Source organism: Actinomycetospora chibensis, from assembly GCF_028737215.1.
GTDB classification, from domain to species: Bacteria; Actinomycetota; Actinomycetes; order Mycobacteriales; family Pseudonocardiaceae; genus Actinomycetospora; species Actinomycetospora chibensis.
In genome coordinates this window covers 225879-281653 of the sequence record NZ_JAQZAM010000007.1, presented here as the reverse complement: position 1 = coordinate 281653, position 55775 = coordinate 225879, and the positions used below count along the sequence as shown (strand labels likewise).

The 55775-nt window shown below is 74.4% G+C and carries 58 protein-coding genes (2 of these 58 cut by a window edge); 21 read left to right on the top strand and 37 right to left on the bottom strand.

The window, feature by feature from the left end:
• From wsfD to PH189_RS13465, 4 genes are all read right to left on the bottom strand, one after another.
• Positions 1-1055, bottom strand: the 5' portion of a protein-coding gene (wsfD, locus tag PH189_RS13480) for a glycan biosynthesis hexose transferase WsfD (protein WP_274189300.1). It extends 430 nt beyond the left edge of the window; the window shows 1055 of its 1485 coding nt (coding positions 1-1055); its start codon is at positions 1053-1055; its stop codon lies off the left edge, out of view.
• Positions 1052-2275 carry a hypothetical protein gene (locus PH189_RS13475; RefSeq protein ID WP_274189299.1) on the bottom strand — a complete coding sequence of 408 codons (1224 nt, stop codon included), beginning with the start codon at positions 2273-2275 and terminating at the stop codon, positions 1052-1054. The genes wsfD and PH189_RS13475 overlap by 4 nt, the downstream gene beginning before the upstream one ends.
• A 114-nt stretch (positions 2276-2389) precedes the next feature.
• Positions 2390-3421 carry a non-homologous end-joining DNA ligase gene (ligD, locus tag PH189_RS13470; protein ID WP_274189298.1) on the bottom strand — a complete coding sequence of 344 codons (1032 nt, stop codon included), beginning with the start codon at positions 3419-3421 and terminating at the stop codon, positions 2390-2392.
• 18 nt (positions 3422-3439) lie between these two features.
• Complete coding sequence (locus PH189_RS13465) at positions 3440-3910, bottom strand: MarR family winged helix-turn-helix transcriptional regulator (protein ID WP_274189297.1); 471 nt, start codon at positions 3908-3910, stop codon at positions 3440-3442.
• A gap of 139 nt (positions 3911-4049) precedes the next feature.
• Here PH189_RS13465 and PH189_RS13460 point away from each other — a divergent pair, with 139 nt between their 5' ends.
• The 4 genes from PH189_RS13460 to PH189_RS13445 all read left to right on the top strand — a co-directional run bounded on the left by PH189_RS13460 (position 4050) and on the right by PH189_RS13445 (position 6158).
• The gene (locus PH189_RS13460) at positions 4050-4301 is read left to right on the top strand and encodes a hypothetical protein (RefSeq protein ID WP_274189329.1); all 252 of its coding nucleotides are present in this window, start codon (positions 4050-4052) and stop codon (positions 4299-4301) included.
• Positions 4302-4374: 73 nt separating this feature from the next.
• On the top strand, positions 4375-4809 hold the full coding sequence (msrB, locus tag PH189_RS13455) for a peptide-methionine (R)-S-oxide reductase MsrB (RefSeq protein ID WP_274189296.1): 435 nt from the start codon (positions 4375-4377) through the stop codon (positions 4807-4809).
• 36 nt (positions 4810-4845) lie between these two features.
• A complete protein-coding gene (locus PH189_RS13450; protein ID WP_274189295.1) occupies positions 4846-5580 on the top strand; it encodes a class I SAM-dependent methyltransferase in 735 nt (244 codons plus the stop codon).
• Between the two features lie 158 nt (positions 5581-5738).
• On the top strand, positions 5739-6158 hold the full coding sequence (locus PH189_RS13445; RefSeq protein ID WP_274189294.1) for a PH domain-containing protein: 420 nt from the start codon (positions 5739-5741) through the stop codon (positions 6156-6158).
• Here the strand turns inward: PH189_RS13445 and PH189_RS13440 are convergent.
• The 5 genes from PH189_RS13440 to hemE form a co-directional block, all read right to left on the bottom strand.
• Positions 6148-6480 (bottom strand): hypothetical protein, encoded by a 333-nt coding sequence (locus tag PH189_RS13440; protein WP_274189293.1) that lies wholly within the window; start codon positions 6478-6480, stop codon positions 6148-6150. The two genes, PH189_RS13445 and PH189_RS13440, sit on opposite strands and share 11 nt — an antisense overlap.
• Before the next feature lie 127 nt (positions 6481-6607).
• Positions 6608-7300: a hydrogen peroxide-dependent heme synthase gene (gene hemQ / locus PH189_RS13435; RefSeq protein WP_274189292.1), complete on the bottom strand. Its 693-nt coding sequence runs from the start codon at positions 7298-7300 to the stop codon at positions 6608-6610.
• Between the two features lie 20 nt (positions 7301-7320).
• Positions 7321-8688 carry a DUF2252 domain-containing protein gene (locus PH189_RS13430; protein WP_274189291.1) on the bottom strand — a complete coding sequence of 456 codons (1368 nt, stop codon included), beginning with the start codon at positions 8686-8688 and terminating at the stop codon, positions 7321-7323.
• Positions 8689-8711: 23 nt separating this feature from the next.
• Entirely contained in the window at positions 8712-10148 is a 1437-nt protein-coding gene (hemG, locus tag PH189_RS13425; RefSeq protein WP_274189290.1) for a protoporphyrinogen oxidase, read from the bottom strand.
• Entirely contained in the window at positions 10145-11248 is a 1104-nt protein-coding gene (gene hemE, locus PH189_RS13420; RefSeq protein WP_274189289.1) for a uroporphyrinogen decarboxylase, read from the bottom strand. Before hemE ends, hemG begins: the two co-directional genes overlap by 4 nt.
• A gap of 197 nt (positions 11249-11445) precedes the next feature.
• Between hemE and PH189_RS13415 the strand changes: the two genes are divergently transcribed.
• The 3 genes from PH189_RS13415 to PH189_RS13405 all read left to right on the top strand — a co-directional run bounded on the left by PH189_RS13415 (position 11446) and on the right by PH189_RS13405 (position 14718).
• A complete protein-coding gene (locus tag PH189_RS13415) occupies positions 11446-12051 on the top strand; it encodes a DUF3000 domain-containing protein (RefSeq protein ID WP_274189288.1) in 606 nt (201 codons plus the stop codon).
• 436 nt (positions 12052-12487) lie between these two features.
• Complete coding sequence (locus tag PH189_RS13410; protein WP_378014962.1) at positions 12488-13204, top strand: response regulator; 717 nt, start codon at positions 12488-12490, stop codon at positions 13202-13204.
• 191 nt (positions 13205-13395) lie between these two features.
• The gene (locus tag PH189_RS13405; RefSeq protein WP_378014961.1) at positions 13396-14718 is read left to right on the top strand and encodes an HRDC domain-containing protein; all 1323 of its coding nucleotides are present in this window, start codon (positions 13396-13398) and stop codon (positions 14716-14718) included.
• 1 nt (position 14719) lies between these two features.
• Here the strand turns inward: PH189_RS13405 and PH189_RS13400 are convergent, their stop codons facing one another.
• The 9 genes from PH189_RS13400 to PH189_RS13360 form a co-directional block, all read right to left on the bottom strand.
• The gene (locus PH189_RS13400) at positions 14720-15181 is read right to left on the bottom strand and encodes a group II truncated hemoglobin (protein ID WP_274189286.1); all 462 of its coding nucleotides are present in this window, start codon (positions 15179-15181) and stop codon (positions 14720-14722) included.
• 13 nt (positions 15182-15194) lie between these two features.
• Positions 15195-16343, bottom strand: a complete 1149-nt coding sequence (locus PH189_RS13395) for a sensor histidine kinase (RefSeq protein ID WP_274189285.1) — start codon at positions 16341-16343, stop codon at positions 15195-15197.
• Positions 16344-16397: 54 nt separating this feature from the next.
• Complete coding sequence (locus PH189_RS13390) at positions 16398-17069, bottom strand: response regulator transcription factor (protein ID WP_274189284.1); 672 nt, start codon at positions 17067-17069, stop codon at positions 16398-16400.
• Between the two features lie 67 nt (positions 17070-17136).
• Positions 17137-19128 (bottom strand): 1-deoxy-D-xylulose-5-phosphate synthase, encoded by a 1992-nt coding sequence (dxs, locus tag PH189_RS13385; RefSeq protein WP_274189283.1) that lies wholly within the window; start codon positions 19126-19128, stop codon positions 17137-17139.
• A 98-nt stretch (positions 19129-19226) separates the two neighbouring features.
• Positions 19227-19808: a class I SAM-dependent methyltransferase gene (locus PH189_RS13380; protein WP_274189282.1), complete on the bottom strand. Its 582-nt coding sequence runs from the start codon at positions 19806-19808 to the stop codon at positions 19227-19229.
• A gap of 91 nt (positions 19809-19899) precedes the next feature.
• On the bottom strand, positions 19900-21258 hold the full coding sequence (locus PH189_RS13375; protein WP_274189281.1) for a M20 metallopeptidase family protein: 1359 nt from the start codon (positions 21256-21258) through the stop codon (positions 19900-19902).
• On the bottom strand, positions 21255-22448 hold the full coding sequence (locus PH189_RS13370; RefSeq protein ID WP_274189280.1) for an amidohydrolase family protein: 1194 nt from the start codon (positions 22446-22448) through the stop codon (positions 21255-21257). The genes PH189_RS13375 and PH189_RS13370 overlap by 4 nt, the downstream gene beginning before the upstream one ends.
• A 44-nt stretch (positions 22449-22492) precedes the next feature.
• Positions 22493-23728 (bottom strand): class I SAM-dependent RNA methyltransferase, encoded by a 1236-nt coding sequence (locus tag PH189_RS13365; protein WP_274189279.1) that lies wholly within the window; start codon positions 23726-23728, stop codon positions 22493-22495.
• Positions 23725-25860, bottom strand: coding sequence for an APC family permease (locus PH189_RS13360; RefSeq protein WP_274189278.1), 2136 nt, complete (start codon positions 25858-25860; stop codon positions 23725-23727). The genes PH189_RS13365 and PH189_RS13360 overlap by 4 nt, the downstream gene beginning before the upstream one ends.
• 123 nt (positions 25861-25983) lie before the next feature.
• Between PH189_RS13360 and PH189_RS13355 the strand changes: the two genes are divergently transcribed.
• Together PH189_RS13355 and PH189_RS13350 are read left to right on the top strand one after the other, a co-directional pair.
• Positions 25984-26652 carry a potassium channel family protein gene (locus PH189_RS13355; RefSeq protein ID WP_274189277.1) on the top strand — a complete coding sequence of 223 codons (669 nt, stop codon included), beginning with the start codon at positions 25984-25986 and terminating at the stop codon, positions 26650-26652.
• 25 nt (positions 26653-26677) lie between these two features.
• Positions 26678-27349 (top strand): potassium channel family protein, encoded by a 672-nt coding sequence (locus PH189_RS13350; protein WP_274189276.1) that lies wholly within the window; start codon positions 26678-26680, stop codon positions 27347-27349.
• Here PH189_RS13350 and PH189_RS13345 read toward each other — a convergent pair.
• From PH189_RS13345 to dut, 4 genes are all read right to left on the bottom strand, one after another.
• On the bottom strand, positions 27346-28116 hold the full coding sequence (locus PH189_RS13345; RefSeq protein WP_274189275.1) for a DUF3159 domain-containing protein: 771 nt from the start codon (positions 28114-28116) through the stop codon (positions 27346-27348). The genes PH189_RS13350 and PH189_RS13345 overlap by 4 nt on opposite strands.
• 142 nt (positions 28117-28258) lie before the next feature.
• Complete coding sequence (locus PH189_RS13340) at positions 28259-28633, bottom strand: OB-fold nucleic acid binding domain-containing protein (protein WP_274189274.1); 375 nt, start codon at positions 28631-28633, stop codon at positions 28259-28261.
• Positions 28634-28755: 122 nt separating this feature from the next.
• Positions 28756-29490 (bottom strand): DUF3710 domain-containing protein, encoded by a 735-nt coding sequence (locus PH189_RS13335; RefSeq protein WP_274189273.1) that lies wholly within the window; start codon positions 29488-29490, stop codon positions 28756-28758.
• Positions 29487-29984 carry a dUTP diphosphatase gene (gene dut / locus PH189_RS13330; RefSeq protein WP_274189272.1) on the bottom strand — a complete coding sequence of 166 codons (498 nt, stop codon included), beginning with the start codon at positions 29982-29984 and terminating at the stop codon, positions 29487-29489. The genes PH189_RS13335 and dut overlap by 4 nt, the downstream gene beginning before the upstream one ends.
• A gap of 25 nt (positions 29985-30009) precedes the next feature.
• Here dut and PH189_RS13325 point away from each other — a divergent pair, with 25 nt between their 5' ends.
• The gene (locus tag PH189_RS13325; protein WP_274189271.1) at positions 30010-30519 is read left to right on the top strand and encodes a DUF3093 domain-containing protein; all 510 of its coding nucleotides are present in this window, start codon (positions 30010-30012) and stop codon (positions 30517-30519) included.
• A 72-nt stretch (positions 30520-30591) separates the two neighbouring features.
• On the opposite strand, the gene PH189_RS13320 is transcribed toward PH189_RS13325, so the two are convergent.
• On the bottom strand, positions 30592-30894 hold the full coding sequence (locus PH189_RS13320; protein ID WP_133825164.1) for a DUF4193 domain-containing protein: 303 nt from the start codon (positions 30892-30894) through the stop codon (positions 30592-30594).
• Between the two features lie 397 nt (positions 30895-31291).
• On the opposite strand from PH189_RS13320, the gene cei reads away from it, so the two are divergent.
• Positions 31292-31948 carry an envelope integrity protein Cei gene (cei, locus tag PH189_RS13315; RefSeq protein ID WP_274189270.1) on the top strand — a complete coding sequence of 219 codons (657 nt, stop codon included), beginning with the start codon at positions 31292-31294 and terminating at the stop codon, positions 31946-31948.
• A gap of 18 nt (positions 31949-31966) precedes the next feature.
• Here cei and PH189_RS13310 read toward each other — a convergent pair whose 3' ends face one another.
• Complete coding sequence (locus tag PH189_RS13310) at positions 31967-32821, bottom strand: inositol monophosphatase family protein (RefSeq protein ID WP_274189269.1); 855 nt, start codon at positions 32819-32821, stop codon at positions 31967-31969.
• A 220-nt stretch (positions 32822-33041) separates the two neighbouring features.
• Here PH189_RS13310 and PH189_RS13305 point away from each other — a divergent pair, with 220 nt between their 5' ends.
• Positions 33042-34502 carry an RNA polymerase sigma factor gene (locus PH189_RS13305; protein ID WP_274189327.1) on the top strand — a complete coding sequence of 487 codons (1461 nt, stop codon included), beginning with the start codon at positions 33042-33044 and terminating at the stop codon, positions 34500-34502.
• 71 nt (positions 34503-34573) lie between these two features.
• Here PH189_RS13305 and PH189_RS13300 read toward each other — a convergent pair whose 3' ends face one another.
• Positions 34574-35005, bottom strand: coding sequence for a DUF1622 domain-containing protein (locus PH189_RS13300; RefSeq protein ID WP_274189268.1), 432 nt, complete (start codon positions 35003-35005; stop codon positions 34574-34576).
• A gap of 753 nt (positions 35006-35758) precedes the next feature.
• On the opposite strand from PH189_RS13300, the gene gvpJ reads away from it, so the two are divergent.
• The 3 genes from gvpJ to PH189_RS13285 are packed head-to-tail and all read left to right on the top strand — an operon-like array spanning position 35759 to position 37378.
• The gene (gene gvpJ / locus PH189_RS13295) at positions 35759-36157 is read left to right on the top strand and encodes a gas vesicle protein GvpJ (protein ID WP_378014960.1); all 399 of its coding nucleotides are present in this window, start codon (positions 35759-35761) and stop codon (positions 36155-36157) included.
• 41 nt (positions 36158-36198) lie between these two features.
• Positions 36199-36489 (top strand): hypothetical protein, encoded by a 291-nt coding sequence (locus PH189_RS13290; protein ID WP_274189266.1) that lies wholly within the window; start codon positions 36199-36201, stop codon positions 36487-36489.
• 43 nt (positions 36490-36532) lie between these two features.
• The gene (locus tag PH189_RS13285) at positions 36533-37378 is read left to right on the top strand and encodes an inositol monophosphatase family protein (protein WP_274189265.1); all 846 of its coding nucleotides are present in this window, start codon (positions 36533-36535) and stop codon (positions 37376-37378) included.
• On the opposite strand, the gene PH189_RS13280 is transcribed toward PH189_RS13285, so the two are convergent.
• Positions 37375-38736, bottom strand: a complete 1362-nt coding sequence (locus tag PH189_RS13280; protein ID WP_274189264.1) for a type I glutamate--ammonia ligase — start codon at positions 38734-38736, stop codon at positions 37375-37377. The genes PH189_RS13285 and PH189_RS13280 overlap by 4 nt on opposite strands.
• Positions 38737-39044: 308 nt before the next feature.
• On the opposite strand from PH189_RS13280, the gene PH189_RS13275 reads away from it, so the two are divergent.
• Positions 39045-39239 (top strand): DUF7455 domain-containing protein, encoded by a 195-nt coding sequence (locus PH189_RS13275; protein WP_274189263.1) that lies wholly within the window; start codon positions 39045-39047, stop codon positions 39237-39239.
• A gap of 400 nt (positions 39240-39639) precedes the next feature.
• Here PH189_RS13275 and PH189_RS13270 read toward each other — a convergent pair whose 3' ends face one another.
• Positions 39640-41403, bottom strand: a complete 1764-nt coding sequence (locus tag PH189_RS13270; RefSeq protein ID WP_274189262.1) for a DEAD/DEAH box helicase — start codon at positions 41401-41403, stop codon at positions 39640-39642.
• 77 nt (positions 41404-41480) lie between these two features.
• Positions 41481-41729 (bottom strand): DUF3039 domain-containing protein, encoded by a 249-nt coding sequence (locus PH189_RS13265; RefSeq protein WP_328308869.1) that lies wholly within the window; start codon positions 41727-41729, stop codon positions 41481-41483.
• Between the two features lie 160 nt (positions 41730-41889).
• Between PH189_RS13265 and PH189_RS13260 the strand changes: the two genes are divergently transcribed.
• Together PH189_RS13260 and PH189_RS13255 are read left to right on the top strand one after the other, a co-directional pair.
• Positions 41890-43140, top strand: a complete 1251-nt coding sequence (locus tag PH189_RS13260) for a hypothetical protein (RefSeq protein WP_274189260.1) — start codon at positions 41890-41892, stop codon at positions 43138-43140.
• A 39-nt stretch (positions 43141-43179) separates the two neighbouring features.
• On the top strand, positions 43180-44898 hold the full coding sequence (locus PH189_RS13255; RefSeq protein ID WP_274189259.1) for a DUF1996 domain-containing protein: 1719 nt from the start codon (positions 43180-43182) through the stop codon (positions 44896-44898).
• Between the two features lie 45 nt (positions 44899-44943).
• Here the strand turns inward: PH189_RS13255 and PH189_RS13250 are convergent, their stop codons facing one another.
• The 6 genes from PH189_RS13250 to PH189_RS13225 form a co-directional block, all read right to left on the bottom strand.
• A complete protein-coding gene (locus PH189_RS13250) occupies positions 44944-45360 on the bottom strand; it encodes a DUF3099 domain-containing protein (RefSeq protein ID WP_274189258.1) in 417 nt (138 codons plus the stop codon).
• A gap of 89 nt (positions 45361-45449) precedes the next feature.
• A complete protein-coding gene (locus tag PH189_RS13245) occupies positions 45450-46040 on the bottom strand; it encodes an HhH-GPD-type base excision DNA repair protein (RefSeq protein ID WP_274189257.1) in 591 nt (196 codons plus the stop codon).
• Positions 46041-46044: 4 nt separating this feature from the next.
• On the bottom strand, positions 46045-46572 hold the full coding sequence (locus PH189_RS13240; protein ID WP_274189256.1) for a GNAT family N-acetyltransferase: 528 nt from the start codon (positions 46570-46572) through the stop codon (positions 46045-46047).
• 69 nt (positions 46573-46641) lie between these two features.
• Positions 46642-47385 carry a DUF1365 domain-containing protein gene (locus PH189_RS13235; protein WP_274189326.1) on the bottom strand — a complete coding sequence of 248 codons (744 nt, stop codon included), beginning with the start codon at positions 47383-47385 and terminating at the stop codon, positions 46642-46644.
• On the bottom strand, positions 47382-48635 hold the full coding sequence (locus PH189_RS13230; protein ID WP_274189255.1) for an NAD(P)/FAD-dependent oxidoreductase: 1254 nt from the start codon (positions 48633-48635) through the stop codon (positions 47382-47384). The genes PH189_RS13235 and PH189_RS13230 overlap by 4 nt, the downstream gene beginning before the upstream one ends.
• Positions 48636-48658: 23 nt before the next feature.
• A complete protein-coding gene (locus tag PH189_RS13225; RefSeq protein WP_274189254.1) occupies positions 48659-49363 on the bottom strand; it encodes an alpha/beta hydrolase in 705 nt (234 codons plus the stop codon).
• 194 nt (positions 49364-49557) lie between these two features.
• Between PH189_RS13225 and PH189_RS13220 the strand changes: the two genes are divergently transcribed.
• Complete coding sequence (locus PH189_RS13220) at positions 49558-50019, top strand: peroxiredoxin (RefSeq protein ID WP_274189253.1); 462 nt, start codon at positions 49558-49560, stop codon at positions 50017-50019.
• Between the two features lie 27 nt (positions 50020-50046).
• Here PH189_RS13220 and PH189_RS13215 read toward each other — a convergent pair whose 3' ends face one another.
• Both PH189_RS13215 and PH189_RS13210 read right to left on the bottom strand, forming a co-directional pair.
• On the bottom strand, positions 50047-50892 hold the full coding sequence (locus PH189_RS13215; RefSeq protein WP_274189252.1) for a DUF1295 domain-containing protein: 846 nt from the start codon (positions 50890-50892) through the stop codon (positions 50047-50049).
• Positions 50889-52220, bottom strand: a complete 1332-nt coding sequence (locus PH189_RS13210; protein ID WP_274189251.1) for an SAM-dependent methyltransferase — start codon at positions 52218-52220, stop codon at positions 50889-50891. Before PH189_RS13210 ends, PH189_RS13215 begins: the two co-directional genes overlap by 4 nt.
• Before the next feature lie 153 nt (positions 52221-52373).
• Between PH189_RS13210 and PH189_RS13205 the strand changes: the two genes are divergently transcribed.
• Together PH189_RS13205 and PH189_RS13200 are read left to right on the top strand one after the other, a co-directional pair.
• On the top strand, positions 52374-53057 hold the full coding sequence (locus PH189_RS13205; protein WP_274189250.1) for a M50 family metallopeptidase: 684 nt from the start codon (positions 52374-52376) through the stop codon (positions 53055-53057).
• A 48-nt stretch (positions 53058-53105) separates the two neighbouring features.
• A complete protein-coding gene (locus tag PH189_RS13200) occupies positions 53106-53942 on the top strand; it encodes a lysophospholipid acyltransferase family protein (RefSeq protein ID WP_274189249.1) in 837 nt (278 codons plus the stop codon).
• 236 nt (positions 53943-54178) lie between these two features.
• On the opposite strand, the gene acs is transcribed toward PH189_RS13200, so the two are convergent.
• Positions 54179-55775, bottom strand: partial view of an acetate--CoA ligase gene (acs, locus tag PH189_RS13195; RefSeq protein ID WP_274189248.1) — the 3' portion only. Its footprint extends 344 nt past the window's final position; only the last 1597 of its 1941 coding nucleotides appear in the window; its start codon lies beyond the right edge, outside the window — the gene reads right to left on this strand; it ends in the stop codon at positions 54179-54181.

Here is a 55775-nt window from a genome sequence, read left to right as displayed (position 1 = left end):
GCGCGGGTCGTGGCCTGCAGCCCCACCCCGAGCCCCCGCAGCAGCGCGCCCGGGTGACGGACGAGCGCCCCGTGGGCGGCGGCGCGGGTGGCGTCGGCGTCCTCGCCGATCGCCCGGACCCACCAGTCCGCGGTCGGGAGCGGCGGCCCGTTGAAGAACCCGTCGCCTGTCACGTCCGCGGCCTCCGGCGGCAGATCGAGCGCGGCGGGGCCGTCGGGACCGAGCTCGGGCAGCACGAATGTGAACACCACGTCGTGGACGTTCGCGCCGCCGTAGACGCGGTCCTGGAAGTGGACGGCGGCGCCCACCGGCACGGCGACCGCGAGGATCGTGGCCACCGCGAGCGCGGGGCCGAGCCGCCGTCGGTGCCCCACGGTCACCACCGCGCACGCGACCACCGCCGCGACGAGGACCGGGAGGTAGCCCACCTTCGCTGTGGCGGCGACCGCGCCGCCGAGGGCGGTCAGGGTCAGCGCGACGGCGCGGGACGCCCGCTGCCCGGGGCGGGTGACCAGCAGCGCGGCGATCCCGCACGCCACCGCGAGGGCACCGAGCAGCCCGGCGGGCTCGCCGTAGGTGGAGACGAAGAACCGCGTGAACGCCGGGAGGGCCAGCGGGGCGACGGGGACGATCAGCACCGCCGCGCGCCCCGGACCCGATGCCGAGGCCGCCCAGGCCGCCGTCGCCACGACCATCCCGACGAGCGCCGCGTACCACCAGCCCACGGTCGACAGCGCCACCGAGCCGTCGCCGCCGAGCATCGCGGCGCGGAGCACGAGCGCGGCCGACGACGGCGTCGACATGCCGCACGTCGGGCTCGCCACCACGGCGAAGTCGGTGACGACACCGCCCTTCCAGGCCGCGATCCGGTCCACGGTGCGCGGGACCATCCCGAGGCCGCAGAAGAGCCGGAAGCCGTCGCCGTTGTCCTCCACGCCGAACGTCCGGCCCGCCGGGAGCCCGAGGGTCAGGACGACCAGCGACGCCGCGGCGACACCCGCACCGAGGCCGAGCGCGATCCGCCGCGTCCCGTAACGCAGGACCCCGCCCCTCATGACGTCGCGACGAGGGGCCGGACCGCCGACGGGTCGGGCGCGGTGTCCGGGGCCGGTCGACGGGCGCTCACCGCCCACAGGGCGAACGGCACCGCCGCGGCCCCCAGCGTCAGGTCGAGCTCCGCGGCCGGTCCGCCCGCGAGCCGCCGGGCCAGCGACAGCACCGACGGGGCGACCAGCACGGCGGCGCAGAACCAGCCCACGGCGCTCGGCGAGGACGGCCGGACCAGCAGGAGGGCGGCCACCAGCAGCGCCGCCGCCACCAGCCCGACGACGACGATCCCGGCGGTGAGCCCGCGGTCCCCGGTGACCTTCGCCGCGACATGCCACGGCGAGAACCGCGCCGACCCGCCGGCCAGGAACGGGAGGATCAGCAGCGCCCACACCGCGCTCGCCGTCGTGCCCACGAGCACGGCCCGGCGCCACCCCACGACCGCCCCCACCGCCCCGGCCACCACCATGACGACCAGGGCCAGGTGCGGGCGGGTGCAGGTCGCGATCCCCAGCGCCGTCCCCGCCGCCACCAGTGCCCCGATCGACGTGCCCCGGGCGAGGGCGAGGGTCCACGCGGCCGCCGCGACCGCGGGCACCGCGCCGGTCACGAGATCGTCGCCGACCACGAACTCCCGCACGACCTCCAGCCCGCCGAGGGCCGCGCACGCCCACAGCAGGGTCGGCTCGGCGCGGCGCCACGAGCCACGGTGGAGCAGGGGCAGCAGGAGCAACAGCCCGGCGACGTTCTGCCACGCCGCGTCGCCGGTGAGCCACGCGAACGGGGCGGCCATGAGCAGCGCCCCGGGCAGCGGGGTGATCGGGTTGCCGAGGTAGGTCACCCCCTCGTAGGGGTACCGGCCGTCGGCGAGCCGGGCCAGCGCGACGTCGAGGGCGTCGGAACGGTCGCTGCCCACCCCCATCGCGTGCCCGTACGCCGCGGGGAAGCCGAGGACGAAGAGCGCGACGAGGACGGCGACGACGACCGCCACCAGGGTCGGCAGCACCCACGCGGGGCCCCGCGAGACGGCCCGCGTCGCGACGGGCAGGACCACGACGAGCACGACGACGCACCCGGTGGCGTAGACGACGCCGCCCGCGATCCCGCCCAGGTTCGTCGCGGTGTGCCACGAGACCACGGCCAGGATCAGCGCCAGGAGCAGGGACGGGGCCGTCGCGCGGGCCAGGTGCCCCACCCGCCGACGGACGGGGACCCTGGCCTGGAGCACCTCGCCGTCACCGCCCCTCGACGGTCCACGCCGGTCGCGCCCGCCCCGCTGGAGCCGTCCGTGGGGCTCGCGGCACGGTACCGGCGGCCCGGAGCGACCCGTCGGACCACCCCGTCAGACCGTCTTGCCGGTCGTGTCGGCGCGCGACTTGCTGGGCTGCACCCGCTTCGGCTCGCCCGGCATCTTGGGGTACTCCGGTGGGTACGGCAGGTCACCCAGGTCCTGGTCGCGCTGGTCGCGCTCGACCCACTCGAGCACGGTTTCCAGGCCCCGCGGGTCGTCGTGCATCCCGGCGTGGGCGTCGCCGCGCTCGGCGAGCACGCCGGCGGCGGTGAGGACGTCGAAGTCGTCGGGGTCGACGTCGGCGAGGTCGTCCCAGCGCAGCGGCATCGACACCGTCGCCCGGGGGGTGCCGCGCACCGACCAGGCCGAGGCGATCGTGCGGTCGCGGGCGGCCTGGTTGTAGTCGAGGAAGACGCGCTCGCCGCGCTCCTCCTTCCACCAGTCCACGGTGGCCTCGGTGGGGATGCGCCGGCACACCTCGCGGGCCAGGGCGATCACGGCGCGCCGGACGCCGACGAAGTCCCACTCGGGGCGCACCGGCACCATCACGTGGATGCCGCGCCCGCCCGAGGTCTTCGGGTGGCCCCGCAGGCCGGCGTCGTCGAGCACCTCGCGCAGCACCCCGGCCACGCGCACCGCGTCGGCGAAGTCGGTGCCGGGCTGGGGGTCGAGGTCGATGCGCAGCTCGTCGGGCTCGTCGACCCGGCCGCGGCGCACGGGCCAGGGGTGGAAGTCGAAGGTGCCGAGGTTGGCCGCCCACACGGGCGCGGCGGTGACCGTCGGGCAGATCTCCTCGGCGGGACGCCCGCTGGGGAAGCGCACCTCCACCGTCTCGAGCCACGCCGGGGCGCCCTTGGGCACGCGCTTCTGGTAGAAGAACTCGCCGGTGACGCCGTCGACGAAGCGCTTCAGGTGGGTCGGCCGCTCGTAGAGCACGGCGAGCAGGGGCTCGCGGACCGCGACGTAGTGCTCCACGACCTGGCGCTTGGTGATGCCCCGGTCCGGGAAATAGATCTTGTCGGGATTGCTGACGCGCACGGCGAGGCCGTCGACGTCGATCTCCTCCGCCGGGGACTTCGCCACCCGCGGAAGGTTAGGGGACTACTCCCCGCCGGTCACGCCGCTCTCGTCGGCGGTACGCAGCCGGTCGGCCAGGGCCTGCAGCTCCCCGCGCAGCCGGACGAGGTCCTCGATCGGGAGCCCGGTCTCGGCCTGCACGCGCCGCTGGACGGCCATCACCGGCTCGCGGAGGGCCTGGCCGTCGGGGGTGCAGGACACCTCCACGGTGCGCTCGTCCTCGGGGCGGCGGCGGCGCACGACGCGCCCGCGCTCCTCGAGGCGCTGCAGCAGCGGTGAGAGCGTGCCACTGTCGAGGTGCAGCTCGCGGCAGAGCGTCCCCATCGTCACCGGCCCGTGCTCCCAGAGCACCAGCAGCACGACGTACTGGCTGTAGGTCAGGCCGAGTGGTGCGAGGCCCTTACGGTAGGACGCCGAGATCGCACGCGAGGCGTCGTGCAACGCGAAGCAGAGCTGCGCGTCGAGCGTCGTGCACGCCGAGGTGTCCGTGGTCATGCCTGACAGGGTAGGCCTGATCGGCCGGGTCGGGGGGTACCGTAGCCAGGTGAGCCTGTCCGAAGGTCCCTCCGGGGATCGTTTCCGGGGTCGCGGCGCCGGCGAGACGGCCGGGCCGCCCGGCCGGTTCGCCGACGATCTGATCGGACTGGACCCCGACGATCCCGAGGCGCGCGCCTTCGCCGCGCACCTCGACCGCATGGAGAAGGCCAGCCCGTCGACCTTCACCGTCGAGGGCCAGCTGGCCGGGGTTCGCGACTTCGCCGAGTCGGCCAACCGCGCGGACGGCGCCCGCCGATTGGCCGCGGTGGTCCTCGTCACCCTGGTCCTGCTGGGCACCGGGTACGTCATCTTCGAGGCGCTCGAGGTCGTCCTCAGCACGTACTCCTGACGCTCTCCCGACGCTCTCCCGACGCTCTCCTGACTCCGCGGCACGCCCCGCCGCGAGCGCTTAGCCTGGACGCATGAGCAGTGACGCATCGATCGGCACGCCCAAGGTCAGCAAGTCGGACGCCGAGTGGCGCGAGCAGCTCAGCCCGGAGGAGTACGCGGTGCTGCGCCAGGCCGGCACCGAGCGGCCCTTCACCGGCGAGTACGACGAGGTCTTCACCGAGGGCGTCTACTCGTGCCGGGCCTGCGGGGCCGAGCTCTTCCGCTCCGAGACCAAGTTCGCCTCCCACTGCGGGTGGCCGTCGTTCTACGCCCCCTCGGCGGACGACAACGTCATCCTGCGCGAGGACCGCGCGATGGGCATGACCCGCGTCGAGGTCCTGTGCGCGACCTGCCACTCGCACCTGGGCCACGTGTTCAGCGGCGAGGGCTACGGCACCCCCACCGACCAGCGCTACTGCATGAACTCGGTGAGCCTGCGCCTCGAGCCCCTGGAGTCGACGGCCTGACCCGGTCGGGTCGGGGCACGTTACGGTCGTCTCCCGATGTCCGTTGCTCTGACCACGCGTGACCGCCCCCGCCGGGTGCTCCGGGCCCTCGCCCGCCACCTGGCCCCGATCCAGCCCCGCCGGCTGCTCGTCACCGCCGGCCGCCGGCTCACCCCGCGGCACCTCGCCGGCCTGCGGACCGCGCTCGGCGCCCTCGAGCAGGGCAGCTGGATGCGGGAGCTCGAGGTCGACGTCCCCAACCGCGGAGACCGGTTCGACGTGTTCACCGAGATCGTCGGGCGTCTGCGCTCCCCGCGGCCGCTCTATCTGGAGTTCGGCGTCCACGAGGGCCGCACCCTGCAGTGGTGGAGCGAGCACGTCGACGCGCCCGGTGCCCGCTTCGTCGGGTTCGACAGCTTCGACGGTCTCCCCCACGACTGGCACGCCGACGCCCCCGCCGGCAGCTTCGCCACCGGACGCGTGCCCGAGATCGCCGACCCGCGGGTCGAGGTCGTGGCGGGCTGGTTCTCCGAGACCCTCCCGGGCCGCGAGCTGCCCCCGCACGACGAGCTGGTGGTCAACGTCGACTGCGACCTGTACTCGAGCAGCCGTGAGGTGCTCGACTGGCTGGAGGCGCACCTGCGCCCCGGCACGCTGGTCTACTTCGACGACCTGTTCGACCACGACGCCGAGCTGCGGGCGGTGTGGGAGTGGGTGGACGAGCACCAGGACGCCGTTCGGCCGCTGTCGATGGCACGGTGGGGACAGCACCTCCTGCTGGAGTACCGCTGACGGCTGGTCCGACCGGACCAGGCGACGCCCCCGGAACGAGGCAATCCGCCTCCGCGCCGGTGGCTGACACCACCCGCGCAGCGGTGTGCGCGCTCCCGACGATTAGCGTCGGGAGACGGCCCACCGCCTCCGCGTCCAGGAGAGGACCATTGCCGTCGATGACCCGCCCCGTTCGTCCGGGCTCCTCGCCCGACCACCCGCGCCGGCCGCACCCCCTCTCGGCGCGGTTGCCACGCTTCGACGAGACGGTCCAGTACGACGTCATCCGCGACAGCCTGATGCCCGAGGAGCACATCGACGGCGTCTACGCCAGTGAGAGCGCCGGCATCGCGCTGTGCGGGATCACCAACCGCCGCGTCATCCTGCTCGACACCGCGTTCCCCGGTGGCCGCGCGGCGCTCATCACGGCGCCGTACAGCCGCATCACGACGGTCGCGTACGTGTCGAACGAGGACGAGAACATCTTCTCGCGGACGGTCGCGATCCAGATCGGCCGGACCTTCTACGAGGTGACCTGCCGGGGCGAGCAGCAGGCCGCGGAGATCCACGACCTGATCACCTGGCACCTCATCGACTGAGGGCGGGCATCCCGCCCGGGATGCCGGCCCCGCCGGTCACCCCCGCGAACTCCTCGACGCCGATGGCGGCGATGCCGCGATCACGTGCCGCGCGGGCGACGTCACCGAGCAGGGCCGGCCAGGTGCACACGACGGCGTCCACGTCGCGCCCGACGAGCTCGCCGACGCGGGCGGCGATGCGCTTGCACGGGTCGATCGTCGGATCGAGCAGGTGGCGGTCGACGAGGTGGACGTCGACGACACCGGGCGCGTGCTCGGCGAGGAGCCGGCGTGCGGCGTGGACGTGTGCGGCCGCCACATGGAGGAAGCCCACCGTCGCCACGTGCAGAATATGTCACGTCGCGGAGCGTGAGGACAGATTGTGATCGCCGTGCGGCATTCCCGACGAGTCGGACGGCCGTCCCGATCAGGACCCGACGATCAGGACCCGACGCTCAGGGAAGGGACGCTCAGGGAAGGGACGTCACCAACTGCTCCGGGGAGACCCGCGGACCGGTGAAGAACGGGACCTCCTCGCGCACGTGACGCCGGGCCTCGGTGGCCCGCAGGTCGCGCATGAGGTCGACGATGCGGTCGAGCTGGTCGGACTCGAACGCGAGGATCCACTCGTAGTCGCCGAGGGCGAACGCGGGCACGGTGTTCGCGCGGACGTCGGCGTAGCCGCGGGCGGCCTTGCCGTGGTCGGCGAGCATCTGGCGACGCTCCTCGTCGGGGAGCAGGTACCAGTCCAGCGAGCGGACGAACGGGTAGAGGCAGAGGTAGCCCTTGGGCTCCTCCCCCGCGATGAACGCCGGGAGGTGGCTCTTGTTGAACTCCGCCGGGCGGTGCAGCGCCGTCGACGACCAGACCGGGGTCGACGCGCGGCCCAGCGCGGTGCGCCGCAGCGCGGAGTAGGCGGCCTGCAGCGACTCGATCTCGGGCGCGTGCGTCCAGACCATCCAGTCGGCGTCCGCGCGCATGCCCGCGAGGTCGTAGACGCCGCGCACGGCGACGCCCTTGCCCTCCTGCTGCTCGAGCACGCCCGCGAGCTCCTCGCCGAGGGCCGCGCGGTCCTCGGGCAGGCGCGCCGGGTCGGTGCGGAACACCGACCACATGGCGTACCGCACGGTCGAGTTCAGCTCGTCGTAGTTCAGCCGTGCCACGCCCTCCATCGTGCCACCCCCTAGAGCGACTCCTCCGCGCTGGAGACGCCGGGCACACGGTCGGCGCGGAACGCCTCGACGAAGCGGCGGTGGTCCTCGCGCACCACGGCGGCGTACGCGCGGCCGAAGTCGACGAGGTCGGCAACGAACGCGTCCTCCTCCCCGTCCACCACGGCGAGGATCGCGTCCTCGACCTGGCCCTCCACGAGCCCCTGCTCGGCGTCGGTGTCCGACACGCAGTGCGCCCGCGCGGTGGCGCGGCCGAGGTGGTGAAGGACGTCGCGCAGCTCGCGGGGCTCGGTGAGGTCGTCCCAGTCGAGGTCGTCCTCGTAGGGCGAGAGCTCAGCGACGACGTAGCCGACCCCGTCCAGCTCGGTCCAGCCGAGCAGGCGGTCGGCGTGAGCCTGCAGGGCCCGGCGCGACAGCGCGGTCCGGTGGCCGTGGTGCAGGAACCAGGACGCGACCTCGCCGTCGTCCACCACCCGGCTCGGGGCCGCCCGCACCGCCTGCTTCATCGACAGCACGACGTCGTAGTCCAGGGCTTCGTTCGGCCCCTCGATCAGGATGTTGTAGGCCGGGAGACCGGCGCTGCCGATCCCGAAGCCGCTGCGGCCGACGACGTCGTGGACGACGTAGGCCGAGTCCGCCCACCTCTTGGCGGGCGGGATGGTCTCCAGGTAGTCGGCGTAGGCGGCGAGGACCTCGTCGCGCTCGGCGTCGTCGAGCCGCCGCACGCCCGGGCCGTCGCGGAAGATCCGGTCCTCGCCCTCGATCTCGGTGATCGCGTCCAGCAGGCCGCGACGGCTGCTCTCCCGCGCCTGCTGCAGCGCCGCGCGGATCGGGCCGTCGGTGGTGCGGCGCGTGAGGGCGAACTCGCGCTCCCCCGAGCCGCCGGAGAAGGAGCGCACCGCCTCCAGGTAGGCCCGCAGGTAGGCCGTGTTCAGCGCGTCGATGTCGGCGTCGGAGAACGCCTTGGACCAGCCCAGGAGCGCGACGCTGGCCACGAGCCGGCGCAGGTCCCAGGTCCAGGGCGCGACGTAGGCCTCGTCGAAGTCGTTGACGTCGAACACGAGCACGCCGTCGCCGTCGAGGTAGGTGCCGAAGTTCTCGGCGTGCAGATCGCCCTGGATCCAGACGCGCCGGGTGCGCTCGTCGACCCACCGGTCGTCGAGCCGGGCGACGTCGGCGTAGTACAGGCAGGCGCTGCCCCGGTAGAAGGCGAACGGCTCGGCCGCCATCTTGCGGAACTTGTTGCGGAAGGCCGCCGGCGAAGCCGCCATGAGGTCGGAGAACGCCTCCGCGAGCGTGTCGACGATGAACGTCGTCCGCTCCTCGTCGTCCAGGGTGCCGTCATCCCGGGCCCCGAGGGCACCGACGAGATCGTCCATGGGCGCAGTGTGGCCCGGGCGACCTACTCGCGGGCGACCGAGGCGGCCAGGTGGGCGGCGATGCGCCGGGCGGCGGCGTCCGCGGTGGCGAGGCAGGCCGGCACGCCGACGCCGTGCAGGGCCGCGCCGGCGATCGCGAGCCCCGGTAGCGCGGCGACGCCGTCCTCGAGCGTCGCGACCCGCTCGACGTGCCCGACGCCGTACTGGGGCAGGCCGCCCGGCCAGCGCACGACCGCGGTCTCGACCGGCACCTCCTCGATACCGGTGAGCGCGCCGAGGTCGCTGCGGGCGACGCTCACCAGGTCGTCGTCGTCGCGGCGCAGGGCGGCCACCGAGGCCGAATCGCCGTGGCGGCCGATCGACAGGCGCAGCACGGAGGTGTCGTCGGGGTCCTCCCCGGGTGCCAGATGAGGCCACTTCTGCGCGCTGAAGGTGGCCGCCTTGATCGTCCAGAGCAGGCCGTCGGGCCGCCGCTCCCCCGCCCCGACGAGGACCCCGGAGCGTCCGGCGAGCGGGGCCGCGGCCGCCGCGGGCAGGGCGAGCAGCACGAGCGCCGACGACCCGACCTCGATCTCGCCGGCCGCCCGGGCGGCGGCCGGGGCGTGGTCGGCGAGCAGGCGGCGCACGGCCGGGGCCGGGACGGCGAGCACCACGGCATCGGCCTCGACCGGGGGCCCGTCCTCGCCGAGCTCGGCGCGCCAGCCCGTGGCGGTCCGGGCCAGCGCCGTGACCGTGCGCCCCAGGCGGAGCTCGGCGCGGGCGGCGAGGGCGAGGGTGGCGGGCAGGTCGGCGAGGCCGCCGCGGAGGGTGCCGAACACCGGGAGGGGTGGCGCGCCCTCGATCGGTGGCGCGGGCAGGCAGGAGCGCGCCGCGGCGAGCAGCGAGCGGGGGTCGGCGTCGAGCGCGGCGGCCAGCGCCGGCACGGTCGCGCGCACCCCGAGCGCGTCGGCGCGCCCGGCGTAGACGCCGCCGAGCAGCGGGTCGACGAGACGGTCCGCCACCTCGTCCCCGAGCCGGGCCCGCACCAGCTCGCCGACGGTGACGTCGCCGCCCGGCTCCCACGCGCCGGGACGGTCGGCGCGCAGCGCGGCGAGCCCGTCGGGCGACAGCGCCCCCGCCGCGACGTCCGGGTCGCCGGGCACGCCCATGACCGTGCGCGGCGGGAGCCCGACGGTGCGGCCGCCGACGCGCAGCGCGGAGGTCGCGGACCCCGGGTGCACGAGCTGGTCGTCGAGGCCGAGCTCGGCGATCCGCGCCGCCGCCTCGGGACGCCGCGCCAGGAAGGCCTCGGCGCCCGCGTCGACGCGACGGCCGCCGATCTCCAGCGCCGAGAGCTTGCCGCCCAGCGACCGCGCGGCCTCGACGACGACGATCTCGGCGTCGGCGCCCAGGAGGGTGCGCAGGCGGTGCGCCGCGGCCAGGCCCGAGACCCCGCCGCCGACGACGAGGACGCGGCTCACGGACCGGCTGGCACGGGTGTCTCGTGCACCAGATCGACGACCCGGGCGAGCACGTCCGGATCGGTCTCGGGGAGCACCCCGTGGCCGAGGTTGAACACGTGACCCTCGGCGGTGGCGCCCTCGGCGAGGATCCGGCGGACCTCGCGGTCGACGACGTCCTGGCCGGCGAACAGCAGCGCCGGGTCGAGGTTGCCCTGCAGGGCCCGGCCCGGCCCCACGCGGGCGGCGGCGACGTCGAGCGGCAGCCGCCAGTCGACCCCGACGACGTCCGCGCCCGCCTCGCCCATCGCCCCCAGCAGCTCGCCGGTGCCGACCCCGAAGTGGATGCGCGGCAGGTCGGTGTCGGCCAGCCCCTGCAGCACGCGGGTGGAGTGCGGGAGCACCAGCTCGCGGTAGTCGCGCTCCGAGAGCGCGCCGGCCCAGGAGTCGAAGAGCTGCACGGCGTCGACGCCGGCGTCGACCTGGGCGCGCAGGAACGTCAGCGTCGTGTCGGCGAGGGTGGAGCACAGCGCGTGCCAGGTGTCCGGCTCGGCGTGCATCAGCGCCTTGGTGCGCTCGTGGTTGCGGCTCGGGCCGCCCTCGACGAGGTAGGACGCGAGGGTGAAGGGCGCGCCGGCGAAGCCGATGAGCGGGGTGTCGCCGAGCTCCCGGACGAGGAGCCGCACCGCGTCGGCCACCGGCGCGACGCCCTCGGCGTCCAGCGCCGGCAGGGCGGCGACGTCGGCCGCCGTGCGCACCGGCTGCTCCACGACGGGCCCGGTGCCCGCGACGATGTCCACCCCGACCCCAGCGGCCTTGAGCGGCACGACGATGTCGGAGAACAGGATCGCGGCGTCGACGCCGTAGCGGCGGACGGGCTGCAGCGTGATCTCGCAGGCGAGGTCGGGGGTCAGGCAGGCCTCGAGCATGCCGGTGCCCTTGCGGAGCTCGCGGTACTCGGGCAGCGAGCGGCCCGCCTGGCGCATGAACCACACGGGGCGGCGCGAGGGGCGCCCGCGGTTCGCCGCCACGAGGAACGGCGCCTCGGGCAGATGGCGTCGCCCCGAGGTGACCGCCGTGCTCGCCGTGCCCGTCCCGGTCGTGCTCCCTGCCGTGCCCATGGTGCCCTCATCGTCCCACGCCCGCGGTGTCCTCCGCCGCCGGGAGCGAGGGACGCCCGGACTGCGCAGGAGGAGCTGGAGGACGCCCTCGCTGCCCGCCGGGTGGGACGCGCGGGTCGGGTGGTGGACGAGGGACGCCCGGGACCTCTCGGCGTGGGAGGTGCCGGAAAGAACCCGTTCGGCCTACTGTCGTCGAGGTGACGGCGCCCACCACCCACCCCGAGACGTTCCGGCGCGCGGTGGAGTCCCTCGCCGATCTCCGGACACGTCCCGAGATCGAGCTGCGGACGATGCGCCCCCCGCAGCGCCTGGCGCCGTACTCGGCGGCCTGGAGCGCCGAGGTCCTCGCGGGCCCGCCCGCCCCGGCCGCGAGCGAGGTGGACGACGCCGAGGTCGTCGTCACGGGGCGTCTCGTGCTGCTGCACGACCCCGAGGGCCAGGACGCCTGGGACGGCACGCTGCGCGTGGTGACCTTCGTGCGCGCCGAGCTCGACCCCGAGCACGCGGGCGACCCGTTGCTGCCCGAGGTGGCGTGGTCCTGGCTCACGGGCGCCCTCGAGGACTCCGGGGCGGCCTGGACCGCGCTCGGCGGCACGGTGACCCAGACGGCCTCGGTGCGCTTCGGCGACATCAGTGGCCCGAGTCACGCCACCGACCTCGAGCTGCGGGCCTCCTGGACGCCCACCGAGGACGTCCTCACGGCGCACGGCCATGCGTTCGCGGGTGTCCTCGCCATCGCCGCGGGACTTCCGCCGGAGGGCGTGACGACACTCGGTGCGCGTCGCGCCGGACGATCCGGCTGAACATTTTTTCCGGTACTACCGGTATCGCTCCCGCAATTTCAGCAACCCCTTGCAGGTCATCGCGCCTTTGCGATGGGATGCACAGGGAGGCGTCCGATCAGCCCGACCCGGCTCCACCCGTCACGCGTCCACGTTGGGTCGTTGGTTGCAGCCAGGCTGTGCCGGTCGGCGCTACACAGCACTCTCTGTAGCGTCAGTTACACGCAGTGTCACCGAGAGACGATTCCGCGTCGTCTGTCCACTCCAAAGGGTGACCGCAGCCCCGTAACGCACGAAACTCCACCGAGCGAAGTTGGCCCTGATGCTCTCGTTAACTCGCCCGGGGGGATATCTTCTCTCGCACGCACTTCCTCGTCCGATCGGCGGCGCGGTCGATGGTTCGAGGGCCCGGTGCGGAATGTCGGGGGGCAAGACCGACTTCTAGGAGGTACTCGACGTGGCAACCGTGGGCCCAGGCATGGCCCTTCGCGGCGTCGCAAGCGGCTTGTTGCCGCCGGCCATGGTCCCGCATCCGCGGGAAGAGATGTTCTCTGTCCTGGTGGTCGACGACCACCCGTTGCTGCGCGAGGCGATCGCGCAGCGGCTCTCCTCGATGGGCGCGGGCACCGTCCACGAGGCGGCCTCGATCTCCGAGGCCCGCACCCGAGCGCTGGCCAGCGGGCCGTGCGATCTCGCGATCCTGGATCTCGGTCTGCCGGACGGCAGTGGCCTGGACCTGATCGCCGAGCTCCGCGCGCAGGGCTGGAACCGTGTCGTGGTGCTTGCGGCCTCCGACGACCCGTCGGCGGTGCGTGCGGCCTTCCAGGCCGGCGCCCAGGCCTACCTGCTCAAGTCGGCGTCTCCCGGCGTCGTCACCGATGGCGTGCGGCGTGTGCTCGAGGGCGGCCTCTACGCCGACCCCTCGGTCGCCCCGCTGCTCGCGGCGGGCACCCGGGTGCCGGCCACGGACAACACCCCGCGGGAGCTGTCGGCCCGTGAGGTCGAGGTGCTCCAGCTGGTCGCCGACGGGCGGTCCAACAAGGAGATCGGCGACGCGCTGAGCCTCTCGGCGCTGACGGTCAAGAGCCACCTCTCCCGCATCGGGCGCAAGCTCGGGACGGGCGACCGGGCACAGATGGTCGCGCTGGCCATGCGGGCCGGCGTCATCCGCTGAGCGCGAGGGCACGGGGGTCGGCCCGCTCCTCCCCGGAGCGGCCGACCCCGGCCAGCCGGTCCACGGACCCCGCCGGGAACGCCGGTGGGGTCCGTGGCCGCGCTCCGGGGGCCCCGAGGGGACCCGACACACCGTCGAGATCCACTCCTGTCCCTGCGCCGGACGCCGCGAGCGGGCAGACTCCACCGTCCGTGACGGCCAACACTTCGCAGAGCGACCAGGCCGGGGCTCCGGATCGGGCAGGGACGCAGACCGGGGACCGGCCCGAGCCCGCCGAGGACGCAGCCGTCGACCTGCTCGAACCGGCCGAGGGCGTACCCCCGCTCGTCGAGGACGCCGCGGCGCTCTCGGACGTCGCCGCTCGTCTGGCCGACGGCAGCGGTCCCGTCGCGGTGGACGCCGAGCGGGCCTCGGGCTACCGCTACTCGGCCCGCGCCTACCTGGTGCAGCTGCGCCGCGAGGGCGCCGGCTCCTTTCTCGTCGACCCCATCGCGTGCGGCGGCGACCTCTCCGTGCTCGGCGACGCCCTGCGCGGCGTCGAGTGGGTGCTGCACGCCGCCTCCCAGGACCTCGCGTGCCTGGCCGAGGTCGGCATGCGCCCCGACTCCCTCTTCGACACCGAGCTCGCCGGGCGCCTCGTGGGCTATCCCCGCGTCGGGCTCGGCCCACTCACCGAGCACCTGCTGGGTGTGCGGCTGCAGAAGGGCCACGGCGCCGCCGACTGGTCGCGCCGCCCGCTGCCCGACGACTGGCTGACCTACGCCGCCCTCGACGTCGAGCTGCTGATCGAGCTCCGCGACGCGGTGGCCGCCGACCTCGAGCGCCAGGAGAAGACCGCCTGGGCCGAGCAGGAGTTCGAGGCCGTGCGCCTCGCCCCTCCCCCGCCACCGCGTGCCGAGCCGTGGCGTCGCACCTCGGGGATGCACAAGGTGCGCCGGCCCGCGCAGCTCGCCGTCGTCCGCGAGCTCTGGGAGTCCCGCGACGAGCTCGCGGCCGTCCGCGACGTCGCCCCCGGCCGTCTGCTGCCGGACGCCGCGATCGTCGACGCCGCCCTGCGCGAGCCCGCGGGGCGCGAGGAGCTCGTCGCGATGCCGGTGTTCCGCGGGCGCGCGCAACGCCGGCTCGGCGATCGCTGGTGGTCGGCGATCGCCCGCGCCCGCGCGCTGGACCGCACGCAGTGGCCCGCCGCCGCCGCGCAACCCGACGGCCCGCCGCCCGCGCACCGCTGGAGCGACAAGGACCCGGCCGCCGCCGCACGTCTCGCCGCCGCGCGGGCCGCCCTCGCCGGGCTGTCGGAGCGCACCGGCACCCCGGTGGAGAACCTCGTGACGCCGGACCTCGTGCGCCGTCTGTGCTGGTCGCCCCCCGAGCCCGCCGACACCGAGGCGGTGGCCGCGGCCCTCGCGGACCTCGGCGCCCGGCCCTGGCAGGCGGAGCTCGCCGCTCCCCTGCTCGCCGAGGCGCTGACGGCCCGGCCCGCGCCCGAGCAGACCCCGGGTGACCAGCCGTCCTAGATCAGGAGGGCTGGTACGGCGGCGCCACGCCCCATCCCCACTGCGGGACGGGCGCCTGCTCGACGACCTCGGCGCCGGTCTGCGAGTTGGCCAGCGCGAGCCGGGTGCCCCACTCGACGTAGCCGACGAAGGCGGCGCGGAACTCGGGATCGTCGGGCAGGCCGGCGTCGTCGGCGGCCCGGCTCATGGTCTCGGCGAACCGCCGACGCTGGTCGGGGGTGATGTTGAGGTCCCGGTGGTGGGCGAGCATCCGCTCGTACCCGCCGAGCGACGCCGTGTAGTCCGCCGGGCCGCCGAACACCTCGGCCCACCAGCGGGTCACGTGCGCCCGGTGCTCCTCGGTGACCCCGCCCGGGAAGAGCGGGCTCAGGAGGTCGTCGCGCTCGACCCGGTCGTAGAACGCGTCGATGAGACGGCGGAACGCCTCGGTCCCGCCGGCCCACTCGTACAGCGTCGGTGTCACTGCAACACCGTAATCAGTCGCTCCGTCGGGAATCCAGCGGCAGCGTCACGGTCACCGCGAGCCCGCCCCCCTCGACGGGCTCGGCGGACGCGCGTCCCCCGTGCGCGTGGGCCACGGCGCGCACGATCGACAGGCCGAGACCGGTGCCGGTGCCGGTGCGGCCGGCGCCACGACGGAAGGGCTCGAACAGCTCCGCGACGGTCTCCGGCGAGACCACGGGTCCCGACGACGCCACGGCCAGCACCGCGTGCCCGTCCTCGACCCCGGTGCGCAGGGTCAGCCAGCCACCGTCGACGTTGTGGCGCACCCCGTTCTCGACGAGGTTGCCGGTGATGCGCCCGAGCAGGGCGGCGTCACCGGCGACCCGGGCGGAGGCGAGATCGGTCCGTATCTTCAGGCCCCGGTCGCGGGCCTCCGCGCGCACGGCGTCGAGCGCGATGGGGACGGTCTCGGCGAGGTCGACGGGCTCGGTGGGCACGGCGTCGGCGGCCTCGGTACGCGCGAGCAGCAGGAGGCCGGCGACGAGGTGCTCGGCGCGGCGGGTGGCCTCGCGGATCACCTCGGCCATGCGCCGCAGCTCGGCGACGTCGGCCCCGGGGTCGGCGAGGGTCACGTCGACCTCGGTGCGCAGCACGGCGAGCGGGGTGCGCAGTTCGTGGCTCGCGTTGGCCACGAAGCGGCGCTGCGCGTCGAACGCCGCCTGCAGGCGGTCGAGCATGGCGTCGAAGGTGGCGGCCAGCTCGGCGACCTCGTCGCGGGGGCCGGTCAGCCCGATGCGGGCGTCGAGCGACTCCGCCGAGAGCCTGCGCGCGGCGGCGGTCACCTCGTGCAGCGGGCGCAGGACCCGGCGGACCAGGACCCAGGACACCAGGGCCGCCGCGATCACGACCATCGCGAACGCGATCGACCCGACGCGCAGCACCTCGGTGCGGGCGGACTTCCCGAGCGCGTCGGCGAGCTCCCCGGCCGGCACGCGCACGCCGTCGACGGTGACGGGTGTGTCGGGCGGGAGCTGGGGAACACCCGCGGCGACCTCGCCGACGAGCATCCAGCCGAGCCACACCATCACCACGGCCACGACGGCGACGAGGCCCGTCGCGACCAGCGTCAGCCGGACCCGGAGCCCGGGTCCCCGGCGCAGGGCGGGCGAGGCGGCGGACACGGCCGTGACGCTACGGGGCGCCCGGAGGCGGCCCCGTGAAGGGCTCGAGCAGCCCTAGACCACCGCGGGCGACCCCGCCGGAACCCGGTAGCCCGAGCCCACGACGGTGTCGATGATGCCCGGCTCGCCGAGCTTCTTGCGCAGGGTCATCACCGTGACCCGCACCGTGGTGGTGAACGGGTCGGCGTTCTCGTCCCAGACCCGCTCGAGCAGCTCCTCGGAGCTGACCACCGCGCCACCCGCGGCCATGAGCACCTCGAGCACCCCGAACTCCTTGCGGGTGAGCTCGAGCGCCGAGCCGCGGCGGGTCACGGTGCGCTTCGCCGGGTCGAGCACGATGTCCGCGGAGCGCAGCACGGGCGGCACTGCGGGGGTGGCGCGCCGGCCGAGGGCACGGACACGCGCCACGAGCTCCGGGAAGTCGAACGGCTTGGCGAGGTAGTCGTCCGCGCCGAGCGCGAGACCCTCCACCTTGTCGCGCAGCGCGCCGCTCGCCGTCAGCATGATGACCCGCGTGACGTCGCCGACGATCTCGGCGCACAGCTCGTCACCGGAGCGTCCCGGCAGGTCGCGGTCGAGCACGACGACGTCGTAGCGCGTCACGCCGACCTTCTCGCTGCCCTCGTCGCCGTCGTACGCGACGTCGACCGCCATCCCCTCGCGGCGCAGGCCACGGGCCAGCGCGTCGGCCAGGGCCTGCTCGTCCTCCACGATCAGTACTCGCACATCTCCACGGTGCCACAGGTCTCCTGAGCAGCCGCTGAGAATGAAGGCTGAGAAACGAACGCCGCCCTCAGCGCGCGACGGTGTCCGCGTCCGGCACGAGCGTCGTGTCGCGCCCCGAGACCCACTCGGTGACGCGCCGGGCGACGTCGGCGTCGGTGAGACCCGCCTCGGCGAGCACCTGGCCGCGCGAGGCGTGGGCGAGGAACTCCTGCTCGAGGGCGAGCCGGCGCACGGGGACGTCGACCTCGGCCGACGCGAGGGCGTCGGCGAGCGCCGAGCCGACGCCGCCGTGGCGCCCGCCGTCCTCGACGGTGACCACGAGCCGGTGCTCGCCGGCCAGCGTCACGAGCGCCTCGGGCACGGGCTGCACCCAGCGCGGGTCGACGACGGTGACGCCGATCCCCTGGGCGGTCAGCCGCTCGGCCGCCTGCACCCCGAGCTCGCCGAACGCGCCGACGCACACGAGCAGGACGTCCGGGACGTCGGGCACGGCGCTGTCGGGCAGGCGGTCCACCGCGGTGGGCCGCGGCGCGGCGCGCGACGGACGGCCGGGCTCGGCGAGGACGTCGACGCGCCCGGGTCCCTCGGCCGGGCCGAGCGTGCGCACCGCGGGCACCGCGGCGGGGACCGCGCCCTTGGACCAGCGCAGGGCGGTCGGCCCGTCGTCGATGCCGACGGCCTCGCGCAGCTCCTCGCGCAAGGTCACCGCGTCCCGGGGCGCGGCGACCCGCAGGCCGGGCACGATCCCCAGGATCGAGAGGTCCCACATGCCGTTGTGGCTCGCGCCGTCGCTGCCGGTGACCCCGGCGCGGTCGAGCGTGACGGTCACGGGCGCGCCGTGCAGCGCGACGTCCATGAGCAGCTGGTCGAACGCCCGGTTGAGGAACGTCGAGTAGATCGCGACCACGGGGTGCAGGCCGCCCGCGGCGAGCCCGGCCGCCGAGGTCATCGCGTGCTGCTCGGCGATGCCGACGTCGAACAGGCGCTCGGGGAAGGCCTCGCCGAAGGGCGTCAGGCCGGTGGGCCCCTGCATCGCCGCGGTGATCGCGACGACGTCGGAGCGCTCGCGCCCGAGCTCGAGCATCGACTCGGTGAAGACGGCGGTCCAGTCGCGGGGCTTGGGCCCGACCGGCAGCCCGGTCTCGGGGTCGAGCGGCCCCGGGGAGTGCATGAGGTCGGCCTCGTCGGCCTCGGCGGGCGCGAACCCCCGGCCCTTCGCGGTCACCGCGTGCACGACGACCGGGCCCCCGAAGTCGCGGGCGACCCGCAGGGCGTGCTCCATGGCCTCGACGTCGTGCCCGTCGACGGGGCCGAGGTACTTCAGGCCGAGGTCGGCGAACAGCGGCTGCGGGCTCAGGGCGTCCTTCATCCCGGCCTTCGCGGCGTGGAGCGCCGAGTACAGCGTCGGCCCGACCAGCGGCAGGCCCTGCACGGCGCGCTTGCCGTGCTCGAGGGCCTGCTCGTAGCGCGGCAGCAACCGCAGCGCCGTCAGCTTGCGCGACAGCCCGCCGATCGTCGGCGAGTACGAACGCCCGTTGTCGTTGACGACGATCACCACGGGCCGGTCGGGGGCCGCGGCGATGTTGTTCAGCGCCTCCCAGCACATCCCGCCGGTGAGGGCCCCGTCCCCGACGACGGCCACCACCGAGCGGTCGCGCCCGGTGAGCGCGTCGGCCTTCGCGAGGCCGTCCGCCCACGACAGCGCGGTGGAGGCGTGGGAGTTCTCCACCAGGTCGTGCTCGCTCTCGGTCCGGCTCGGGTAGCCCGAGAGCCCGCCGACCTGCCGGAGCCCGCCGAAGTCGCCCGCGCGGCCCGTGAGGATCTTGTGGACGTAGCTCTGGTGGCCCGTGTCGAAGATCAGCGCGTCCCGCGGGGAGTCGAAGACCCGGTGCAGGGCGAGCGTCAGCTCCACCACACCCAGGTTCGGCCCGAGGTGCCCGCCGGTGCGGCACACCCGGTCGACGAGGAACGCGCGGATCTCGGAGGCGAGGGCGACGACCTCGTCCGTGTCGAGACCGCGCAGGTCCGCGGGGGTGCGGACACGGTCCATCAACGTCACGGGGTCACCTCTGCTCCGCCGGGGGTCAACGGCCCGCCCAGTCTACGGACGCGCGGACGGGGCGCAGTTCGCCCGAATCGTCGTCGACGGCGCGACCATCAGGTTCGCGGGCGGCGGGCGACGTAGACCACAGCCGGGGGGATGTTCGCCATCACCGTGCGCGTGACGACGACCTCCTCGAAGTGCGTCTCGAGGTTGCGCTGCACCTGCTTCGCGGCCGGGAAGAAGCGGATCCAGGCGTGGGCGAGCTGGGTCACCGCACCCCCCGGGGCCGCGAGCCGGGCCAGCGGGCGGAAGATCGTGCGGTCCTTCGGCGACGTGACCAGCCAGGGCAGGCCGGAGACGGTGAGGTCGGTGCGCACCCCCTCGGCGAGCAGGCGCTCGACGACGGCGTTCGCGTCGTCGCAGATCACCTCGACCTTCGGGTGGCGCTCCTGGAGGACGGCGGCCATGCGGGGGTTGAACTCCACCGCGATGTGCCGGCCCCGTCCGCCCAGGCGCTCCTGGATCACGTCGGTGACCTGGCCGGTGCCGGCACCGAGGTCGAGCACCACCGGGTCGCCCGTCTCGGGCAGCGGCGCCGCGGCCTGGCGGCAGAGGGGCGCGAAGCTGGGGAACAGGGCGGCGACGTGGAGCGGGTCGCGCAGGAACTCGCGGGCGAACGCCTGGATCTCGGTCACGCCTGGATCTCCTTCACGAGGGCTCGCCGGCCCCGGGTTCTGAGGGGTGGTGACGAGCGGGGGGTGGTGACGAGCTGGGGCCGGCCTCGGGTTAGACCAGCGGGTCCGCGGGCTCCGCGGTGGTGGCCACGAGCGCCGCGCCCGCGGCGACGACCGAGGCGAGGAGCGCGCGGGCCACCTCGCCGACCATCGCGTCGTCGGGCGAGAACTCGGGGTGGTGCAGGCCGGGGCCCTCGCCCGGGGTGGACCCGGCCGGGGTCGTGCCCACGAACAGCATCAACGACGGCAGCACGTCACCGTAGTGCGAGAAGTCGTCCGCGCCGCAGGATCGGAACGTGGTGTCGAGCACCAGGCCGGTCGGCTCCCCCGCGCCGTCCGCGTCCCCGCTGCGGCCGCCGTGACCGTTGGCGTTGCCGCCGGCCCGGTCATCGCGGCGGCGCCCGCCGAGCGAGGCCGCGACCGTGCGGGCCAGCGCGTCGTCGTTGACCACGGCCGGCTCGTTCGGCACCACGGTGAGCGTGGCGGTGCACCCGTAGGCCGTGGCCGTGCCCTCCACGACGTCGCGAACCGCGGCGAGCATCTCGTCCCGGTCGGCGTCGAGAGCCCGGACGGTGCCGCGCGCCGACGCGGTCTCGGGGACGACGTTGGGCGCCGACCCCGCGGTCATCTGCCCGATGGTGATCACACCGGCGGCCATCGGGTCGACCCGCCGGGACACGATGTGGTGCACGCCGGAGACGATCTCGGCGAGGGCGAGCACGGCGTCGCGCGTGCGGTGGGGGTAGCCGCCGTGCCCGCCGCGCCCGTGCACCTCGATCTCGATCTCGTCGGCCGAGGCGTTCACCGGGCCACCGCGCACCGAGACCGTGCCGCGCGGCAGCTCGGGCTGGACGTGCACGCCGAGCATCGCCCCCACCCGGTGGGCGACGAAGGCGGGGTCGGCGGCCACGTCCGCGGCGCCGGAGGGGGCCTTCTCCTCGCGCGGCTGGAAGACCGCGAGCAGCGGCGCGGGCAGCGCGTCGGCGCCGGCCCGTCCGATCGCCCGCACCACGGCGACCAGCGCCGCGACGTGCACGTCGTGCCCGCACACGTGCGCGGCGGCGCCGGTGGCGCTGAACGGCAGACCGGTGCGCTCCACGACGGGCAGGGCGTCGAGCTCGGCGCGCACCGCCACCGCCGGCGTCCCCTCCTCGGCGGGGGCGCCGAGCCGCACCATCGCCCCGGTGTCGGCCACCGGGTCGGGGGTCCGCCCGTCCGGCACCACATCCGCGAGCGCGCCGAGCACGAGGTCGCGGCTGTCGGCCTCGTCCCCGGACAGGCGGGGGTCGCGGTGCAGCGCGTGTCGGAGCGCCACGGCCGCGTCGAGCTCCTCCTCGAGCGCGGCGTGCAGCGCCGGGGCGACACGGGGCGGGGTCGCGGGCTGTGGGGTCGCAGGCTGGGGCCGACTCACGCCGGCATCCGCCCGTAGACCCGGCGCGCGTTGTCGGTCCCGATCATGGTGGCCACCCGTTCGGCGTCAGCGGGCGCGAGCTCGTCCGTCGCGCAGAGGTGCTCCAATAGACCACCCAGCGCCGAACGGAAGCGCAGCGCCCCCAGCAGGTGCAGCTCGGGCAGCCCGAACGCGTCCGAGGAGTAGAGGACCTTCCCGAAGGGCGCGAGCTCGAGCAGCTCGCCGACCACGGTGGCGGCGCGGGGGCCGACGTAGGGCACGGCCAGGCCGACGTCGACGTGCACGCCGGCGAACACCTGCGCGAGCCACGCCGCCTCCCGGTGGTACGGGTAGCAGTGCAGCAGCATCAGCGGCACTCCCAGCGGCTCGACCAGGCGGGCCAGGCCGACGAGCAGGGCCGGGTTGGCGCGGTGCAGGTCCTCGTCCCGGTCGCCGAACCCCGTGTGCATCTGCAGCGGCAGCCCGGTGTCCAGGCCGGCCCAGAGGCCGTGGCGCAGGAGCACGGGGTCGCGCAGCGGCTCGCCGGTCTCCGCGCGGCGCCGCAGCCACCCGTCGGCCGCCTTCGTGACCTCCGCGGCCTCCGGGCGGGTCGGGTCGACGTCGAGGCCCGCCCGGTAGGCCAGGACGCTCTTGGTGGCGACGGGCGTCGGGACGGCCCCGGGGTCGGTGCGCGCGACGACGGCGTCGCGGACGGCGTCGCCGTAGCCGGCGGCGTCGACGCCCGCGTCCGCGACGGCCTCGCCCACCGCCTCGAGCCGGACGACCTCGCCCACCGCCGCGCCCGCCGCCACCCCGAGGGCGGACGGGGCGAGCAGGCCGCCGGCCGCGAAGCCGTGGTCGACGAACACCGCGCCCACCCCGGCCCCGCCGAGGAACCGGCGGGTCACCTCGTCGGGCCCGAGCTCGGCGCGGCGGGCCAGGTAGTCGTCGGGGTCCGCGTGGGCGGGCAGGTCGAGCGCCGGCGCGCACCACCGGCGCACCGAGAACCCCAGCGCCGAGTCGAAGCCGCTCGTGCCCGGCGCGGGCGCGGCACCCTCGGTGAGCAACGCCTCGAAGCCCGCCCGGTCGAGCGGACCCGCGACGACGCTGTGGCAGTGGTGGTCGATCAGCCGGACCCCGTCCAGGAAGCTGATCGGCCCCGCCGGCACCAGCCCGGCGCTGACCAGGCTTCCGCTCAGGCTCCCGCTCACCGGTGACTCCCTCGACGCCGCCGGTCCCTGTCTACCGGAGTAGCTCACTTCCGGCGCACGGTTGCGACGCACTCGACGTGATGGGTCATCGGGAACGCGTCGAACGCACGCAGCGCGTCCAGCCGGTAGCCGTGCTCGGCCATCGCGGCGACGTCGCGGGCGAGCGCCGCCGGGTCGCAGGCGACGAGGACGATCCGCTCGGCACCCTGCTCGGCGAGCCGGCCGGCCAGGCCGCGGCCCAGTCCCTTGCGCGGCGGGTCGGCGACGACCACCGCGGGCGGCCCGGGCAGCCCGTTGAGGACCTTCTCCACCCGACCCCGCACCACCTGCACCGCCGGCAGGTCGGCGAGGCAACGCCCCGCCGCCGCGGTGGCCGCGGGGTCGCTCTCGACGAGCACCACGCGACCCTCCGGTCCGACGCGCTCGGCCAGCGGGGCCGCGATGAGCCCGGCGCCGCCGTAGAGGTCCCAGGCGCACGCGCCCGGCGCGAGATCGCCAACACCCTCGAGCACCGCGGCGACCACCGCGTCCGCGGCGTGCGGGTGGACCTGCCAGAACGCCTCCGCGGGCAGGTCCCACTCGCGGCCGGCGGCCTGCTCGTGGGCGGTGCCGCTGCCCAGGGCGGGGTGCCGGACGCCCTCGAACAGCTCCGTGGCGTGCACCTCGCCCGCGGCGTCCCGGACGATCTCGACCTCCGCGGTCGGCGTCCACTCCCGCTCCAGCACGGGCAGCAGCGCCCCCGGCGCGGCGATCGGGCAGTCGCCGACCGGGAGCACCTCGTGGCTGCGGTGCGCCCGCAGGCCCGCCCGCCCGTCGTCGGTGACCGCCATCCGCATCCGGGTGCGCCAGTCCAGGGACCCGCCGGGCAGCTCCTCGACGGTGACCTCGCGCTCGATCCCGGCCAGTCGCGAGAGCTGCTCGGCGATGACGACCGCCTTGAGGTCGCGCTGCAGGGCCGGCTCGGCGTGCTGCCAGTCGCAGCCGCCGCAGCCGCCGGGCCCCGCCCACGGGCAGGGCGGCTCGACGCGCTGCGGCGACGCGACGAGCACGGCGACCGCGTCGGCGCGGCAGAACGAGCCGCCGGCGTCCTCGGTGACCGCGGCCCGCACCCGCTCGCCGGGCAGTGCGTGGCGCACGAAGACCACCCGGCCCTCGTGCCGCGCGACGCAGTGACCCCCGTGCGCGACCGCCCCGACGTCGAGCTCGAGCAGCTGGTCGGTCCAGTCGGTGACGGCGGGCTCCACGGCGGGCTCCGCGGTCCCCTCGACGGGCGCGCTCATCGCGGCCGCGCCGGCGTCTCGTCGCGCCCGCCCCCGGTGCGCGGGCGGGACGGCGAGCGTCCCTCCGTCGCGGGGCTCGGCGTCGGTGTCGGGGCGGGGTCGACCGGTACCGCGGGCCCGCCGGCACCGGGCGGGGGCTCGTAGCCGCGGCGCGCCGATCCCGGGGCGCCGGGGGGACGGCGGGCCGCCGCCCGCTTCGAGGACTCGAGCTGCCACGGCACGCTGACCACCATCACCCCGGGTTGGAAGAGCAGGCGGCCCTTGAGCCGCAGGGCGCTCTGGTTGTGGAGCAGCTGCTCCCACCAGCGCCCGAGCACGTACTCGGGGATGAAGACGGTGACCACGTCCCGTGGGTTGTCGGTCCGGATGCGCTTGACGTACTGCAGGATGGGCTTGGTGATCTCGCGGTAGGGCGACTCGACGACCTTGAGCGGCACCGGGATGTCACGGTGCTCCCACTGCGCCACCAGCGCCCGGGTGTCGGCGTCGTCGACGTTGACCGTCAGCGCCTCCAGCACGTCCGGGCGGGTCGCGCGGGCGTAGGCCACCGCCCGCAGCGTCGGCATGTGCAGCTGCGAGACGAGCACGATCGCGTGGTTGCGGCTGGGCAGCGTGCTGGTCATGACCTCCGGGGCGGCGATCTCCTCCGCGACCCGGTCGTAGTGGCGCCGGATCGAGAGCATCAGGAGGAACGCGAGGACCCCGGCGACGATGGCGATCCACGCGCCGACCAGGAACTTCGTCACCAGTACGACGAGCAGCACCGTGCCCGTCATCGCCGTGCCGAAGCCCGAGACCCAGCGGGAGCGCCGCAGCCGGGTGCGCTCGGTCGCGTCCCTCTCGGTGCCCAGCAGGCGCGTCCAGTGCCGCACCATGCCGGTCTGGCTCAGGGTGAACGAGACGAAGACGCCGACGGTGTAGAGCGGGATCAGCGCGGTGACCTCGGCGCCGAAGCCCACCACCAGCACGACGGCGAAGAACGCCAGGAACAGGATGCCGTTCGAGAACGCCAGCCGGTCGCCCCGCGTGTGCAGCTGGCGGGGCAGGTAGCGGTCCTGCGCGAGGATCGAGCCGAGCACGGGGAAGCCGTTGAACGCGGTGTTGGCGGCGAGCACGAGGATCAGCGCCGTGAAGATCGTCACCGCCCAGAAGCCGGGCGGGAAGCCGTCGAAGACCGTCCGCGCGAGCTGCGCGACCAGCGTCTCCTGCCGGTAGTCGGCCGGTGCACCGACGAGCTGGTCGCCCGGCCGCTCGGCCATGACCACGCCCGACGCGCGGGCCAGGGCGATCATTCCGGAGAACAGGAACACCGAGATCAGCCCGAGCATGGCCAGGGTGGTCGCAGCGTTGCGCGACTTGGGCTTGCGGAACGCCGGCACCCCGTTGCTGATGGCCTCGACGCCGGTCAGAGCCGCGCAGCCCTGGGTGAACGAACGCAGGACGAGGAAGACGAGCGCCAGCTGGGTGAGGTCGTCGGTGGAGTCACCGCCGCCCTCGGGCAGCACCCCGAACCCGGCGCTCGGGGCGACCAGGGTGTCGCCGGAGGCGAGCCGGACGACGCCGACGACGATCATCCCGACCATGCAGACGATGAAGCAGTAGGTCGGGATCGCGAACGTCGCGCCCGACTCCCGGACGCCGCGCAGATTGATGGCGGTGAGGACGACGATGGCCGCCACCGCGAAGAGCACCTTGTGGTCGCCGACGAACGGCACGAGCGCGCCGAGGTTGTCCGCGGCCGACGACACCGACACGGCCACCGTGAGCGTGTAGTCGACGAGCAGGGCGCTGGCCACGGTCAGCCCGGCGTACTTGCCGAGGTTCACCGTCGCGATCTCGTAGTCCCCGCCGCCGGACGGATAGGCGTGCACGTTCTGGCGGTAGCTCACGATGACCGTGCCGAGCACGAGGATCACCGCCGCGCCCACCCAGGGCGAGAGCGCGTAGGCCCCCAGCCCGGCCAGCGACAGGGTGATCAGCACCTCCTGCGGCGCGTAGGCCACCGACGACAGGGCGTCGGAGGCGAACACGGGCAGGGCGATCCGCTTGCGCAACAGCGTGCCCTGCAGCTCGTCGCTGCGGAACGGCAGGCCGAGCAGCAGGCGCTTGGTCGCCGTGGCGAGCTTGGACACGTGAGGAGCGTAGGCGCGTACACACCCACCAGCGCATCGGTGGGTACGCCGTCGGGGGAGATACGGTGCGCACCGCCCGTCCGGGGAGGTACCGGCGCGGCCGAGCGAAGATCGGGAGGCGGCGTGCACATCGTCGTGATGGGCTGCGGGCGCGTGGGGTCCTCCCTCGCGCTGGCCCTGGAGCGGCTGGGCCACGGCGTGGCCGTGGTCGACCGCGACGCCCAGGCGTTCCGCCGCCTCGGCAGCGACTTCCACGGCCAGGAGGTGGTGGGGACCGGCTTCGACCGCGAGACGCTGACGGCCGCGGGCATCCACCGCGCCGAGGCGTTCGCGGCGGTCTCCTCCGGGGACAACTCGAACATCATCGCCGCGCGCGTGGCCCGCGAGACCTTCGGCGTCTCCCACGTCGTCGCCCGCATCTACGACGCCAAGCGCGCCGCGGTCTACGAGCGCCTCGGCATCCCCACCGTGGCCACCGTGCCGTGGACCACCGACCGCTTCCTGCGGATGCTGCTGCCCGACGGCGTGGCGACGGCCTGGCGCGACCCGTCGGGCACCGTCGCGATCATGCAGGTGCACTTCCACGAGGACTGGGCCGGCCGGCCGGTCACCGAGCTCGAGGAGGCCACGGGCAGCCGCGTCGCCTTCATCGTCCGGTTCGGCACCGGCGTGCTCACCACGCCGGAGACGGTCCTGCAGGCGGAGGATGTCGTGTACACGGCCGCGGTCAGCGGCACGGTCGCCGCGGTCACCGCCGCCGCGGCGGCGTCGCCGGAGAGGGGCGAGCAGTGAGGGGCGTCCCCGGGAGGTACGACCGATGCGCGTGACCGTGGCCGGCGCCGGGGCGGTGGGCCGCTCGATCGCCGCCGAGCTCGTCGAGGCCGAGCACGAGGTGATGCTCATCGAGCGCGACCTCACCCACGTGGAGCCCGAGGCCGTCCCGCAGGCCGAGTGGGTGCACGCCGACGCCTGCGAGCTCGCCTCTCTCGAGGAGGCCCGCATGCAGGGCTGCGACGTCGTCATCGCGGCGACCGGCGACGACAAGGTCAACCTCGTCGTCTCGCTGCTCGCGAAGACCGAGTTCGCCGTGCGCCGCGTCGTCGCCCGCGTGAACGACCCGCGCAACGAGTGGCTGTTCACCGACGCCTGGGGCGTCGACGTGGCCGTGTCCACCCCGCGCATGCTCGCGGCGATGGTCGAGGAGGCCGTCTCGGTCGGCGACCTCGTGCGCCTGATGACGCTGCGCCAGGGCACGGCGAACCTCGTCGAGGTCACCCTGCCGCCCAACACCCCGCTGGCCGGGCGCGCCGTGCGCGAGGTGCCCCTGCCCCGCGAGGCCGCCCTCGTCGCCATCCTGCGCGGCGGCCGCGTGATCGTCCCCCAGCCGGACGACCCGATCGAGCCGGGCGATGAACTGATGTTCGTCGCCGCCGAGGACCTCGAGGACGAGATCCAGCGGGTCCTCAAGGGCGAGCCGGAAGCGAGTTAGCGGGCCCGTCGGGAGTGGGGCCGGTCCTGGGGCTCGACCTCCTGGGGCCGTGCCTCCGACCGGCGGCTGCGCCGGACCGCCCACACCGTGACCGCGGCCGCGACGGCGGCCAGCGGCACGCCCATCGCGATGCGGACCCAGCCCAGCCAGGTGTCGGCGTAGACCGAGTCGTAGAGCCAGCGCTGGACGACGAAGCGCGCGCCGAACACGACGACCCAGGCCAGCGACGCGATGTCGAACGCACGGCGCACCGCGACGTCCCGGCGCCACGCCTGGCCCTCGCCGTTGACGAGGTGCCAGATGACCCCGACCAGGGGCCGCCGGACGATCACCGACAGCAGGAAGACGCCGCCGTAGATCAGGCTCGTCCAGATGCCGAGCAGGAAGAAGCCCTTGGCCTCGCCCGTGCGCCAGGCGATGAACGCGCAGACCGCGACCCCGAGCAGGCCCGACAGGGCGGGCTGGACCGCCTCGCCACGCGCGAGCCGCCAGCCGGCCACCAGGAGCGCGGACGCGACCGCCGCGACGATCGATGCGACGAGGTTGCCGGCGACGGCCTGGGCCACGACGAACACGACCACCGGCACGCCGGAGGCCACGATCCCCGGGATCCCGCCCATCTGGTCGAGGAGCGTGGGGTTGCGGGGCTCGGGGGCGTCGTCGGGATCGGGGTCGGGATCGAGGTCCGGCTCGTGGGCGACCTCGTCCCGGACCACCGGCGTGCCCAGCGCCTCGGTCTCCGGCTCCCGGCGGCGCGGGGCGCCCACGCCGCGGACGGGCCCCGTCGGGGCGTCGAGCGGGTCGGATTCTGAGGAGCGCGTCTCGGGTCGGATGGCGGTCTCCCGGAGGACGGCGGACGGCCCGGGCGGGGCGGCCCGCACCGGCCGGCGGCCGGTGGGACCACGGTACTCAGTGCGTCCGCTGGAGCTCGTAGTACGGGTTGTAGATGACCTTCCGGCCGTCACGCACGGCCACCCGCCCGCTGGCGCGCACGGTGCGGCCCGGCTCGATGCCCGGGATCCGCCGGCGTCCCAGCCACACGAGGGTCACGCCGTCGGTGCCGTCGAAGAGCTCGGCCTCCAGCGTGGCCACCGAGCCGCGTGGACAGATCTCCACCGAGCGCAGGCGGCCCTTGACGGTCACCGCCTCGCCCGTGCTCGAGTCGCAGGCCCGGTTGCACCCTGACCGGACGGCCTCGGCGGACAGGTCGTCCGCATCGAGGTCGCCGACGTCGGAGGTGAGCCGACGGACCATGCGTCGCAGGAATCCGCTCTCGGCGCTCATGACCGCTCCTGTGCCGTCACCGCGGACGTCGCCTCGATCGGGCGCCGTCGGCCGCGGACTGATCCCGAGAATAGTCCTGTCGTGTGCGATCGGTCGCCCTTGTCCGGCAGGTCACGACCTGCTCAGCTGCGACCCGGTGAGGTGCCCGCCCCGGCCCGCTGCGGCAGCATCATCGGGATCACCGGGCCCTCGGGCCGGGTGATCTGCCGGGGCTTCGTGGGCATCGACTCGACCAGCGAGTCGGCGAACTCCTCCGGCACGTCCTCGGGCACGTCGAGCGGCAGCAGCGAGCGCACCGGCAACGCGTCCGACGAGCGGACGACCACCGTGCCGCGGAGCATCTCGCGCAGGAGTCCGTGCAGCTTGAGGGCGTGCTGGACCGGCCCGGTGCCGACACCGCGCAGCATCCACCGGGGTCCCTCGACGCCGATGACGCGCGCCACGGTGGTGCCGTTGCGGGCCACGAGCTCGCGGCCCCACTCCCCGCGGTCGCGCCGGATCGTCGCGCCCTCGGACTGGAGCTGGGCGGCGAGCTCCTCGACCAGCTCGGGCCAGAGGCCCCCGGTGCGCGGCGCGGCGAAGGCGCTGACCGTCAGCCGGCCCTCGGGGACCATCGCGTGCACCGCCCGCAGCGGGCCGGAGGGGTCGGGCTCGGCCTTGAGGCGGGCCCCCCGCGGCACGGGCAGCTGCACCGAGCCGAGGTCCAGGCGCAGGCGGCCGTCGCGCGGCGCCTCCTCGGCGTCCCACGGGCCCTGTCGCTGGTGGTGACGGCGCCCCGCGGGATCGGCGGCGACGCCGACCTGGGCCACCCGCCCCGCGCGCTGCCGGTGACGCCCGCCCCGCACGTCCTCGCTCACCGCTGGTCTCCTTCCGTACGACGTCCCCCGCCGGCGACCCCGGTCGATCCGAAGCCGCCCTCCCCCCGGGCCGACGGCGCGTGCGCGGCCAGGGCCTCGACGTCGTCGACGCCCTCGAGGACCCGGAACACCGTCTCCTCCACCCGCTGGACGACGAGCTGGGCGACGCGGTCGCCGCGTCGCAGGCTCACCGTGCGGGCCGGGTCGTGGTTGACCAGGCACACCTTGACCTCGCCGCGGTACCCGGCGTCGATCGTCCCGGGCGCGTTGAGCAGCCCGATGCCCTCGCGGACGGCGAGCCCCGAGCGGGGCATCACGAACGCCGCGTAGCCCTCGGGGAGCACCAGCGCGAGCCCGGTGCCCACGAGGGCGCGCTCGCCGGGGGCGAGGGTCACGTCGTGGGCGGCTGCCAGATCCATGCCGGCGTCGCCGGGACGGGCCTGCGCCGGCACGGGGAGCCCGGGATCGAGGCGGACGAGGTCGACCTGCACCACGGCGCGCGAGACTACTCTGGGTGTCGTGAGCTCCCCACGGCCCTCACCGGGATCCGACGCGGGCCCCGGAGACGGGGCCGACCACGACGAGCGCCTCACGGTGCCGTGGTGGTGGTGGCCGCCGGCGCTGCTGATCGCGGTGCTCCTGGCGGCCGAGCTGCACATGGGCTACCCCGGCGTCCGCTCCTGGCTGCCCTACGTGCTCCTGCTGCCGCTGGCCGTGGCCGTGCTGATCTGGTTGGGCCGCGTGCGTGTCGGGGTCGGCACGCCGTCGGGAGGGGCCGATCGGGCGGCGCGCGAGCTGCGCGCCGGCGTGGCCCATCTCCCGGTGTCGCTGGTCGGACGGGTCGACGTGGTCACCGGCGAGGCCAAGCGGGAGGCACTCGGCCCCCAGCTCGACCCGCAGGCGTTCGTCCTGCACCGTCCCTGGGTGGGGCCCGTCGTCCGGATCGAGGTGCTCGACCCGGACGACCCCACCCCCTACTGGGTCATCTCCACCCGTCGTCCGGAGCACCTGATCGCGGCGCTCCGGTGATCACGCCGCCACCGCGACGGCGCGGGGCGTCAGCGCGACGTAGGAGCGCTGACGACCCGGACCGTGGAGCGGTTAGGCCGCGCAGTCGCGGCAGATGAAGAGGCCTCCTCGCTGGTCGGCGAGGCGGCTGCGGTGATGGACGAGGAAACAGCTTCCACAGGTGAACTCGTCAGCCTGCTTGGGCAGTACGCGGACCGTCAGTTCCTCGCCGGAGAGGTCGGCCCCGGGGAGCTCGAAGCTCTCTGCGGTGTCGGTCTCGTCGACGTCGACGGCGGCGGACTGCGCTTCGTTGCGCCGGGCCTTGAGCTCCTCGAGGGAGTCCTCACCCATCTCGTCGGTCTCGTTGCGGCGCGGGGCGTCGTAGTCGGTCGCCATGCGGTTCCCACCCTCGGTCTTGCCCGGTTGCTGCCCGGAGATATCTCTGTCGTGCGGCAGCACAACGCGGGAGGACGGCCGTTTGTGCCGGACCGGGAAAGTGACCCGGGTCTCACCGGGTGACCCGGCGCGGACGAACGCGACGTCCGCGCAGAGGCTGCGGAGCGGCGGGAGGGTAACCCACGGGACCCCACCCGGTCAGCCGACCCCGGTGTCAGCGGCGCGGCGGAACGGACACGACCCGGCAACCCGCGGGTCACGGCCCCTCGCCACCGGCCAACCACCGGCCCCGCCACGCCGGGCCGCGGCCGGGGTCCCGCGCGGATGGGGACCACTACTCTGATCCCGACGCGACGGGCCGAGGTCTCCCGCCGCGGTCGGGCGGGAAGGGGCGTCGGTGGTCAGCACGTTCAAGGAGGGCGCGTCCCGCGTCCGCGACGTCTACCGGCGGCGCAACATGGTGCCGGCCACGGTGCTGGTGGCCGTGCTCGCGGTGGCGAGCATCGTCACCTGGACCATCGTGTTCACCAACTCGACGGCGGGCTCGGTGACGTCGTGCAACGCCTCGCCGGTGGCGGGGGCGGGCGCGCCGCAGGCGTCCGACGCGCTGGACGACCAGCAGGCCGCCGCGCCCGGGGACGTGCGCGTGAAGGTCCTCAACGGTGCCGGCCAGCGCGGGCAGGCCCAGCTGGCGGCCGCCGAGCTCGGCGAGCTCGGCATCGCCGAGGCGGCCCCGCCCGACAACGACCCCTTCTACCCCGCGCAGGACCTCTCGTGCGTCGGCCAGATCCGCTACGGGCCCGAGGGCGCCTCCGCGGCGCGCACGCTGAGCCTCGTGGTGCCGTGCGCCGAGCTCGTGTCCGACCGGCGCGCCGGCGGCGAGGTGGACCTGGCGCTGGGCGACGACTTCCGCGACATCTCGCCCGGCCAGCCCGTCACCGAGGCCCTGCGGGCGCTGGGCCGCCAGACGGCCACCGACGGCTCGGGCGCCCCGGCCCCGATGCCCGACGACGCCACGTTGACCGCGCTGCGCTCGGTCGACTGCAGCTCCTAGATCCCCGCTCGATCCCCGCTAGATCCCGCCGGCGCCCTCGGCGGCGAGCAGCGCGACGAGCGCGGCCACGATCCCGGGTGTGGCGGCGACCGTCGCCTCGTCCCCCAGACCGTCGTGGCCCGGACCGTCGTGGCCCAGACCGTCCTCGCTGCGGCCCGGCAGGCGCACGACCGCCCCGGCCTCCTCGGCGATCAGCGACCCGGCCGCGACGTCCCAGCGCTGCAGACCGTGCTCGTAGAAGCCGTCGAGCCACCCCGCGGCCACGGCGCAGAGGTCGAGCGAGGCACACCCGGTGCGGCGCACGTCCCCGATCGACGTCGCGATCCGGGCGAGCACCGCCGCCTGGCGCCCGCGGCGGGCCGGGTCGTAGTTCAGCCCCGTCCCGACGACGCCGAGACGCAGGTCCTCCAGCGCCGAGGCCCGCAGCGGCGCGTCGTCGCGGAACGCGCCGTGGCCCCGCGCCGCGCGCCACACGCGCCCCGAGACCGGTTCCACGACGGCGCCGGCGACGACGACACCGTCCACCTCGGCGCCGATCGAGACCGAGAACCAGGGCAGGCCGTGGGTGTAGTTCACGGTGCCGTCGATGGGGTCGACGATCCACCGGACCTGGCCCGGGGCCGGCGTGCCGCTGGTGCCGCCCTCCTCGCCCAGCACGAGGTCATCGGGACGGGCGGCGGCCAGGCGCTCGCGGACCAGGGCCTCGCAGGCCCGGTCGCCCTCGGTGACGACGTCGGTGGCCGAGCTCTTCGTGTCCAGCCGGCCGGGGTCGGCGACCGCCCGCTCGCGCACCGTGAGGGCCAGGGCGGCCGTCTCGCGGGCGATCGTCACGGCGAGGTCCTCGAGCACCTCCGCGCGCACCGGGGAGTCCATGAGGAGCATCCGACCACACGCAGGTGGCCGTCCGGCGACGCCCGGACCACGGGCCGGGGGCCCTCGCGGACGCCCCGAATCGATCCCGTGACCGGCCGCCACGAGGACTCGTCCGCCGCCGGACCTGTGAGGTGCGACGGACTCGCCGGACGCTCGTTACAATGGATGGTGAGCCGAGGCGGTACACCCGGGGGACGGGAACCTTGGCGTGCCCTCCCCCATCTCCGGGTGGCCCTCCGGCGGCCCGGCCCGTCGATCCCACCGCCGTGCAGCCGTTCGTCACGAAAGGTCGTCTGTGGCAGCCGCAAAGTCCGCAACCCGACGCCGCGTCTCCGACGCCGCCGACCCCGCCGAGGCCCCTGCGGGCCCGGTCGGTGTGGTCGCGGCTCCGGAGGGTGCGGAGGCGCCCGCGACGGCCCCTGCGAAGAAGGCCACCCGCTCCGCCAAGGGCGCCAAGAAGGCCGCCCCGGCCAAGGGCAAGGGCGCGGCGAAGGCCGACGCACCCGAGGGTGCGGAGGACGCCGACGGCGCCGCCGACGAGCCCGAGGGCGCCGACCTCGAGGGCCTCGAGGGCACCGAGCTCGAGGCCGCCGCCTCGGAGCTCACCGAGGACGTCGTCGTGCTCGGGGCCGAGGTCGTCGAGGCCACCGAGGTCGAGACCGAGGAGCCCTCGGAGGAGGACAAGAAGTCCGGCGACTTCGTCTGGGACGAGGAGGAGTCCGAGGCGCTGCGCCAGGCGCGCAAGGACGCCGAGCTCACCGCCTCGGCCGACTCGGTCCGCGCCTACCTCAAGCAGATCGGCAAGGTCGCCCTCCTCAACGCCGAGGAGGAGGTCGAGCTGGCCAAGCGCATCGAGGCCGGCCTCTACGCCTCCGAGCGGCTGCGCAAGGTCGCCGAGGCCCAGCAGGAGCTCGCGACGCAGATGCGGCGCGACCTGCGGTGGATCGTCCGTGACGGCGAGCGCGCCAAGTCCCACCTGCTCGAGGCGAACCTCCGCCTCGTCGTCTCGCTCGCCAAGCGCTACACCGGCCGCGGTATGGCGTTCCTGGACCTGATCCAGGAGGGCAACCTCGGTCTCATCCGTGCGGTCGAGAAGTTCGACTACACCAAGGGCTACAAGTTCTCCACCTACGCGACGTGGTGGATCCGCCAGGCCATCACCCGCGCGATGGCCGACCAGGCCCGCACCATCCGCATCCCGGTGCACATGGTCGAGGTCATCAACAAGCTCGGCCGCATCCAGCGTGAGCTGCTCCAGGACCTGGGCCGCGAGCCCACCCCGGAAGAGCTGGCCAAGGAAATGGACATCACCCCGGACAAGGTGCTGGAGATCCAGCAGTACGCCCGGGAGCCCATCTCGCTCGACCAGACGATCGGCGACGAGGGCGACTCGCAGCTCGGTGACTTCATCGAGGACTCCGAGGCCGTGGTGGCCGTCGACGCGGTGTCCTTCACGCTGCTCCAGGACCAGCTGCAGTCGGTCCTCGCGACGCTCTCCGAGCGCGAGGCCGGCGTGGTCCGCCTGCGCTTCGGCCTCACCGACGGCCAGCCGCGCACCCTCGACGAGATCGGCCAGGTCTACGGCGTGACGCGCGAGCGCATCCGCCAGATCGAGTCGAAGACGATGTCGAAGCTGCGTCACCCGTCGCGCTCGCAGGTCCTGCGCGACTACCTGGACTGAGTCCCACCGCGCCCGACCTCGTCGTCCGCACCGACGAGGTCGAGGGCTCGGGGGCCTCAGATGTCGGGGCCTCAGACGTCGTTCCGGGGCTCCGCCGGGTCGGCGAGCCCCCGCCGCGCGGCGCGCACGGTGCGCGTGCCACCGTTGACGAGCGCGCGGCGCCACGGGGGAACCCCCTCGATCTCGACCTCCAGCGAGAAGCTCAGGAAGGTCCGGATCACCACGATCAGCCCGAGGACGGCCACGTTCTCGAGGCTGGGCTCGATCGCGATCGTCCGGACGAGGTCGGCGGCGACGAGCACCTCGACGCCGAGCAGCAGCGTGCCGCCGAAGGTCTCCCGCAGGGCGAGGAACGCACGGTGACCGGCGCGGCGGCGGACCCAGATCCACCCGGCCAGCACGAGCGACCACGCGAGACCGGCGAGCAGCAGCGCCACGGCGACGACCTCGAACACCTGGGCGACCCGTTCCATGACGTGGACGAACGTCGTGCCTGTCGTCACTGCTCCCCCCACCACCGACATGCCGCCAGCGAACCCGGTCGAGAGGGCCGGTGTCCCGGGCCGGGCGGCGCCGGCGGACCCGGGCCGGTGGGGGCCTCCCTGAGGTCCGATGGTCCCTTCCGGGTCCCCGGGCCGCCCCCGACCGTCGGGTCCGCGGAGCACGGCGCCCGGGAAAGCACGGTGGCACGGCCCCATGGTCACCGCGACCCTCCCACAGGACGACACCGGCGCGACCCTGACCCGGTTCGACCACATCCGCGGAGATCGCTACGCCGAGATCTTCCTCGTCGGCGGTGACCCCGCCGCCGAGCTCGTCGCCGCGATCCAGCACACCCAGGGGCGCAACAGCCCCACGGGGACCGGGGACACCGGCCCGCAGGCGCTGCTGGAACGGCTCGACCTCGACGCGCTGGCGCGCGAGCACGGCGCGCTCCCCGCCGTCCTCAACGGGCCGCGCCTGTGGTGCCTGGACCGGATCGGACGTCATGGTCGGGGCGGAACGGGACTTCCAAGGTCTGCGGGCGAGAGCGCGGCCGATCCGGGCTCGCGCCCTGGAGTCCCCGCGGAGCCGGAGGTTCCGCAGCGTCGTGCTCGACGAGAACCTGGTCCTGACCCCGCACGACGGCCTCGCCCGGATCACCCAGGACGAGCTCGGCAACACCGACGACCGCGTCGGCGGCCCCTTCAGCAACGTCGTGCCCTGACGCGCGACGCACCGCCCGGCGCCCGGCCGGCGCGCGTCCGGCCCTGATCATGGGACCGTCCGGTCGATGGTCGTCGGCGGTGCCGCGTTCCTACACTCCGGCGGTGACCTCCGCCGGTGTCAGTCGCTCGCCCCAGGGCGGGCTCGCCGAGGTCCTGGACCTGATCCTGGACAAGGGGCTGGTCATCGACGCCTTCGCCAAGGTGTCGTTGATCGGCATCGAGATCGTCACCATCGACGCGCGCATCGTCGTGGCCAGCGTCGACACCTACCTGCGCTTCGCCGAGGCCACCAACCGTCTCGACCTGCACGCGAAGGGCGGCATGGGCCTCGACGAGCTGCCCAAGAAGATGACCGAGGGCGTCACCCACGGCGCCGCGAAGGGGATCACCAAGGGCGTCCTCGACGCCGGCCAGGAGAAGTGGCGGGAGTTCCGCGGGAAGCGCTGAGCCCCCGACGAGCTCCCGTGCCCGGCTGGGATGCTGGCGGCGTGCAACCCGATCCCGCCGCCGACGGCCTGCCCGCCCCCGATCCCGCCGAGGTCCACCGCCGCTCGGTGGCCCTGATCCAGGGCATGGACTCGGGCGACCTCCAGGCCGTCGGCGCCCTCCTCGGCGAGCTGGCCGGGCCCGAGGAGTTCGCCGCGCAGGTCATCAGCCTCGCGAGCCTCGCCCGCCTCCTACTCGACCAGCGCGACGACACGGCCCCGGGGTCCGACGACGCGCGGGCCGCGGTGCTGCACGAGCTGGCCGGCGTGCTCACCGCCGCCGAGGGCGGCTGATCCCCATCGGGTGACGCCGCGCGGCGTCGTGCAGGATCGGGGGGTGAGTGCCGCGAGGGATCTGCCGCCGGAACCGGAGACGCAGCATCCAGGGGAGCACGCCGAGAGGGGCGCTCGTCCCTCAGGACCGGATGACGAGCCCACCGTCGCCGAGGACGCCGCGCTGGCACGGGAGCTCGCCGAGGCCACCGGCGAGCTGCTGATGACGTTGCGCGACGACACGTCGACGGGCCGCGAGCGGGAGTACCGCGGCGACGCCGAGGCGCACGACTACCTGATCGGCGCGCTCGCCCGCCATCGGCCCGCGGACGCGGTGCTCTCCGAGGAGGGCACCCAGGACCCGGCCCCACGCCGCGGGGCGCACCGGCTCTGGATCATCGACCCGCTGGACGGCTCGAGCGGCTACGGCCGCGGCGGGGACGAGTGGGGGGTGCACGTCGCGCTCGTGGTCGACGGCACGCTGGTCGCCGGCGCGGTCGCCCTGCCCGCCCGTGGCGAGCTCGTCGACTCCGCCACCGTCCGGCCGCTGCCCGACACCCCCGTCGATCCCGAGGCCGGGCTGTCGGTCACCGTCAGCCGCTCACGGCCCCCGATGGAGCTCCGCCGGCTCGCGGCCGCGTTCCCGGTGCGCACGGTCGCGATGTCCGCGGCGGGCGTGAAGACCCTCGCTGTCGTCGACGGCCTCGTCGACGCCTACCTGCACTCGGGCGGGCAGTACGAGTGGGACAACGCGGCGCCGGCCGCGGTCGCCGAGGGCGCGGGCGTGCGCGTCACCCGCCTCGACGGGTCCCCGCTGCCCTTCGGCGCCGACGACCCCTACTCCCCCGACCTGCTCATCGCCCGCCCGGCCGCGCACGAGGCGATCCTGGACGTCCTACTCGGCCGCTAGTAGCGCCAGCGCCAGGCCGCGAGGACGTCCTCGGGCTCGCGCTCGGCCGCCCACGCGGCGTCCGCGCGCCGGACCGCGAGGAACGCCCCGAGCCGCTCGGCGCCCAGCGCCTCGGTGACCCGGGGACACGCGAGCAGCGCGGCCTCCTGGTCGGCCTGGGTGGTGGGCAGCTTCTCGACGCCCGCGGCGGCCCGCTCCTTCTTCTTCCAGGTGCCGGGGTCCGCGGCGATCGGGGACGGCGGGACGAGGTTCTCCTCGACGCCGGCCACGCCGGAGGTCAGCAGCGCGGTGAGGGCGAGGTAGGGGTTGGCCGAGGCGTCGGAGACCTTGAGCTCGACGTTGGCGTGGTCGGCCCCGAGCAGCGGCGAGCCCACGACGTAGCGGACGGGGGCCTCGCGATTCTCGATGCCCCAGAAGCCGAAGGCGCCCGCGAAGAAGCCCGGCCGCAGCCGCGCCATGGAGCCGATCGAGGGCGCGGTGACGGCCGCGAGCGCGGGCAGGTCGCGCAGGAGGCCCGCGATGTAGCCGCTGCCGGCCGTGCCGGGTCCCTCGGGACCTCCGGCGAGCAGGTTGACGCCGTCGCGCCACAGCGAGCTGTGGACGTGCCAGCCGTTGCCCGCGAGCTGCAGCGACGGCAGCGGCGCGAAGCTGATGCGCAGTCCGTGGCGTGCGGCGGCGGCCAGGACGGTCTGGCGGGCCAGGAGCTGCTCGTCGGCGGCCCGGACCGGGTCGGTGGCGCCGAGCGACAGCTCGACCTGCCCCGGCCCGTACTCGGCGTGGAACTGCCCGATGCGCAGCCCGTTGGCCTCGGCGTCACGCAGGAGGTCCGTGGCGAACGCGTCGATCTCGAGCAGGCCGTGGGGGCTGTACGCCGGACCGCGGTAGGCGGGCACCACGGCGCCGTCCGGGCTCGGCGCCGAGACCGCGAACTCCATCTCGTAGCCGACCAGGGCGGTGTAACCGCGCTCGGCGAGCCCGTCGACCGTCGCCGCCAGCAGGGAGCGCTGGTCCCACGGCCACGGCGCGCCGTCCACGTCGACCTGGGTGCCCGGGGCCCACGCCATGCCCGGCTGGCCCGCGAGCGGCGTCAGGCGGTCGAGGTCGGGCACGAGGCGCACGTCGCCCGAGGGGGTCTCGCGGCCCGGCGCGCCGTATTGGATGCCGTCGTTCGTGTCGAAGACCGCGAACACGGTGCTCACGCCGATGCCGGTGTCGGCGACCTGGGGCAGTGACGCCACAGGCACCGTCCGGGACCGCGGGATGCCGTTGTTGTCGCACCAGACGACGGTGACGCCCGCGACGCCCACGCCCCGCAGCTGTTCGACGAGCTCGCTCGCCCGCTCCGCCGTGTCGCCCACCGCAGTCTCCTGTCACCGTCCCGGTGTGGTGGCCACAGGCTAGTGGGCGACCCCGACAGCCCCGCCGTGACCGGCGGGGGCGGCGGCCCCCGTCACCACTCGTCGCTCGAGATCGACTCACCAACGGGTGGTTGTCGCCCCTACCCCGGAACGAACGGTTCTCCACCTCCGATGAGCGGTTCGTGACGGATGACAAAGCGGCGCGTGAACACGAGCGGTCGCGGGCAGCGTCTGACACAGTGGAGGGACGGTCGCACGACCGGATCTCGCGGGCCCGGGACGAGAGTCTCGGACCCCGACGGAGGGAGATGACGATGCCCGGCACCCTGACCCGGCCAGAACTCACCGCCTCGGACCGCTGCGACCGCTGCGGTGCAGCGGCCAAGGTCCGCGCCGTACTGCCCTCCGGTGGAGAACTCCTCTTCTGCGGGCACCACGCCCGGGCCCACGAGGCCAAGTTGAAGGAGCTGTCGGTGGACGTCCAGGCCGGTGAGAGCGCATGACGGCCCGCTGACCAGCGACTTCGTCGCAGAAGACCACAGCCGCAGATCGAAACCACGACGGGCGAGGACCTCAGGGTCCTCGCCCGTCGTCGTGTGCGGGGTGGGACCTCGTGCGCCGACTGCCGTCGGCGGCTCCCCGACCGGCACGGGCGGCCGCCCCCGCACCGCGATCATGCTGTCCGATCCGTCGTCGGAGGAACCGGGCGACCGGTCCGCGTTCCCGGTCCAGCCACTTCGCTCCGCGCCCGCTCCGTCCGGCGCCGCCAGGTTCGTCGGCATCGTGACGCTCCGGTGAACACCGTGACGCGGGGATGTCGGACCGCGACGGCCGCGACAGCGCTTGCTCACCACAGAGTGTGATGTGTACCACAGGTTAAGGATCAGACACTCTGCGTAGAGATCAGCGCCAGGATCGCAGGGTCGCGATGCGCTCCTCGATCTGCTCGAGCGACGCCATGGGCGTCGCGGGCCCCCCGCAGTACTTCCGCAGATCGCCGTGGATGGCCCCGTGCGGCTTGCCGGTGCGGTGGTGGTGCGCGGCGACGAGGGCGTTGAGCTCGCGCCGGAGCTCCTTGAGCCGCTCGGCCACACCGACGTCGCGGCGGAACTCGCGGACCGGCGACGGGGACGGCTCCGGGGCCGACGTCGCGGGTGCGGCCGACTCCTCCTCCCGGTCGAGCTGCTCGCTCTGGCGACGCCGCAGGAGCGCCCGCACCTGGTCGGGCTCGAGGAGCCCGGGCAGCCCGAGGTAGTCCTGCTCCTCGGCCGAGCCCACGCCGGCCGCCGTGCCGAAGGACGACCCGTCGTAGATCAGCTGGTCGAGCTCGGCCTCGGCGGACAGGGACTCGAACGCCTTCTCCTGCTCGCCCGGCTCGTCCTCGGTGCGGTTGGCCGCCTCGAGGAGGTCGTCCTCCCAGCCCTCCTTCGGCCGGTGGGGCTGGCCGAGGACGTGGTCGCGCTGCACCTCGAGCTCGCTGGCCAGCGTGAGCAACGACGGCACGCTCGGGAGGAAGACGCTCGCGGTCTCCCCGGGCCGCCGCGACCGGACGAAGCGGCCGACGGCCTGGGCGAAGAACAACGGCGTCGAGGCGCTGGTGGCGTAGACGCCGACGGCCAGCCGCGGGACGTCGACGCCCTCGGACACCATGCGGACGGCGACGAGCCAGCGCTCGTTCGTGCGCCCGAACTCCGCGATGCGCCCGGAGGCCTTCGGGTCGTCCGAGAGCACGACGACGGGCTCCTCGCCCGCGATGCGGCGCAGCAGCGCCGCGTAGGCCTTGGCCGTGGTGTGGTCGGTGGCGATGACGAGCCCGCCGGCGTCGGGGACGCCCCCGCCGCGCAGCTGCGTCAGGCGGGTGTCGGCGGCCTGCAGGACGGCCGGCATCCACTCGCCCTTGGGGTCCAGCGCGGTCTTCCAGGCGCGGGCGTTCTGCTCGGCGGTGAGGGGCTCGCCGAGCCGGGCGGTCATCTCCTCGCCCGCGCTGGTGCGCCAGCTCGCCTGGCCCGAGTACGCGAGGAAGACGACCGGTCGGACGACCCCGTCGGCCAGCGCGTCGGCGTAGCCGTAGGAGTGGTCGGCGCGCGAGCGCAGCACGCCCACGCTGTCGGGCTCGTAGGCGATGAACGGGATCGGGTTGTCGTCGGACCGGAAGGGCGTCCCGGTCAGCGCCAGGCGGCGCGTCGCGCCCGCGAACGCCTCGCGCGTCGCCTCGCCCCAGGACTTGGCGTCGCCCGCGTGGTGGATCTCGTCGAAGATCACCAGGGTGCGCCGGCCCTCGGTGCGGTTCATGTGCAGCACGGGGTGGGCGGCGACCTGCGCGTAGGTCACGGCGACACCGCGGAAGTCGGTCGACGTGCGCCCGACGGCGTTGGAGAACTCGGGGTCGATCGCGAGGCCCGCGGCACCGGCGGCCTCGGCCCACTGGTGCTTGAGGTGCTCGGTGGGACAGACGATCGTGACCGTGTCGACCGAGCGGTCGCCCAGCAGCTCGGCCGCCACCTTCAGGGCGAACGTGGTCTTGCCCGCGCCGGGCGTCGCGACCGCCAGGAAGTCCTTGGGGCGGTCGGTGAGGTACCGGGTCAGCGCACGGCGCTGCCAGGTGCGCAGCGGCCGTGCCGCCGCCGTCTCCGTACTGGTCGGGCTACCGGTCGTACGGGTGGTCAAGGGCCCTCCGGGCAGACGTCGGACGGGGACGGCGGCGGCCCGGTGATCGGGCGGCCGTCGGAGAGGTCCGCAGGGACCTACTCGCCGTCGTCGCCGGGCCGCATCTTGCTGAAGATCTCCTTGCACGCCGGGCAGACGGGCGAGCCCGGCTTGGGCGAGCGCGTGACCGGGAAGGTCTCGCCACAGAGGGCCACCACCATCGACCCGGTGACCGCCGACTCGGCGACCTTGTTCTTCCGGACGTAGTGGAACATCTTCGGGTCGTCGTCACCCGTGCGGTCGGTCCCCTGGGGCCGGGTGTCGGGAAGCACGGTGGTCTGGCTCATGGGCTCCATGATGCCCCACGACCCCGACGGTGGGGGCACGCCGGGAGGCCCGTTGCCCACAGTCCCCGGCCGCCCGGGGGCGGATCGCACCAAACGGCACCCACACCGCCGACGGTGCTGTCACGGTGAGCGCACCCGTCCCCGTCGAGGAGGAGCGCTCATGGCCGCACCGGCCCGGTCGGCCCATCCCGTCGGTCGTCCCGGCGTGGCGCCCCGGTTCGCGCGGGCGCCCGTCCCCTGGCCGTCCGCGGTGCTGCCCGACGAGCTGCCCGACGAGCTGCCCGGCCACCCGGGGTCGCGGTTCGAGGTCGTCCGCGTCTTCGTCGGCGAGCACCGTGCGCGCCTTCTCCGGCTGGGCCTGCACCTCCTCGTGGCCGCGCTGCCGCTGCTCGCGATCCTCGCGCACGTGTTCGGGATCGCCCCGATGAACGTGACGGCCGGCCTGCTCGTGGTGCCGCTGACGCTGGTCACCCTGCTGCTCGGCGTGTTCTCCCCCGCCGGCGAGGAGCGGCTGCTGCTCGCCGGGGCGATGTGGGGGGTGCTGGCGACGCTGGTCTACGACGCGGTGCGCCTGGACACCGTCTACCTGCTGGGCTGGTGGGGCGACTTCATCCCGCGCGTGGGCACCTGGATCCTCGGCTCCGGTCCCGCCGCCGACGCCGGGTCCTCGGTGGTCGGCGCGGTCGTGGGCTACCTGTGGCGCTACGTCGGGGACGGCGGCGGCATCGGCGTCGCGTTCTTCGTGCTCGTCGCCGCCACCGGGCTGCGCCGGTGGGGCGAGCGCGCCACCGTCGCGGCCTCGGTGACGTTCGCGGTGTTCCCCGTGTGGACGGGCCTCGTCGCCACGGTGGCCCTGGCCCCGCGGGGGCAGCAGCAGATGTTCCCGCTGACGCCGGCCACGGTGCTCCTCTCGCTCGTGGGACATCTCGTGTTCGGCCTCGTGCTGGGGCTGGGGTGCGCCCGTTGCCGACGCCTCGAGGAGTACTGGCCCTGGACGCCCCTGCTCGACCTGCGGCGGGGCGCCGCGGCGGGGCCGGCGCCGGCCCGGCCCGCCCGTTCCGGCGACGGCTGGGGGCCGCCGGCCCTCGTCACCACCGGCGGGGACGACCCGGAACGCACCGAGATCCGCCCGCTGGCGCCGCCGCGGCCCGCCCGCACCCACCGGGAGGGAGCACGTCCGCGCCCGCTCGGCCCGGTGTCGGGCCCGGTGCGCGTGCTCGACATGCCGCCGGGGCCGGGGCCCGTGGTCCGTGCCGGGCCGGGGCCCGTCCCGATCGCCCGCCCGGTCCGGCCGGCCACGGGGCCGTGGCCGCACCCCGCGCCCCTGCGCACCGACCCCTGGTCGGGCCCGGTCCGGTCTCGCGCCACGAGTTCCGCGAAAGCGCCACCGGGCCGCGCGGGCCGCGGCTAGCGTCCGCGGCGCGGAGGCCGGGGTGTCGGACGGAGGGTCATGAGCGGGTCGCGGTGGGGGCGCTCGCCCCGGGTGCGGCGGGGCGCGCAGGCGCGGGCTGACGCGGACGCGGAGACGCCCGCGAGCCCGTGGGACGCGCTGGAGCGCCGCGCCCGCGGTCCGCGCCGTGTCCCCCTGCTCCTGCTCGCCGTGCTCGCCGTGGCCGGCCTGGTCATCGGTGTCGCGGTCGGTGCCGGGACGCCGCTCGTCTCCCACGGGGGTCTCGTCGCGATCGCGGAGGACGACGAGGGCTCCGGGTCGGACTCGGATTCGGAGGGCTCGGAGGAGTCGGGGAACTCGGAGTCGGACTCAGGAGAGTCGGCCGCCGGTGGCTCCGACTCCGAGGACTCCGATTCCGGGTCGGACTCCGAAGGCTCCGGGGAGGACTCCGGCTCCGGCTCCGGTTCCGGCGATGGCTCCGGGCAGGAGGGCGGGCAGGACGAGGAGCAGGGCGGCGGGGGCCGGGCGGGCGGTCAGGGCGGCGGCGGCGCCGGGGGCGAGGACGCCGAGCAGTTCCCCAACCGCGACAAGGCGGGCCGCCCCAGCGCCGAGGAGTTCGTGAACATCCAGAACGTCCGCTCGGTGGGGCGACGCGGCGAGGGCGGCGTGTTCTCCGGCGGCAGCTACAGCATCCGGTGCGCGATGAGCGCGCATCACAACTCCGACAACTTCATCATCGCCCCGGGCAAGCGCAACGGCGCGCAGCACACCCACGACTACGCCGGCAACGAGGGCACCAACTTCGCCTCGGAGGACCAGACGCTCGAGGAATCGTCGACGACGTGCACGAACGGCGACCGCTCCCCCATCTTCTGGCCGGTGCTTCGGGATCTCCGCGGCGTCGGGCCGGACGTCGGGGCCGACGGGGGCAGCCTCGACGGCAACGTCGGGTCGTTCATCGAGCCGTCGTCGGTCGACTTCACGTTCCATGGGCACGGCACCCGGCGCACCGAGGCCATGCCCCTCAACATCGCGCTGGTCACGGGGTCGGCCAAGGCGGCCACCACCGGCGGCGAGGGCAGCAACGCCAAGTTCACCTGCACCGGGTCGGGCCAGCGCATGACCGACCTCTACCCGATGTGCCCCGACGGGTCGTCGCTGCAGCGCGTCTACGACTTCCCGAGCTGCTGGAACGGGCAGGACCTCGACTCGGAGGACCACGCCACCCACATCCGGTACCCCGACGAGAACGGCGAGTGCGACGAGGACCTCATCCCGGTGCCGGCGCTACGGATCACGGTGACCTACGAGGACCCGCCGCCCGGGCGTCAGTTCGCCATCGACAGCTTCCCCGAGCAGCGCCACAACCCGATCACCGACCACGCGCTGCTGGAGTACCTGTCCTCCGAGCGCCGCGCCGAGGAGGGCGCGGACTGCATCAACGCCGCGCGGCGCTGCGTGCAGGGTCCCGCCCAGGACGCCGCGGCCGCGGGGTCCACCGACATCGCCGACCGGGTCCCGGGTTCACGGACGTTCGTGCACGCCCTCGCCACCCACGCCAACGCCCACCAACCGCGGACGGCGGTCCCGGCACACGACGGCACGGCGCACGACGGCCCGGTCTCCGGACCCCGGCACGCCGCGCCGGAGCAGCGCCCGTCCGCGCCGCGCCTCCCGGCTCCCGCACGCGGGCTGGGGCCGCTGCCGGGCGTCACGCCCCTGCCGCGGAGCGCCCCCCAGATCGCGCCCCTGCGCACCCCGTTCCTGCGGGGCGCCTGAAGCGGGTGACGGCAGCACCGTCCGTCCGGTCCGCGCGGGGCGAGATCAGCCCTCGGTGCCCGTGCGCGGCGCCTCGTGGGCCCGGCCGTCCTGCGGGGACCGACGGGGCCACTCGGTGCGCTGGTCGAGCACCTCGGCGGCCTCGATGATCTGCGCGTCGGGCACGCTGTCGAGCTCGCGGTGGTTCCTGCGGTAGCGGTTGGCCTTCTCGGCCTTCTTCGGCGGGCGGTCGTTCGCGATGAGCACCGCGACCCACGGCAGCGGCACCGACAGCACGATGAACGCGACCGCGACCCACGGCCACTGGAAGGCGATGCCGAAGACCCCGGCGAGGATGAGGCACGGGATGCGGCACGCCATGATCAGCGAATAGCGCTTCTTGCGCGCCGCGAACTCCTCGTCGTACGAGACCTGGGCCTGAGTGATCAGGATCGGCCCGTCGTCGTCGTGACGTCGGTTCACGTTCGTCGCCTCCTCGGCACCTCTCCTGCGCGGGTGCCCGCACCTCTCAGACTCAACCCTGGGCGCCCCGAGCGCCACCTGGGGGTGGGTCAGGAGGGCGCGTCGGCCTTCGCGGCCTTGGCCGCCTTCTTCTGCGCCTGCTTGAACTCGCGCACCTCGGCGAGCGTGACGGGGTCGACGACGTCGGCGATCGAGCGGCGCGAGCCGTCGTCCCCGTAGGAGCCCGCGGCCTCGCGCCAGCCCTCGGGGCGCACGCCGCACTGCTTGCCGAGCAGGGCCGTGAAGATCTGCGCCTTCTGCTTGCCGAAGCCGGGCAGCGACTGCAGGTTCGCCAGCACCGTGCGGCCGTCGGCGGCGTCGCTCCAGAGGCGCTCGACCTCGCCACCCCAGTCGGCGACGATCGTCCGGCAGAGCGCCTGCACCCGCTCGGCCATCGAGCGCGGGTAGCGGTGCAGCGCCGGCGGGCCGGTGAACGCCGCGACCAGGGCCTCGGTGTCGTACTCGGCGATCCCGGCGGCCGTGAGCGGGCCACCGAGGCGCTCGGTGAGCAGGGCGGGCGAGGCGAACGCGCGCTCCATCGGGAACTGCTGGTCGAGCAGCATGCCGATGAGCAGCGCGAGCGGGTTCGAGCTCAGGACCGCGTCGGCATCGGCGTCCTGCGCGAGGGTCAGGTCGGGCACCGGGTCAGCGTCCCAGATTCTTCGCGAGCACGGCGAACCTGAAGTCGTCGTCCCGCGGCTCGCCCACGCCCTCGGCGCCGTAGGGGAACGGGCGGCTCTCCCCCGTCCGGGCGTAGCCCCGGCGCTCGTACCAGGCGATGAGCTCCTCGCGGCGGTCGATGACGAGCATCTCCATGACCGTCGCGCCCCGCTCGCGCGCGTGGTCCTCGGCCGCGGCGAGGAGCGCAGACCCGACGCCCCCGCCCTGGAGCCCGGGCCGCACCGCGAACAGGCCGAACGACGCCGTCGACGCGCCCGCCTCGTGCGTGACGGCGGCGCAGCCGAGCAGGTCGCCGGCGACGAGCACGGAGATCGACGGATCGGCGACGTCGGCGGCGAGCAGCTCGCGGGTGGTGCGCGGGCCGTCGATGAGGTCGGCCTCCGACGTCCAGCCCTCGCGGCCCGACGGACCCCGGTAGGCGCTGTGGACGAGGGCGAGCAGGGAGTCCACGTCGGCGGCTCCGGCGACGCGGATGGTGAGCGGAGCGGTCACGGCGAGGCAGTGTGCCTGGTTACTGGCTGGTATCGCTCGCTGAGCGAGCGATACCAGCCAGGAACCGCCTCAGGACCGGGGCGCCGCGGCGAGCTGATCGAGCCCGCGGCCGGTGTCGACGGGACGGCGGGCGATCACCGGCAGGCCGCGGGCCCACAACCGGATGCCCCGGTGCCGGATGGCCGCCGACACGCGCAGCGTCACCGCCGGGTGTCGCAGGACGGCGGCGAGCACCGTGCGCGCCGTGGCGGGCCGTCGCCGACCGCGCAGCGTAGCGACGAACGCCGTCCCGCCCTCGCGGCGCAGCACGATCGTCGCCGAGAGCGTCTCCCCCGGCTCCGGCACGCGCATCCGGTACTCGCCGTCGACGGGGAAGAACGGCGAGACGTAGAAGTCCTTGTCGACGCGGGCGCGGCCGGCCTCGTCCACCTCGAGCAGGTAGTGGTGGCGCCCGCCGTAGGTGTTGTGCACCTCAGCGACGACGGCCACGAGCGCGCCGTCGGCGTCGCGGCACCAGTAGAGCGTGATCGGGTTGAACACCCACCCGAGCACGCGGGCGTGGGCGAGCATGAGGACCCGCGGGGGCCGCGCGATCCCCCGCGCGGCCAGGAACGCGTCGAGGTTCTCGCGGATCGTGCGGTCGGGGTGGCCGATGTGGTCGGCGGCCCGGAACCGCGCGAACGGCCGGAGCGGCGCGGGCAGGCGGGGCAGGTCGTCGAGGTCGACGAGCCACAGGTAGAGCCGGTGGGTGAAGGCGTCGTCGAGGCTCTCGAGGCGCCGGTGGCCGACCTCGGCCTCGTAGAGCCAGCTCACCACGTCGCGCCGAGGGCGGCGGCGGCGCGCACACCCGAGGCGCAACCGTCCTCGTGGAAGCCCCACCCGTGGTAGGCGCCGGCGAAGGCGAGCCGGTCGTCGTTCAGTTCCGGCAGCCGGTGCTGGGCCGCGACCGACTCCGGGGTGTAGGCGGGGTGCTCGTAGTCCATGCGCGCGATGACCGTGCTCGGGTCGATGCGGTCGGTCGCATTGAGCGTGACGACGTAGGTCTCCGGGCTGTGGGGATCCTGGGGCAACCGCATCAGCCGCGTCATGTCGTAGCTGACCAGCACCTTGGACTCCCCCGGCACGCGCAGCAGGTTCCACGACGCCCGGGCCCCCTCGGCGCGCGGGAGCACCGAGGTGTCGGTGTGCAGGACGGTCTCGTTGGGCGAGTAGCGGAAGGCCCCGAGCACCGACACCTGCTCGGCGGTCGGCGCGAAGAGCAGGCGCAGCGCGTCCGGGGCGTGGGTGGCGACGACGACGCGGTCGAAGCGGCGCTCGACGTCGGCGTCGTCGCGGACACGCACCTCGTCCCCGCTGCGCACGACGGCCCGGACCGGCGTCGACACCTCCACCGCCGACAGCCCCTTCGCGGCGCGCTCGACGTAGGTGCGCGAGCCGCCGACGACGGTGCGCCAGCGGTGCGAGCCGCCGATCGAGAGCATCCCGTGGTTCGCGAGGAACGTGAACAGGTAGCGCGCCGGGTACTGCCGCGAGAGCTCCGGCCCCGACGACCAGACCGCGGACACCACGGGCACCGCGAAGGTCTCGACGAAGTACGGCGAGTAGCCGCCGGCGTCGAGGAACTCGCCGAACGTGACGTCCTCGGCGAGCGGCGACGTCCCGTCCACCACGGCGCGGGCCTGGCGGTGGAAGCGTAGGACCTCGCCGAGCATCCGCAGGTAGCGCGGGTTCGCGACGTTGCGCGGCTGGGCGAACAGGCCCCTGAGCCCGCGGGCGCCGGCGTACTCGAGGCCGGTGGCCTCGTCGCGGACGCTCATGCTCATCTCGGAGTCCTGCGTCGCGACCCCGAGCTCGGCGAACAGCCTCAGCAGGTTCGGGTACGTGACGTCGTTGTGGACGATGAACCCGGAGTCGACCGCGACGGTGTCGAGCTCGTGGGTGTGCGCGTGCCCGCCGAGACGGCCCTCCGCCTCGAACAGGGTGACGTCGTACCGCCGCTGGAGCAGGTAGGCCGCGGTGAGTCCCGAGACCCCCGCACCGACGACCGCGACCCGCTCCCGCATGCCACCACTCCTCACCCGAATCCCTACGGATTCTCCAGGGGGACCTCCAGTCCGTCCGGATCCCCTGCCGCCATCGCTTTCGCGACGGGCTCGGTGAACGGTTCGAGTCCGAGGGCCCCGAGAGCGAAGTGTGTGACGAGGTCGTGCCAGTCGGACGCCCGCCGCAGCATCGTGTGGCCGTCGCCGAGGACGTCGAAGCGCGCGACGCGGTCGGAGATCGTCGCCACACGGCCGGCGAACCACCGGGAGGCCTGCGGGGAGGTCATCCGCTCGCGGTCGCCGTGGGCGATCAGCACCGTCTGGCCCGTGAGGTGCTCCCAGGGCTCGCCGCGCTCGATCCACGGCGCCAGCCCGGCGACGCCGACCACGCCCTCGTCGCCGCCGACGCGCAGCGCGGTCCGCCCGCCCATCGAGTGCCCGACCAGCACGACCGGGACGTCGCCGTGGCGCTGTCGCAGGTCGCGCAGCGCCCAGCGGGCGTCCTGCACCGGGTCGAGGTCGGGCGCGTTCCAGCCGCGGTAGCGGTAGCGCAACAGGCCGACGTCCACCCCGCGGCGGGCTCCGGCCGACGCTAGGCTGCGCGCGAACGGCACCATCCGCAGGTAGGGCAGCCGCAGCCCGTCGGCGGCCTCCCGGTTGTTCGGGCTCCCGCCGTGCAGCACGACCACGGCCCCGGTGACGGGACGCCGGGTGGCGGGACGGACGCGGTCGAGGCGCGGGAGCGTCACGTCTCCATCCTGCGGCCTGCGGCGTGGGGACGCGGTCCGGGAGGCGCCTCAGCGGACGAGGCGCGCGCCACCCTCCCGGCCGGCGAGCGCGAGGATCATGGGTCGCGGACACGCCCCCGTCACGGCCGCCGAACCCCTCACGCGCCCGGGACGTACGCGTCCCGAGACATCCCCGCCCGCGGAAGGAACCCCCCATGAAGGCCGGAGACATCGCCCCCGACTTCGAGCTCGCCGACGACACCGGCGCCCGCCGGACGCTGTCCGGGCTGCTCGCCGACGGACCGGTGGTGCTGTTCTTCTACCCCCTGGCCTCCTCGGGCGGCTGCACCCAGGAGAGCTGCCACTTCCGCGACCTCGCGTCCGAGTTCGCCGCGGTGGGGGCCCAGCGCGTCGGCATCAGCGCCGACTCGGTGGAGAGGCAGCACACGTTCTCGACCACGCACTCCTTCGACTACCCCCTTCTCTCGGACCCCGACGGTGCCGTCGCCAAGCAGTTCGGCGCGAAGCGGTCGTGGCTGCCGGCGCTGCCGGTGAAGCGCAAGACCTTCGTCATCGACACCGACCGCACGGTGCTCGAGGTGATCGGCAGCGAGATGAAGTTCGACCTGCACGCCGACGACGCCCTCAAGACCCTCCGCGAGCGTCAGGGCGCCTGAGCCCGTCCCGACCGGCGCGCGCCCGTCTCACGTGGCGCGGGCCGGGCGGGAGCCCGGGGGCAGCGGCAGGAAGCCCGACGTGCGACGGACGTACTCGTCGTACCCCGGGCGCTGCGACATCGACTTCTCGGTGAGCTCCTTGCCCGTCACGGACGTGAGCAGGTACGTCATCAGCAGCGGCCCGACGACCGTGACCAGGGCGAGCGGGTGGCCCGCGGCGACGACGAAGACGCCCCACCAGACGCAGGCGTCGCCGAAGTAGTTCGGGTGGCGGGTGTAGCGCCAGAGTCCCGAGTCCATGACCTTGCCCTTGTTGTCCGGGTCGGACTTGAACGACGCGAGCTGGGCGTCGCCGACCGACTCGAAGGCGAACCCGACCAGCCACACCACCGCCCCGACGATCACCACGGGCAGCACCGTCGACGCCCGCACCATCGCGGCCAGCACCGGCAGTGACACGACGAGCATGACGCCGGCCTGCGGCAGATAGACCTTGCGGAGCACGTACGCGGTCACCGCGCCCGGCGGGTGGTCGTCGCCGAGCATCTCCGCGTAGCGCGGGTCCTCGCCCTTCCCGTGGTTGCGCCAGCCGATGTAGATCGCCAGGCGCAGGCCCCAGACCGCCACGAGCGCGAGCACGACGGTGCGCACCACGGTGTTGCCGACGCCGAGGACACCCGAGGTCACGTAGGCGCTCACGGCGACGACCACGAAGCCCAGGCCCCACGTCACGTCGACGACGCTGTGCCGCCCGGCCAGGAGCGCGACGACCAGCGTCGCCGCGAACACCACGACGACGCCGGCCACCGCGGCCGCGAGCAGGAGGCCGAAGGCGGCAAGGTCGAAGGTGTCAATCGCGAAGGCAGGACTCACGAGCCCGGCGTACCCGCGTCCGAACGCGCTCGCACGGACCAGTCGTCGCGCGTGGCGGGCATGCCGCTGCGGCCGCGGTCGGTGGGGCGGGCGAGGAGGATCTGGTCGACGCCCATGCGGTTCTCCTCGAACGCCAGCGCGCCCCCGGCCAGGTAGAGCCGCCACATCCGCGCGCCGCGCTCGCCGAGGAGCCCGACGGCCTCGTCGAAGCGCTCCTCGAGGGTGGCGAGCCAGGCCCGGATCGTCGGGACGTAGTGCTCCCGCATGACGTGCACGTCGCGGACCTCGAGGCCCGAGCGCTGCAGGAACGTCAGGGTGTCGCCGACGGGGCGCATCACCATGTCCGGCGTCACGTAGGTCTCGATGAACGCGCCGCCGCCGGGCGCGTTCGCCCCGCGCGACATCTGCTGGACCAGGGCCCGCCCGCCCGGCCGGAGCGCGCCGTGGAGGGTCGCGGCGAAGACCGGGTAGTGCGCGTCGCCGACGTGCTCACCCATCTCGATCGCGCTCACGGCGTCGAAGGGGCCGTCGACCGCGGTGATCTTCTCGGCGACATCGCGGTAGTCGAGCAGGTCGACCTGCACCTGGCCGGCGAGCCCCTCGGCACGGATCCGGGCGTTGACCTGGTCGCGCTGCTCGCGGGAGATCGTCACCGCACGCACCTGGGCGCCGAACTCGCGCGCGGCGTGCACGGCGAGCGAGCCCCAGCCGCAGCCGATGTCGAGCAGCCTGCGCCCGGGCGCGAGGTCGAGCTTGCGGCAGATCAGGTCGAGCTTGTCGCGCTGCGCCTGCTCGAGGGTGCTGTCCTCCGACGTCCAGTAGCCCGACGAGTAGGCCATCGAGTCGTCGAGCAGCAGGCTGTAGAACGCGTTGCCGGCGTCGTAGTGGTGGGCGATGACCGCCCTGTCCCGGCGCTTGCTGTGCAGCCGCCCCTTGATCCTGATGGCCTCGGGCGGCGGCGCCGGCTTGGTGCCGAGGAGCCCGAGACGCACGGCCTGCGCGGCGAGCCCCGGGAGCTCGCGGGCCCCGGGGCGGCGCTTCGTGATCGTTCCCGAGTTCACCAGCGCCCACATCGCCGAGAGCCCCTCGGCGAGGTCGCCGTCGACGTCGAGGTCACCCGAGACGTAGGCGTGCGCCAGGCCCATCTCGCCCGGCTCCCACAGCAGCCGGCGCAGCGCCCGCCGCGAGCGCAGCACCACCGTCGGCACGCCGGGACCCGGCGCCGCCCCGGCCTCGCTGCCGTCCCACGCCCGGATGCGCACCGGCACCGGGCCCTCGAGGAACGCCCCGACCGCGTCCGCCACCCGCTGTGCTGCCCCTGCGCCCACCGTGTTCTCCCTCCGTCGCGACGTCCCATGGATCGGACCGCACCGGCGATCGGTTCGCCCGGTTCGCATCCGTCACAGTTGCCTCGTCGCGATCGGGCGTAGACGGCGTGTCATCCGGGTGATCCGGATACGGAACGTGCTGCGATTCACCTCATGGTGGGGGTGGACCTGGGGGTCAATGACGTCCCGATCGTGGGAGAACCGATCGCGTTCGGTACGGGGTTCATCGTGCTGTTGTTCGTGTTGTTCTCCCCGATCCTCGCCCGGTACCCCGTCACGCTTGCGCACGAGGGCGGCCACATGCTCGCCAACCTTCTGACGCTGCGGGGCACCCGCTACTGGAACCTGAAGGACAATGCCGACGGCGAGACCGTGGCGGCGGGCCCCGGAATCTGGCTCACCAGGATCTTCAGCAGCTTCGTCGCCTACATCGTGCCGTCGTTCCTGGGCCTGGCGGCGGCCGCACTCATCGCCGCGGGCAACCCGTGGGCCGTCCTGTTGGTCTCGATCGTTCTGTCTGTGCTGGCCGTGGCCCGGTCCCGCAACGCTCTCGCGTTCCTGATCCCGGGCTTGATCACCCTCGGTCTCGGCTGGTTGCTCATCGCGGGAACGCCGTCGCTCCAGGCCGCCTTCGCGGTCGCCATCGCGTGGCTGCTCCTTCTCGGTGGCCTCCTGCGCATCGTCCGTGTCCTGGGCGGTTCCGGGGACTCCGAGGACCTGAGAAAGATGACTCTCATCCCGGAGTTCGTGTGGTCGTTGACCTGGCTCTTCATCGGCCTGGTCTCCCTCGTCGTCGGGGCCCAGCTCCTCCTCCGACCCGGCTACGCCATCGTCTGAGGGCATCCACCCATGCGACCGCGTGCGGCGGAAGACATGATCTGCGGCATGGCGCGTCAGGACCGGCTCCGCCGGATCTCCCAGGCCCACGACCGACGTCGTCCGGGGCGGCCGATGCGGCTGTGGCGCAAGCTCGCGATCCTGGCGCTCTACCCCCGCACCGACCGCGGCTTCTGGTACGGCTTCGCGATCGACCTGCTCTGGCCGGTGCTCATGGCCGTGGCGCGCTGGGACTTCCGCGGCGGGCGCCAGGTGCCGGCTTCCGGCGGGGCGCTGCTCGCGGTGAACCACCTCTCGCACGTCGACCCGATCGTCCTGGTCTCCTACTGCGTGGCCCAGGGCCGCGTGCCCCGCTTCCTCGCGATGAAGGAGCTGTGGGGCCAGACGGTGGTCGGCGCGCCGCTGCGCGGGGGCCGACACATCCCTGTCGACCGGAGCGCCTCCGGCATCGAGGCCTTCCGCGCGGCGGTCGAGGCGGTGCGGCAGGGCGAGGTGGTCGTCGTCTACCCGGAGGGCGGTTTCGCCGAGCACTCCGACGGCTGGCCCCGCCCGGCGCGCACCGGCGTCGCACGCATGGCCCTGGAGACCGGGGCGCCGGTGATCCCGGTGGCCCAGTGGGGCTCCAACCACCTGCTCCCGCCGACCGCGAGGGTCGGCACGCTCTACCCGCGCGCGACCCTGAGCGTGCTCGCGGGTCCGCCCGTCACCCTCGACGACCTGCGCGAGGGACGGATCGGGCGCACCGCCCTGCAGGAGGCCACCGACCGGATCATGGGCCGGATCACCGAGCAGCTCGTGGTGCTGCGTCGCGAGGAGCCGCCGCAGCCCGAGGTCCACGAGCGCGCCGATCACGCCACCGAGCTCCAGCCGCCCGCCGTCAGCTGAGCCGTCCCCCGGCGGCCCGGGAGATCACGGGCGCGCCGTCCACCTCACGAACGCGGGCGAGGTGCTTCGCGCGCCCGTGATCTTCGGTGCCGACCCTGGGCGCCGGCCCCCGAACGAACGAACGGCGCTTTCGCTGCATCGAATGCAACGAAAGCGCCGTTCGTTCCCGTGGCTGCGTCATGTGACCACGTCGAGGTGCCGGAGCACCTCGACGTGCTCACATGCGCGAAGCGCACCTAGCTGTTCATCTGCTTCTGCATCTCCTCCACGACGGTCGGGTCGACGAGCGTGGACGTGTCGCCCAGCTCCTCGCCCTCCGCGAGGTTCTTGAGGAGCCGCCGCATGATCTTCCCCGACCGCGTCTTCGGAAGGTCGCTGGCGAAGATCACCGTCGCGGGACGGGCGAGCTTGCCGATCGACTGAGCGACCTGCTCGCGCAGCGCCTGCTCCAGCTCCTCGGTGCCCTCCTTGTCGCCCTTGAGCGACACGAAGGCGACGATCGCCTGCCCGGTGTCGTCGTCCTTGCGCGCCGCGACGGCGGCCTCGGCGACGTCGGCGTGCTCGACCAGGGCGCTCTCGACCTCGAAGGTCGAGAGACGGTGGCCGGACACGTTGACGACGTCGTCGATGCGACCCATGAGCTGGATGTCGCCGTCGGCGTCGTACTTGGCGCCGTCACCGGCGAAGTACGCGTCGGAGTACTTCGACCAGTAGGTGTCCTTGAAGCGCTGGTCGTCGTTGTAGAGCGTGCGCATCATGCCCGGCCAGGGCTGGGTGAGCACGAGGTTGCCGGTCTGCTCGACGCCGAGCTGGTTGCCCTCGTCGTCGCGGATCTCCGGACGCACGCCGGGGAACGGCTGCTGCGCCATGCCCGGCTTCATCGTGGTGATCCCGGGCAGCGGCGTGATCAGGATGTGCCCGGTCTCGGTCTGCCACCAGGTGTCCATGATCGGCGCCTTGCCGCCGCCGACGTGCTCGCGGTACCACTCCCAGACGTCCGGGTTGATCGGCTCACCGACGCTCCCGAGGATCTTGATCGAGCTCAGGTCGTGGCCCTCGATGTGCTGCTCGCCGGCCTTCATGTGCGACTTGATCGCCGTCGGCGAGGTGTAGAGGATCGTCACCCCGTACTTGTCGATGGTCCTCCACCACACGTCCTTGTCCGGGTAGCCGGGAACGCCCTCGAAGAGCACCGAGGTGCACCCGTTGGCCAGCGGCCCGTAGACGATGTAGCTGTGGCCGGTGATCCAGCCGATGTCGGCCGCGCACCAGTAGACCGAGTCGTCCTTGACGTCGAAGACCAGGTTGTGGGTCGTCGCCGTGCCGACGAGGTAGCCGCCGGTGGTGTGGACGACGCCCTTCGGCTTCCCGGTGGAGCCCGACGTGTAGAGCAGGAAGAGCAGGTCCTCGGACTCCATCGGCTCGCACGGGCAGTCCGACGCGTCGCCGGAGACGTCCGAGGTGAGGTCGTCGAGGTAGACGTCGCGGTCGCCCATCGGGATGTCCGCCCCGGAGCGCTTGACGACGACGACCTTCTCGACGGTGGTCGGGCCGGCGTCGAGACCCTCGTCGGCGTTGGTCTTCTGCGCGCCGGCCTTGCCGCCGCGCATCGACTCGTCCTGGGTGATGAGGACCTTGCACTCGAGGTCGTTGCAGCGCTCGGCCACGGCCTTGCCGCTGAACCCGCCGAACACCACGGTGTGCGGCGCACCCAGACGGGCGCACGCCAGCATCGCCACGACGGCCTCGGGGATCATCTGCATGTAGATCCCGACAGGGACGCCCTTGCCGACGCCGAGCTTCTTGAGCCCGTTGGCGAATTTGACCACCTGC

What these genes read in the sequence shown, in the direction of transcription:
- PH189_RS13465 (WP_274189297.1), bottom strand. Translation starts at nt 3,910, where the DNA reads ATGACCACGGACACCTCGGCGTGCACGACGCTCGACGCGCAGCTCTGC.
- msrB (WP_274189296.1), top strand. Translation starts at nt 4,375, where the DNA reads ATGAGCAGTGACGCATCGATCGGCACGCCCAAGGTCAGCAAGTCGGAC.
- PH189_RS13450 (WP_274189295.1), top strand. Translation starts at nt 4,846, where the DNA reads ATGTCCGTTGCTCTGACCACGCGTGACCGCCCCCGCCGGGTGCTCCGG.
- PH189_RS13445 (WP_274189294.1), top strand. Translation starts at nt 5,739, where the DNA reads ATGACCCGCCCCGTTCGTCCGGGCTCCTCGCCCGACCACCCGCGCCGG.
- PH189_RS13430 (WP_274189291.1), bottom strand. Translation starts at nt 8,688, where the DNA reads ATGGACGATCTCGTCGGTGCCCTCGGGGCCCGGGATGACGGCACCCTG.
- hemE (WP_274189289.1), bottom strand. Translation starts at nt 11,248, where the DNA reads ATGGGCACGGCAGGGAGCACGACCGGGACGGGCACGGCGAGCACGGCG.
- PH189_RS13365 (WP_274189279.1), bottom strand. Translation starts at nt 23,728, where the DNA reads ATGAGCGCGCCCGTCGAGGGGACCGCGGAGCCCGCCGTGGAGCCCGCC.
- PH189_RS13350 (WP_274189276.1), top strand. Translation starts at nt 26,678, where the DNA reads ATGCGCGTGACCGTGGCCGGCGCCGGGGCGGTGGGCCGCTCGATCGCC.
- PH189_RS13340 (WP_274189274.1), bottom strand. Translation starts at nt 28,633, where the DNA reads ATGAGCGCCGAGAGCGGATTCCTGCGACGCATGGTCCGTCGGCTCACC.
- PH189_RS13320 (WP_133825164.1), bottom strand. Translation starts at nt 30,894, where the DNA reads ATGGCGACCGACTACGACGCCCCGCGCCGCAACGAGACCGACGAGATG.
- PH189_RS13310 (WP_274189269.1), bottom strand. Translation starts at nt 32,821, where the DNA reads ATGGACTCCCCGGTGCGCGCGGAGGTGCTCGAGGACCTCGCCGTGACG.
- gvpJ (WP_378014960.1), top strand. Translation starts at nt 35,759, where the DNA reads ATGGGACCGTCCGGTCGATGGTCGTCGGCGGTGCCGCGTTCCTACACT.
- PH189_RS13275 (WP_274189263.1), top strand. Translation starts at nt 39,045, where the DNA reads ATGACGATGCCCGGCACCCTGACCCGGCCAGAACTCACCGCCTCGGAC.
- PH189_RS13265 (WP_328308869.1), bottom strand. Translation starts at nt 41,729, where the DNA reads ATGAGCCAGACCACCGTGCTTCCCGACACCCGGCCCCAGGGGACCGAC.
- PH189_RS13260 (WP_274189260.1), top strand. Translation starts at nt 41,890, where the DNA reads ATGGCCGCACCGGCCCGGTCGGCCCATCCCGTCGGTCGTCCCGGCGTG.
- PH189_RS13255 (WP_274189259.1), top strand. Translation starts at nt 43,180, where the DNA reads ATGAGCGGGTCGCGGTGGGGGCGCTCGCCCCGGGTGCGGCGGGGCGCG.
- PH189_RS13230 (WP_274189255.1), bottom strand. Translation starts at nt 48,635, where the DNA reads ATGCGGGAGCGGGTCGCGGTCGTCGGTGCGGGGGTCTCGGGACTCACC.
- PH189_RS13220 (WP_274189253.1), top strand. Translation starts at nt 49,558, where the DNA reads ATGAAGGCCGGAGACATCGCCCCCGACTTCGAGCTCGCCGACGACACC.
- PH189_RS13205 (WP_274189250.1), top strand. Translation starts at nt 52,374, where the DNA reads ATGGTGGGGGTGGACCTGGGGGTCAATGACGTCCCGATCGTGGGAGAA.
- PH189_RS13200 (WP_274189249.1), top strand. Translation starts at nt 53,106, where the DNA reads ATGGCGCGTCAGGACCGGCTCCGCCGGATCTCCCAGGCCCACGACCGA.